We start from the raw sequence: 57,377 nt of genomic DNA, 5'->3' as shown, positions 1-57,377 counted from the left end.
GTGGACGTGTGGGTGGCGTCGGGGTTGTCTTTTGGCGAGCGGTGTCATGTTTTGGCCTCCTTCCCGTGGGTCTGTGCATCTTTTCCGGTGAGAGATCAATCGTGGTGAGTGGTTCACCGATGGTGGTGCCCTGCTTGGGGTGCCTGGGAAGGGGAAGTCATGAACAGTGTGGTGCGTCGGATGGTGGCCGGGTTCGCGGTGGCCGGGATCGGTGTCGGTGTGCTCGGTGCTACCGCGAGTGCTGCTGAGGCTTCTGGTGCGGGTTTGCTGCCGTGTACTGCGAATCAGTTCACGACCAACCTCGTGCCTGGTGATGCGGGTATGGGGAATCGTTCCGGGGCGATCCAGTTCACCGCGAAGCAGGGTGAGCGTTGTGCGCTTGCCGGGGTGCCGGAGGTCGGGCTGGTGGGTGCGCACAACGTGTTGGTGGACAACGAGGCGGCCGGTGGTGCGCCTGCTGTCGGGATCGCTGATGGCAGTTCTGCTTATGTGCCTTTGCACTGGACAGCGGTCGCCGAGGAGCAGCAGACGCCGAACGCGATCACTTACACCGCTGCGGCGGGGAGTAATCCGCACGGGGATCCGATCGATCCGAACGTGAGCCTGGGCTGGAATCTCGGTGCGGTGGATGCCAATGCGGACAGCCACACCATCGATGTCGGTGCCGTGCACGCGGGGACCGCGCCCACCCCGGAACGCTAGAACACGGGGGAGGGAGTGCCCGCACAAGCACGGACACTCCCTCCCCGCTCCGCAGCTGTCTGTCGGCGGTGGCCGATAGCGGACGGTGATCGCACATGGACGGTGAAACCGTTGCCGACCGGTCCAGTCCCCGCGGTGAACCCGGGCAGGCTCGGGGTTTCCTTCATAACGACTCCCTCGCGGCTCGAGTGGACCGATCGTTGTCGCCCTCGGCGTTCCCGGGCCCTCACCGGCCTCAGCTACGGCGCGCTGCACCACCGCTTACCGGCCACCGGAGAACACACCGGCACGGACTACGCGCACGCTCTGCGGCATCAATCGGAACCGGTCTCGGGTATCCGGCGGAGTGGCTGAATCGCGGTAGGGGACTGTGCCAGCGGCATGCTGGGCTTCGGGGACGGGTGACGGTCCAGTGCTCGCTGCTCGGCTGCTCCTGACCGAACCGGGCAACCTCACCGGCCGGCAGCGCGATCGCCTCGACCAGATCGTCAGTGCTTGCCCGAGATCACCGCTCGACGCAGCCCTGTCGGCGCGCAACGTCGACCACGGCCGACGAAGTCCCGGTCACGATGCGGAATCCGCGGCGACGTCGAGTCCACGAGCCGCAACCACGTCGGCGCGCCCGTCAACCAGGCGATAACACAACCCGACAACGGCGGCCCGGCCTGCATCGACCCGCTCGGCGAGCACCCGGGAGCGATCCAACAGCAGATCCACCGTGTGCCGGACGTGCTCAGCCAAGATCTCATCGGCCTCCACACGGCCGGCGGCCCGCGCCGCGAGCACGCTGGGGGTCACCCGCTCGACGACATCCCGGATGTAACCGGACGGCGCCATTCCGTCCTCGAGTACCGCGCACGCTGCCCCCACCGCACCGCACGAGTCATGGCCGAGGACTATCACCAACGGACAGTCCAGCACGTCCACCCCGAACTCGATACTGCCCAGAACTTCCGCGCCGATCACGTGGCCCGCGGTGCGCACCACGAACAGGTCTCCCAGACCACGATCAAGGATGATCTCGGCGGCCAACCGGGAGTCGGAGCAGCCGAACAGCACGGCAAACGGACGCTGACTAGGCGCGATCTCGGTGCGGCGTGCTGCGTCCTGGTTCGGATGTTCCGGAGTACCTGCGACGAAGCGTTGGTTACCAGCCAGGAGCAGCTCAAAGGCTTCAGCGGGTCCCGGGGTTTGGATCTCGGCCATGGCCGCAGCCTAAACCAGACGCTCGCCGCACAGCAGATCGCTGGCACATCCGGGCTGCTGGAGACTACCGGCGCCTTTCGGCGCGGAAAACGGGTACGTGATCTCCTCCGGTCGAACCGTACCGACCAGACCCGACCGCGGGGCGCCTGCAGGGATCTGCGACAGCTGAGTTCGCTCGCCGCCGAGCAGCCGCGGAAGGCTGCGCCGGAGCCCTATCCGAAGGAGTGTCGAAGACGGGCCAACCGACCGCCATCATTGGTCTACCCCGAAGACCTCGCACGACGACAAGACCACCGACCAGCTGAAGTGCACCGCCACCCTGATCGGGTCGGTCACGCCGGAAGCTCAGCAGCCAGCCCGCAGCGCTCGCCCCGACCCGTCAGCGCAAGAACCCACGCCGACGGCAAGTACAGCACGGGAGGTCGCGATGTCCGGAACCTCTCCTGTTCCCATCCTCGAGGCGCCCCAACAAGGCATTATCCGAACCTACGTCTTCAGGTCAGCGGCTATCCGGTCGCTGTGAACGTTCCGCACGCCGGGATCCGAAGTGACGGCTGTCGGCAGTGACGGTGACCGAGTACCGGTGAGCCGGGATGCTGACCGTCTCAATGATCGGCGGGCCTGCTGAGCCGGCTGGTGAAGCGCATTCGCCCCGGCAGGATGAGCAGCAGCAGGCTCCAGTACTGGAGCACGGGCACTGCCAGGGCGATGATGAACGCGAGGACCACGGCAAGGACGTTGACGTAACCGTCGGTATGAAGGTGTGCGATCCTTCGGCGGGTCGCTTCGCCTTCCCCCTCGACCATCCCCGGATTGCTCTTCAGGACCTTCAACATGGCCAGCCGGCACACCACGCCGGCCAGGAGCACCGCGTAGTAGAACGCCGCCACGAACCGGTCATGGCCGCCGAAAGCACCGATCATCTCCGTCGGGAGGGGCATCACGACGACGGACAGCAGCCACCCCGTGTTCCACATCATCAGGGCGCGGGTGGTCTTCGTGACCGTTGAGAAGGTCCGGTGGTGTTCCCGCCAGATGTTGGCGATGACCGTGAAGCTGAGCAGGAAGCTCCAGATCTGGCTGAGGTGGCCGGTGATCACGTCGCTGGCGGGCCGATGGGCGGACGCGACTTCCGGGACGAGGTCCACCAGTGGGAGGACCAGCAGGGTAATGGAGATCGCGGTCACCGCGTCGGTGAACAGCACCAGGCGCTCGCCTGAGGCACCTCCCTCGAGCCTGTCCGACGCGGGAACCGATGGCTCTGCCGGTTCGCCGCCTCCCGTCCCGGTCTCGTCGACGCCACTGCCACCCATGCGTGTGCACCTCACCTGTGTCGTGTCCGCCGCGCCCGCTTTCGCTACCGGATTCTGCGGGTCGTGGACGTTCCAAGAAACCGCGTGGACGCCACCGATGGCGCCCGCGGGAAGTTGGCTGGCCCCAGTTGCTGGTCCCTGCGCAGGATCGTCTTGTCGCAGCGCGGGTGATTGGAGCGTTCAGAGTATCAATCGGTGTAGGGGCCTCGACCCGCACAACATCCTTATCCATTGAACTGCAGTTTTGCCTGTCATCTCCGAGAGGCGAAGTTCGTCGACATGGGAGGCAGCCCGGTTTCATCCTCGGCTGCACGACTGCGGCCGAGGTGCCGTCGCAGATGAGAGAGTGCAGCCGGATTTGAGACCCTGCAAGACAGCTGGGGTGGTCCTCGACTCCGGCCGAGGTGACCTCAGCACTCGGTGGCGGCTGCCTGTACTTCGGCGAGTGTTTGCCGTGCCAGCGCGCCGAATTCCTTACTGTTGTCCGGTTCGATCCACTGGTCGTGGGCAAATCAAGGGAATCACCTGCGCGAAGACTGTTCCGGCCGCTGCTCGGTAATCCCGACGATCGGCCCGGTGTGTCGATCGGCTGAATCCGGGCTGGTTACCGCGGCAAGGGCGGAGACTGGCGGTCGTGGTCGTGGCCGCGATTGCGGCGCATGGCGCACAGGACGTCACAGCGCCGCCGGGAAGGCAGATGAGTGCGGGTCACGTTTCTGGTGACTGTCGACGGTGCCGGACCGGCGTGTCCGTTCGCTGATTCTCGCGGCATGTCGAAGTCAGCCGGACGCGTCCTTGGGAAGGGCCGTCACCTGTTCTTTGGCGCTGCGGATGTGAGTCCGCATGGCGATTTCGGCCTGTTGCGGATCGGCTTGTCTGATTGCTTCGACTACTGCGAGATGTTCGGCCAGCGAGGTTTCGCCGAGGTCTTGGGCACCGTCGAGTCGGGTGTGACGTAGCTGAAAGCTGAAGGTCAGGATGTGCAGGTTGGTGACCAGTTCGGTCAGCCGCGGGTTATCGGCGATGGCCAGGATCGTTTCGTGGAGTCGTGCGGCGTCGTCGATTCGCTGGTTGGCGCTGCCGCCGGCTGCATCCCTGTGTTCGCGATCGATGGCTGCCGTCAGTGACTCCGCGTTCCCGGGTTGGGTGATGTTGATCGCTGCCAGGCGAGCGGCAAGTCCTTCGAGGACCTCGCTGAGGTCATAGAGCTGGGCTACCTCCGTGTGGGTCCGGCGGCGGATCGACGCGCCGCGGTGCGGTTCGACTTGCACCAGACCTTCGCTGGCCAGGTAGGCGAATGCCTCGCGCAGTGAGTTGCGTCCGACACCGATCTCCGTGACAAGGTCGGTCTCCACCAGTCGTTGCCCGGGGACATAGCGACCTTTGCGGATTCCTTCGCGCAGGGCGGCCACTGCCAGCTGGGTGCCGGTGAGCCGATTGCCGGAACTGTCCGTGCGCCAGCTCTCGGCCTGCCCGGAGTGGTCGGTGGACCCCTGGACCACGTGTCCTCCTCTGCCTGGTCGATCTACCTCCACAGCGTCTCAACCACCCTAGGCCTGGTTGATCGTTCCATCAAATCATCCTACAATTTCATCCGATGCGAATTGTCCTAGGAGGGAGATGGCTGTGCCGAGCGATACCCGAGAGGAGCGGCTGGCGCGTCGAGTCGCCGAGCTGTACGCCACGGATCAGCAGTTCGCTGCTGCCCAGCCCGACATGACCGTGAGCAACATGGTCGAGCGGGCCGGGTCGCGACTACCCGAGATCGTTTCGACGCTGCTGAAGGGCTACGCGCAGCGCCCCGCGCTTGGCCAGCGTGCGGTCCGCTTCGCCGAGGATCCGGCCACGGGGCGGACGAGGGCAGAACTGTTGCCCCGATTCGAGACCATCACCTATCAGCAGCTGGCCGACCGGGTCGGCGCGGTGGCTGCCGCCTTGGCCAGTGACCCGATAGCGCCCGGCGACCGGGTCTGCGTTCTGGGTTTCACGAGTGTCGACTACGCGATCGTCGATCTGGCATTGCTTGCGCTGAACGCGGTGTCGGTGCCGCTGCAGGCAAGTGCGGCGGCGGCTGCGTTGCGGCCGGTTGTTGCCGAGACCGAGCCGACCGTGATCGCCACAAGTGTGGATTATCTGTCTGTGGCCGTCGGGCTGGTGTCGGCTGGGTCTGTACCTGTGCGGCTGGTCGTTTTCGACTACTACCCACAGGTCGATGATCACCGCGAGGCGGTCGAAGCAGCGCGGGCACGTTTGGCCGACACGGGCAGCCCGGTGGTCGTCGAGCTTCTTGCTGATCTGCTGGAGCGCGGCACGACACGGCCGGCATCGGTGATCGAGTCCGAGGCGGACAACCCGCTGGCACTGTTGATCTACACCTCGGGCAGCACCGGGAGGCCCAAAGGCGCGATGTATCGCCAAGACTTGGTCGCCCTCATCTGGCGCAGCTCCGCTCTGACAGCCAGGGTAAGGGAGCGCGTTGTTCCTTCGATCACGTTGAACTTCAGACCGATGAGCCACGTTGTCGGTCGGGCGGCGCTCTACGGCACGCTCGGCACCGGTGGCACCGCCTACTTTGCGGCCACTCGCGATCTTTCCACATTTTTCGAAGACCTCGCGCTGGTACGACCCACGCGGTTGGATTTCGTGCCGCGAGTCTGGGAAATGCTCTACGACGAGTACCGGCGCGAGGTGACCGCGCGGTCTGTCCCAGGAGGCGACCGCGCGGCGGTCGAAGCGCAGGTGATGGCCGAGCAGCGGCAGAGTCTGCTGGGCGGACGGTACGTGTCGGCGTCGACCGGTTCCGCACCGATGTCGGCGGAGCTGAGAGCATGGGTCGAGTCCTTCTCGGATCTGCATCTGGCCGACACCTTCGGCCTGACCGAATCGGTTCTGGTGCTGATCGACGGTCGCGTACAGCGTCCACCGGTGATCGACTACAAGCTGGTCGACGTTCCCGAACTGGGCTATTTCGGCAGCGACCGGCCGCATCCGCGTGGCGAACTGGCCGTCAAGTCGGCCACTCAGTTCGCCGGCTACTACAAGCGACCGGAACTCACCGCCGAGGTTTTCGATTCGGACGGCTACTACCTGACCGGTGACATCATGGCCGAAGTAGGCCCCGATCAGCTCACCTACATCGGCCGCCGCAATAACGTACTGAAACTCGCACAAGGCGAATTCATCACCGCCGCCAAGCTGGAGGCGACATTCGGTGGCAGTCCGCTGGTGCGCCAAGTCTACGTCTATGCCAACAGTGAGCGCTCCTATCCACTCGCCGTTGTCGTACCCACCGAGAATGCGCTGCAGCAGCATGACGTGGATTCGCTCAAGCCGCTGATCAATGAGTCGCTGCGGGATATCGCCAAGGTCGCCGAACTGCAATCTCATGAAATTCCGCGCGACATCCTCATCGAGACAAGCCCGTTCACCGCGGACAACGGGCTGTTGACCGACCTCGGCAAGCCGGCGCAGAAAAAGCTCCAGCAGTGCTACGGGGCGCGCCTGGAACAGCGCTACAGCGAACTGGCCGAAGAACAGGCCAAAAAGCTGCGGGCACTGCGTGATAGTGCCGCCGGCCGACCGGTGCTGGACACCGTCCGCCGAGCCGCGTCTGCTGTGCTCGGCGCGGATGGCGCCGATCCGCGGCCCGATGCGCATTTCGCCGAGCTGGGTGGAGACTCGTTGTCGGCGTTGACATTCGGCAACCTGCTGCGCGAGACCTTCGATGTCGACGTGCCAGTGGGTGTCATCGTCAGCCCGGCCACCGACCTGGCCGCGCTCGCCGCGTACATCGAGGAACAACGCGAGGGCTCCAGGCGGCCGAGCTTCGCCACCGTGCATGGCCGCGGCGCCACCACGGTGCACGCCGGTGACCTCACGCTGGACACCTTCCTCGACGCTGACACGCTGGCAGCCGCGCCGTCCCTGCCCAAGGCGGCGACCGAGGTGCGCACAGTGCTGTTGACCGGCGCGACCGGATTTCTCGGCCGCTACCTGGCGCTGGATTGGCTGAAGCGGATGGACCTGGTGGGCGGCAAGGTGATTGCCTTGGTGCGTGCCAAATCCGATGAAGAAGCCGGCGCCCGGCTGGATGAGGTATTCGACAGCGGTGACCCCGAACTGCTCGAGTACTACCGCAAACTCGCCGCCGACCACCTCGAGGTCATCGCCGGTGACAAGGGCGAAGCCGATCTGGGCCTCGACGAAGCGAACTGGTGGCGTCTGGCCGACACCGTCGATGTGATCGTCGACCCGGCCGCGCTGGTCAACCACCTGCTGCCCTACAGCGAGCTGTTCGGTCCGAACACGCTCGGCACCGCCGAGCTGATCAAGCTCGCGCTGACGACCAAGATCAAGCCCTACACCTATGTGTCGACGATCGGGGTGGGCGATCAGATCGAAGCGGGCAAGTTCGTCGAGCACGCCGACATCCGCCGGGCCAGTGCCACCCGCGCGGTCAACGACAGCTACGCCAATGGTTACGGCAACAGCAAATGGGCCGCCGAAGTGTTGCTGCGGGAGGCCAGCGACCTGTGCGGGCTGCCGGTGACCGTGTTCCGCTGCGGCATGATCCTGGCCGACACCAGCTACGCCGGGCAACTCAATCTGCCGGACATGGTTACCCGGATGCTGCTGTCCCTGGTCGCGACGGGTATCGCGCCCGGCTCGTTCTATGAGGTGGACGCCGGGGGCAACCGGCAATATGCGCACTTCGACGGCCTTCCGGTCGAGTTCATCGCCGAGGCCATCACCACCCTGGCCGCCGCCGGCGGCGGCGAGTTCGCTACCTACCACGTCATGAACCCGCACGACGACGGCCTTGGCATGGACGAGTTCACCGACTGGCTGATCGAAGCCCGCTACGAGATCACCCGGGTCGCTGACTACGACGAATGGTTGCAGCGCTTCGACACCACCTTGCGGGCGCTGCCGGAAAAGCAGCGCCAGGCCTCGCTGCTGCCGCTACTACACAACTACCGCAAGCCGCAGACTCCCATCAACGGGTCGCTGGCACCCACCGATCGATTCCGTGCTGCGGTACAAGAATCGAAAATCGGTCCGGCCAATGACATTCCGCACGTCTCACGGCCGATCATCATCAAGTACGTCACCGACCTCCAACTGCTCGGGCTGCTGTGAAGCCGGCCGTTTACCGATGAGACCGGAAGTAAGCCGACTCGGGTAGGCAAGATTGCCTTGGTAAGCAAGGAAGTCGGCTTACTGTTTTTGCCCTAGAAGTGGTCGCAGCGGTGGGTCGTACACTGCTGAAGTGGACGTGTTGCCGTTTGACTATTACGTGGCCTCGCTGAATCGGAAACGAAATTCGGCTGCCGCGGTGTTCTACGACGCCGACGGCCGTGTTCTGCTGGTCGAACCGACCCACAAGCCACATCTCGACCTACCTGGTGGCGCGGTTGAAGCTGACGAACCACCCTGGCAGGCCGTTGCACGCGAAGTTTATGAAGAACTCGGGCTGCGGCGAACCTTCGCGGCACCAGTGGTCATCGACTACACGCCGACCAACGAACGCCTCTCCGAGGGTTTCGTGTGGGTCTTCGATGGTGGCTCCGTCACCGAGTCTCAGGCCAAGGCACTGGAGCTGACCGACCCCGAGATCGGCTCAGTTGCCCTGCATCACCTTGACGAGGTGACCGACCGGACAAAGCCGGACCTCGTCGGGCGAATCACGGTCGCGCTCGAAGTCGTGAACACCGGCGGGTTCGCGCTCTGCGGGACGATCATCAGGTACGTGTCGCGCACCGGGATCCGTATCCCCATCAGCAGCCGGCGAGGGGATTGGTGCCTTCCGCGAGGCAGGCCGCTGCGAGGGTGAGCGAGTAACGGTGGTGGGTGGGGAGGGCCGCGGTGGCCGGTGCCGTGCTTGGGTTCGGTCGACGGTTGTGCGGGCGGGATTTCGCCTGTGCGTGACCGCATCAACGGCCGCTACGGCTCTCACGGCGGCGTCGCTCCCTTCGGTGGTGCCCATGGTGAACATCACCGAAGCGGCCTTGCCGGGCGGCGGACACGGCCCTTTTCCCTTCTGTGCCACGGATCATTGCCGACCGGCCGGTGCCGACATCCAGGGAACACCCGTGAAACTGTCTGTCCATTTAGGACAGTCTCATGTGGTCAGTCGATTAGGCGGGGGAGAAGCGTGCGGATACCGTTCCGGAGGTCGTCCTGCGCCGTTTCGGTACCGGCGAGATGCCGCAACAACGCCTGCTGAAAAAGGCCGTCGAACAGGGCATAGGCATCCGCCGGGGAACAGGACGGCGTGCCCCCGCTGAGATCGGCGTATGCGCGGACGTTGCGCCAGAGCATCTGCTGCAGGCTCTCGTCGATCTCGGCGACCTCCTCCCGGAAGGTGTCCTCGAACATCGACTGTATCCGGAGGTCGTACCAGAGCCGGTGCATGAGCGGGGCGTCGCCGAGTGCGTCGGCCAGTCCGTCGCCGCAGGCGATGGCGAGCTGCTCGGGGGTGGACGCTTCGGCGACGAGACCGTCATAGCGTTCCACGCAGGCGGCCTTGTACCGCTGTACGCAGTAGGTGATCAGGTCGATCTTGTCGGCGAAGTAGTAATGCAGCAGGCCGTGCGAGAACTCGGTGTGCTCGGCGATCGTACGAAGGCTGGTGCGCGCATAGCCGAGATCGGCGAGAGCGAGGAGCGCCGCGTCGGCGAGCTCGCGACGGCGCTGGTCGAACTTGCTGACGCGGGATCGGCGCCGGACGGTAGCTGCGCTGGTCATGACGTCAGACTAGCAACTCGACAATCATCTTGTCAGTCGTCCAAAAAAGTCTTGACAATCGTCCGAAGACGCGCGAGGCTACGCCCCGTGAATAGGTGACGTCCGATCGGAACCGGTTCGGGCCGGTCGTCGCGGCGCGCCACTGATCAACACGGAGACAACGGTGTCGCTGACCTTCTATCTGGACAAAGGCGCCTCCCTGGCCCCCGCGGCGCCATGCCTGAGCCTGGACGGGGTTTCGCGGTCCTACGCCGAGGTCGTCGAGCTCACCCATGAGGTGGCGCGGGCGTTGCGGCGTTCTGGCGTCGCGCCGGGGGACAAGGTCGGCGTCCTTTCCGCCAATGACGCGACCGCGTTCGCGTGCGTGTTCGGCGTCGCCAGGGCGGGTGCGGTGTGGTGCCCGATCAATCCGCGCAACGCCGCGGGGGAAAACGCGGAACTGCTCGATCTGTTCGACTGCTCCACACTGATCTTCCAGCCCGCATTCGACGAACTCGTCGGGCGGATCGCTCCGGATCTTCCGAAACTGACCACGCTCGTCCGGCTCGGTGCGGGCGATGATCTCGCACTGGGTTTCCACGCCTGGCTGGACGAAGCCCGAAACGATCCGCCCGCCGAGGCCGACCCTCCCGACGACATCGTGGCCCTCGTGGGCACAGGCGGCACGACGGGACGCCCCAAGGCAGTGATGCTCACTGACCGCAATCTCGAGGCGATGTCGGCGATCACACTGATGCGGTATCCCTTCGACGGACGCCCGGTGTATCTGGCCCAGGCTCCACTGACTCATGCGGCGGGCGTGCTGTGCCTGCCGATCTTCGCCAGTGGCGGGGAAGTGGTGGTCATGGTGAAGCCCGATGTCGGCCGGTTCCTGGAACTGATCGAGCGTCACCGGGTCACGCACACCTTCCTGCCACCGACGCTGATCTATATGGTGCTCGGCCATCCAGCGCTGGAGCACGCTGATCTGTCTTCTCTGCAGTGTTTCTGGTACGGCGCGGCACCGATGTCGGTTTCCCGGCTGACTGAAGCGCTCGAGCGCATCGGGCCGATGGCGCAACTTTTCGGCCAGTCCGAGGCGCCGATGATGATCTCCACGATGTCACCTGCCGAGCACCGTTTACCGGACGGCACCGTCCACACTCGACGTTTGTCGTCCGCCGGAAGGCCATCGCCGTTGGTCACCGTCGGAATCCTCGATGAGCAGGGACGGCCGGTCCCGAGCGGTGATCGGGGGGAAATCTGCGTCCGCGGTTCGCTGGTCATGGCGGGCTACTACGGCAATCCCGAGGCCACCGTCGAAGCCTCGGCGGGTGGCTGGCACCACACCGGCGACATCGGATTCCTCGACGAGGAAGGATTTCTGCATATCGTCGACCGTGCCAAGGACATGGTGATCACCGGCGGGTTCAACGTCTACTCCGCCGAGGTGGAGCAGGCGCTGATGGCGCACGGGGCGGTCCGGGACTGCGCCGTAGTCGGTCTGCCCGATGAGAAGTGGGGCGAACGGGTAGCCGCAGTTGTCCAATTGCAGCCCGATGCCACGGTCGACACCGACGAACTGATCGCGTTCGTCAAGGAACAGATCGGCAGCGTCAAGGCACCCAAACAGATCGACGTGTGGCCGGATCTGCCCCGCTCCACTATCGGCAAAGTACTCAAGAACGAGGTCCGCTCGACACTCGCCGGCGGCTGAGCCGGATCGGTCCGACAGATCAGAACGACAACACAGCAAGGAGGCTGTTCCACCATGAAGCTCGCGCTCTACCTGCCGAATTTCCGTGACAAGGTAACGGTTCCGGAACTCGAGGAACTCACCGATCTCGCCGAGGAACTCGATTTCGACTCCGTGTGGTCGCTCGACCGGATCATCGTCCCCGAGGCATCCGACCGCAACGAGATGCAGCACTCCTTCGGCATGATGGAGGGAATGCCCAAGCAACTTCCGGTGACAGCACGGGGTGAATTCCTCCAGGGCATGCCGCTGCTTCCGTGGCTGGCCGCGAAAACCTCCAAAGTGCGGATCGGTATGAGCATCATCGACACGCCCTTCCGCTCGCCCGGCGTGCTCGCCGCGGAACTCGCCACCATCGACCAGCTCGCCGGTGGCAGGCTCAACGTGGGTGTCGGTTCCGGGTGGATGCCGGAGGAGTTCGCGGCTGCAAGCGTTCCGCACATCTTCCCCAAGCGGCACAAGCACGTGCGGGAAACTCTGGAGATCATGCAGGGCATCTGGACCAACGATGTCTTCGAATACCACGGTGAGTTCGCCGATTTCGAGAGCAGCGGATTCGGTGCTAAGCCGGTGCAGCAACCGCATCCGCCCATCTTTTTCAGCGGGCTCAGGGATCCGAAGCGTTCGGCGAGCCGTATCGCCAAGTACGGTCTCTCCGGCTGGATCGGTATCCAGGATTCGCCGGAGGACATCCAGCGCTGGCGCGGTGAGATCGCTCGCGAACTCGGCGAACTCGACACTTCCCGCACGGTCGACGATCTGGAGATCTGCAGCATGATCTGGTTCGTCATCACCGATCAGGAGATGGACCAGACCGCGAACGGCAAGCTCACCAACCTGTTCGCCGGAACGGCCGGGCAGCTCACCGATATTCTCAAGCGCTACAAGGAAGCAGGCCTGACGATGCCGTTCCTGTGGCCTCCGTTCGCCGACGTGCCGGTGGCCAAGACGCTCGACGATATGAAGCGGCTCAAAGAAGAAATCATGCCCAAGATCGACGCCATGTGACGGTCTCCGAAACAAGCGAGAGGAACAATATGTCCGAGCTCCAGGGAAAGCGCGTCTTCGTCACCGGATCCGGTGCCGGGATCGGCAAGGCTATCGCGGCCCTGTTCGTGCAACGCGGTGCCCAGGTCGTAGTCAGCGACGTCAACGCCGATTCGGCCGAGCGATCGGCCGGGGAGATCGGTGCCGCGGGCGTGGCCAATTGCGACGTCACCGACGAGGGACAGGTGGAGGCCGCCGTGCAGCAGGCGGTGGACCTGCTCGGCGGACTCGACGTCCTGGTCAACAACGCGGGGGTCGAGATCGCTTCGCCGCTGTTGCAGCAGTCGACGGAAAGCTTCGACAAGATCTTCGCGGTCAACGTGCGCGGCACGTTCGTGACGATGAAGGCGGCCACCCCGCACCTGGTCGCTTCCCAGGGGAACATCGTCAACATGGCCTCGATCGCCGGAGTCGGCGGCAGCCCGCTGCTCGGCTCCTACTGCGCAACGAAAGCCGCGGTCATCCAGATGACCCGGGTCGCCGCGGTGGAGATGCGGCCCACCGGCGTGCGGGTGAACGCGGTCTGCCCGGGCTTCGCCGACACCGCCATGGTCGACCGCCTCAAGCCCGACTTCGAAGCCGCGACCCAGATGCCCTTCGGTGACCTCGTCGCCGCGAAGCAGGGCAGGCTCGGCACCCCAGAAGACATCGCGGAAGTCGCCGCGTTCCTCGCGTCCGACCGGGCGGCATGGGTCACCGGCAGCCACTACGTCCTTGACGGCGGACTCACCGCATCGCTCGTCTGACGGGTGTTCGTCCTCGGGGCCCGCTTCGCCGGATGGCCGAGCAGGTCCCGAGGACGATGCGACAGGTCGCTACGGTCCCGCCCTGGGGAGCGCAGCCCGCAACGTGAACTCCGAGACAGGCGCTCAACGCGGCAGGATGCCCTCGACCACGGCACCTTCGCCGGGAGTGCTGGTGACCGTCAGTCGCACGCCCATCTCGAGGTTCCGGTCAAGAACCTGCTTGCGGGCACAGAACCGGCGCAGGCCGCGGACCTCGCCTCCGTCGACGATCCGGACGCACTGCGCTGGTATGCCCGCTTCGCCGCGGACCGGTTCGTCTCGGCACGCTGATTCAATTCGGCACGTTGGCCGCCCTGTGCGGGAACGGTACTGTCGCCGCACGGGGAAGGGAGAGCACATGCGGTTGGGTGCGACACTCGCTCACCTGGCCCCGGGGCCGCCGATCGCGATCGCCGAATGGGCGAAGCGCCTCGCAGGCGAAGGTTTCGAGAGCTTGTGGACACCCCAGGTGATCGGACGCGGCATCCTGGTCCCTGATCCGTTCGTGAGCCTGGCGGCCGCGACGACGGCCACCGAACACGTGGAGGTCGGCACAGCCACCCTGCAGGTACCGCTGCACCATCCCGCCGACCTCGCCCACCGGATCCTGTCGCTCATGACCGTGTGCGGCGACCGCTTGACACTCGGCCTCAGTCCCGGATCGGACGAGACCGACTACGCCGTCTTCGACCGGGACCATTCCGCGCGATTCCGAACCTTCGACGAGAACCTGCCGCGACTGCGTCACTTGCTTGCTCATGGGCGGGACAGCGATGCCGACCTCGCCCCGGCGGGCGGCACGCCACCGGTTCTGCTCGGTTCCTGGGGCGCCAAGGTCGAGCGGGCGGCCCGGGAGTTCGACGGCTGGCTGGTGTCGGCTCACCGCCGCAGCACCGATCAGATCATCGCCGCGCACGAACGGTACCGGGCCGCCGGGGGCACCCGAGCGATCGTCTGTGCCGTCCCGCTGTCCGGACCCGGCGATCTCGGCCCCACCGGTGAGGTGCTCCAGCGCTACGCGGAAGCCGGCTTCGACGACGCCGTCGTCCTGATCGGACCGGACGGGCCGGCTCCAGCACAGGTGCGGGCCCTGTTTCCCTGAGCTGGGACTGTTTCAAGATCGGTGTTTTCGGCCCTGAACACGCCGGGCGTGGTCCGGCGGGATGGGCACGATGTGTGATGACACTGGACGCTATGACGACCAGGAAATCGGGTAAAGAGCCGGCGAAGACGTTGTCGGCGCAGGAGCAGTTGGCGGTGACGATGGTCGCCCAGGCGCAGGAGCAGGGCCTCGCTCTGACCGGCCCGGATGGGTTGCTGAAGCAGTTGACGAAGACGGTGCTGGAGACCGCGCTGAACGCGGAGATGACTGAGCACCTCGGCCATGACAAGCACCAGGATGAGCCGGGCCGTGAGGGCACGAATGTCCGTAACGGGGTCCGGTCGAAGACGGTGGTGTCGGATGCTGTGGGTGAGGTGCAGGTCGCGGTACCGCGGGATCGTGAGGGTTCGTTTGACCCGGTTATTGTGCGCAAGCGGCAGCGCCGGTTGAGGAATGTGGACGAAGTGGTCCTTTCTTTGTATGCGAAAGGGTTGACGACCGGGGAGATTTCGGCGCATTTCGCAGAGATCTATGGTGCCTCGGTGTCGAAGGAGACGGTGTCACGGATTACCGACAGCGTGATCGGTGAGATGGCCGAGTGGCAGAATCGTCCTCTTGATTCGGGGCGGTTTCTAACGATCGTTGCGAATCAGTGTTGCTTGACGACGCCGCCATTGTTGCATGAGCTGCTGCGGGGTTCTATCGCCGAGGCAGAGACGTGGCCGCTCGTTGAGCTCGGCGGCGACGCGAGTGAGGTAGTTGCCGGACCAGGTGTTGAGGTCTGTCCCTTTAGGAAGGTACTGGCGTAGCAGGCCATTGGTGTTCTCGTTGCTGCCACGTTGCCAGGGCGAGTGCGGATCAGCGAAGTAGATCCTCAGTCCGGTAGCTCTTTCGATCCGCTGGTGATGGAACATCTCGTTGCCTTGGTCCCAGGTCAAACTCCGCTGCAGTCCAGGCGGTAGCGTTCTGAATGCGGCGATGAGAGCGTCTCCGACTGCGCGGGCGGAGTGGTCCCGCTCGAGCGGGACCAGCAGCGTGAATCGGGTCTTGCGTTCCACCAGCGTCGCGATCGCGGACCGCTGACCGGCACCAACAAGCAAGTCCCCTTCCCAGTGGCCAGCCTGTCGGCGGGTCTGCGCACTGATCGGTCTGGTGTGGATCGAACGCATCTTCGTCGACTGTTTCAGCGCACCGTCGCGGGACCGGCCACGGCCCCGTCGGTGCCGATAGGTTCGACCCGTGCGTAACGTTGTCATGCTGACGACGGTGATCAGTCCGCGGTAGATGGCTTCGTAGATTGTCTCGGTGCACACATGCCAGGCGGTGCGGCGTGGGAATCGCCGCCGTAGCCATCGGCCGATTTGGCCTGGTGACCAGTGCCGGGCCAGTTTCGCGGCCACGGCCTCGCGTAGCTCCGCGTCGGCGGCGAACTGTCGAGTTCGGGGCCGACGGCGACGCAGATAAGCCTGGTTGTGCGCATACCACGGCTGATATCGGCCATCCGGCTTACGGTTGCGTGCGATCTCCCGATACACGGTCTGATGGCTCTTCCCGATCCGCCCCGCGATCGTCTTGACGGGCTCGTTGCGAGCCAGCCCGTCGGCGATCTCGATGCGGTCGTCCTGTGTGAGATAGCGCCGCGAGATCGGCTTCTCGATCATGTTCCCGCGACCAGCGTCGATGAACCACAACGACCCACAGCTCAACGACACACCAACCCGCTCCGACGCCGCCGCGCCGCTCATCCCCGTCCGGATCAGCTCAAAGTAGCGGCGCTTGATCCCCTGCGGCATCCTGTTCCACGCGTACTTCGACACACGAACCCCTTCCCACCAGGATTCGCAACGACCGATGGAAACCGCCGCGTGTATCCGGTCGTGATGATCGACGCGATCATGGTCAAGGTTCGACAAGGTAGCGTCGCGAACCGTCCGGTGTAGGTGGCTGTGGGTGTCGATACTGCTGGTGAGCGGGACGTGCTGGGCATGTGGGTCGGTACCGGTGGCGAAGGCGCCAAGGAGTGGATCAACCACCTGTCTGATCTGAAAACCCGTGGTGTCGAGGATATTTGTTTGATCGCCTGTGATGGGTTGAAAGGTCTACCCGAGGCGCTGAACTCACTCTGGCCAGCCGCGGATGTTCAATTGTGCGTGGTGCATCTCGTGCGGGCCAGCCTTCGCTACGCCTCGAAGAAGTATTGGAGCCAGATCGCGAAATCCCTGAAGGGCATCTACACCGCACCCACCCTCGACGTCGCGGAGGCGCTGTTCGATGAGTTCGCTGCGGAATGGGAAGACCGGTATTCGGCGATGATCAGGATGTGGTGCGACAATTGGGAGCACTTCATTCCGTTCCTGGCGTTCCCGCCCGATATTCGCAAACTCGTGTGCACCACGAACCAGATCGAGAGTTTGAATGCGCGGTTCTGGCAGGCGACTCGTCGGCGGGGTCATTTCCCCACCGAGCAAGCCGCGCTGAAAGTTCTCTATCTCGTGATCAAAAAACCCCTCAAAAACCGCACCAACATCACCGGAAAGACAGTAAGCTGGAAACAAGTGTTGAACACGCTGTCCCTCCACTACGGAGACCGCATCAACGCCCAGTAACTAGTAGGCGATCACCAGGCCGCCCACAAATGTTCCGACAGTCCCCCCGCGCGTAGGTGAACGCGCGAACGCCCAGGTGCGGCGGTCTTCCTTTCGCGTGCCCCGAAAGTCCGGGCTTCGTTCTGTGAAGACTTCAGCGGCGCCGATCGCCGCGTAGGAGCCGGTCAGGGGGATCATGCTGATCACCACCCGCGACGGCATATGTCCTCGGATGAGACGGGTGATGCCCACAAGGGTTTCGGGGGTGTCGATCGCCAGTCCGAGTCGCGTCCATCTCGCGCGTTCGACGGGGCCACTGGTGAGGTAGCCCAGACCCATGGCCAGTGCGTGTCCGCCGTAGATACTGATCATGTAGGTCAGTTTCGGCGATTCCCGGACGCCGGTTACCCTGGCGAACCGGCCGGGGCGCGGTCAGCGACGCCACGGCAAGGATCAGCCGTCCGGTGGACATGAGTGCAGGCTCGAAGAATTAGGTCAGCGTTCACAACGACCATGTCGACCGAGGCTGAAGTTGTTGCAACCACGGTACCGCGGGACCGAACCATCGAATAGTGCAACCGAGCCTGGGATTCCCTTCGGTAGTGTCCACGTCGACGCATTATGGATCAAGGACCGCAACGGTACGGGTCCGTCCGGTGCACTTTGCCTTCAGCATCGACCTGACTGCATGGAGCTTTCACTGTCCGGACGAGCGTTGGTCATGCGATGACCTTGTTCGGGGTTTCTTCCGTACGGTCAGATTTCCGGTGGGGGCACGATGCCGGAGAGTACCGCTCCGCTGATGCCGCCGTCGATCACAAGCGGATGCCCGTTGATCCAGGAGGAATCCGGCGAAGCCAGAAACAGGATGGCGGAGGCGACCTCGTCGGGCGTGGCGTGTCGGCCGAGCAGACCCTTTAGCCCGTCCAAGGTGTCCTTGCCCATCGACTGTTCGAAGTCCGGCAGGATCGGGGTCTGCACCGGCCCGGGAAGTACCGCGTTCATCCGCAGTTCCTGCTCGACGAGGCCGGTCGCCATCGCCATCGTGTAGACGGTGACGCATTCCTTGGCGAAGTTGTACGCGTTTCCCTCTTGCGGGTGCTCTTCGAACCAGCGCAGCCCTGACTCGAAGGTGTCCTGCGTCAGGAGTTCACGGATGGCGCCGAGACGCTCGGCCCACTGGAAACCCGCGGTCGACGAGACGTTGACGATGGTTCCGCCCGGTTCGAGCCGGTCGAACATCGCCTCGGACAAATGACGCATGCCGAGGAAATTCACCTTGAAAACGAGCGTCGGATCGTACGTGCCCGGCAGTCCGGCGACGTTGATGTGCGCGTTCCATCCGGTACCGAGCTGTTCGACGGCCTGATCGATGCTCGCGCGATCGGAAAGGTCGACGGTGATGTGCTCATCGACGGCGGCCGCTGGTTCGTTGCGGTCGAGACTGGTCACGCTGGCCCCGCCCTTGATGAGCTGTTCGGCAACCGCGTGGCCGATACCGGAAGCTGCGCCCGTCACCACGCAGCGGAGCCCGTTCGTACTCGTCATTGAGATTCCTTTCGCTGCACGCCACGCTTACGGTAGGCATGCTATCGCAGTTGTTTAACGTAGACTATAAAGTGCGGTACGCTGTCGCTTCAAGGGTGGCCCGGACCGGTCCCTGATGGCTGTAGCAAAGGAGCAGAGCAGTGACGTCTGACCTGACGAGCGGGACACCGAAGGCGCCGACCGTCGCAGCCGTGCAGCGGCCGGACTCGTCGGCCGTGACAGAACTGGTAAGTAAGCTGCGCGCCACGTTCGCCACCGCGAAGACCAGGGATGTGCAGTGGCGAATCAGGCAGCTTCACGGTGTCGAGCGGTTGCTCGAAGAGCATGAGAAGGCGATCGCCGATGCGCTCTATGCGGATCTCGGGCGCCCCTATGGCGAAGCGTGGCTCGGTGACATCGCCTCGTCCAAAGCGGAGGCCGCGTTCGCGCGCAAGCGAGTACGGCGCTGGGTCAAGCGCAGGCGCACCTCGGTCGCGTTGACGTCTCTTCCTGGGCGCGGCTGGTATGAGTACGAACCACTCGGCACGGTGCTCATCATCGGTCCGTGGAACTACCCGGTCTACCTGACACTGGGGCCGTTGGTAGCCGCGATCGCAGCGGGGAATTGTGCGGTGATCAAACCGTCGGAACATGCGCCCGCAACGGCGAGGCTGCTGGCCGATCTGCTGCCGAAGTATGTCGATCGGCAGGCATACTCCGTGGTGCAGGGTGAGGCGGAACTGACGAAGGCATTGATCGGTGAAGGCTTTGACCATGTCTTCTTCACCGGTGGAACCGAGGTGGGCAGGCGCATCATGGAAGCCGCCGCACCGAACCTGACTCCGGTCACGCTGGAACTTGGCGGCAAAAGCCCGGTAATCATCATGGAGAGCGCGAATCTGGCCGTTGCCGCGAAGCGGATCGCCTGGGTCAAGTTGCTGAACTCCGGGCAGACCTGTATTGCTCCCGACTACGTACTGGTGCAGCACTCTGTCCAGGACCGATTCCTCGAAGAGTTGACGAAGGCGGTGCGCGCTTTGCGTGCACACCAGTCCTGCTCGACCCAGCCGATCGTGAACAGGCGGCAGTTCGAACGGCTCACCGCGGCGCTCGATGGTTCGGACGGTGAGCGGGTGGTCGGGGGCGGCTATGACGCGGCAGCGCTCGGGATCGAGCCGACGATCATCCTCGATCCGGCGCCGGACTCTCCGGTCATGGCCGAAGAGATCTTCGGTCCGATCCTGCCGGTGCTCACAGTGGACTCACTGGATTCTTCGGTTCGTTTTGTGAACGAACGGCCCAAACCGCTTGCGATATACCTATTCACCAAATCGAACGCTCAACGGGAACGAGTGCTGCAGGCGACGAGCTCCGGAGGTGTCGTGGTCAACCACGTCGCCATGCATTGTCTCGAGCCGAACCTTCCGTTCGGGGGTGTGGGCGACAGCGGTATCGGTGCCTACCACGGACGGTGGGGCTTCGAAACCCTCAGCCACCGGAAGGCTGTGCTCTCGAAACCGTCCAGGCCGGATCCCGCGCTGCTGTACCCGCCGTATACCGAACGGAAGCTGCGTTTGTTGCGCCGATTCTTCTGAGTACCTCCACGTTCTCCTGATTGTCGCTGCGATTGGCGCCGTAGCCCCGGTGGCCGACCATGGCGAAAAGGGCGGTCCCGGGCGGACTGAGCGCGGGCATTTCTACCAGGGCGCCGAATTCCGCCGGGTTCCGCCGATCCCGTACCTGAACAAGGGACGGTCCGGCTCCGGTGCGGCTGTCGGCGTCCCGAACCCGAGGGCGCTTGCTTTTTACTTTAATCTTGACTATAAAATTTGTAGCAGTTGGCCACCCGAGGGCTTCAGCGGTGCGTGGCCAGCGGGTACGCAATGAGGCGTGGGAGCGATGACGATGAGTATCCGATTACGTCGATGCAGGGGCCGTTGCGGCGTTCCGATGCCGGCTCGAGACCTATTCTCGGTGCGGCGATACCGGATTGCTCTGGTTCGTCCGGTGCGGCCTGCCGGTGGCCAGTCATGAACCGGCTCGCACCGGAGGCAGCGGCAGCAGAGCACGGCGGGCAGGGGGCACAACTTCGGCGCGCCGTGCTCGTCGATGACCACCAGCTGGTGCTGGACGGCCTGGCGCGCTTGGCGAACCGCTTCGGCATCAAGGTCGTCGCAGCGTTCCTGGACCCGGCCGAGGCGATACGATTCCTGACTTCACGGACGATCGATCTGTTGGTCGTAGACCTGCGTCTCGGCTCTCTATCAGGTGTCGATCTCGTCCGAAGCGCTCGCCTGCTCAGCCCTGGCGTTCACATCGCCATGTTGACCAGTTATGACGACCCCACATCGGCGGCCAGTGCCCTTGACGCCGGGGCGCGGAGCTTCCTGCTGAAAAGCACACCGTCCGAGGAGCTGGGAAAGCAGCTCCGCGCCGCGGCGGATGGGCAGAGCGTGATCGATGTGACGGCGGTGCCGGAAGACCTGAGCGAGGCCGAGATTTCCTTGACCCCGAACGAACGCGCTGTACTGGAGCTCGTCGCCGAAGGTCTCACCAATCGCGAAATCGGCGAAAGAATACATTTGAGCAGATACACCGTCAAAGATCACCTCACCAGGGTCATGCGAAAACTCGGAACCGGAACCAGAACAAAGACGGTGACCCGTGCTGTCCAATACGGACTACTTGAGGAGATGGCCGTAATATGATGAATCGTGGCGCGCTCCGTCGGCCTTTTTACCGTATCGATCTTATGGCGTGGGCGGAACATGTCGATGCGCCCGTGTTGGTGCGTGGAGCGTCTCGCGGTTTCACCCTTTTCGTTCTCGGCGGTCTCGCGGAGCCTCTGGTGGCAGATCTCGTTCCGTCAATCGGCCGGTACTGCCTCATCGCTGTCGCCGTCTTGGCTTTTGTGTCGGCTTCCGCGCGTATAGGAGAGGCGGAGTGGCCGATTTTGCACGGGGCCATTGCCTCGCTTTCGGCATATCTTCTCGTGTTGCCATTGGTGATACTCGGCGGGGGGCTGCACGGGGGACAGGTTGCTCTGACCGTGTGCACCGGAATTGTCATCGGCGGTCTTCGCGGATTTGCTTCAACTATTATGCGATCGCGAAAGGCGCGGCGGTGATACCTCCATGTGGGGGTTCCGAGACCGACAGCCGGAGGTTTTCGGGGTAATCGTGTGGAAATATAGATTCTGATCGGGTTCACTTTGTAGCAATGTCGGAGCGAGGAGCGAGGAGCCTGCGTTGACCGTTTCCAGGGTTTCGCTTGGCCGGCGCCGGGCGTTACGTATCCGTAAGGCCCTGGATGCCGTGGCGGCGCCGCTCGCCGATGCCGGCGATATCGTCCGGTTCGGCGCCAAGGTGCTGTGGTCGGCCGCGCGGCATCCGGTCGGCTACTGGGGTGAAGTGCGCAACCAGCTGTTCGACGCGCTGAAGCTGTGCTGGTTTCCCCTTTTTCTCTCCAGCACGGCGTTCGGGCTCGGTGTCGTGGGGATCCAGGCAGGCAACCTTCTTGCGCTACTCGGTGTCCCCGAACGGCTCGGATCGCTGATGGTGGTCGGTAGCGTTCGTGAGTTCGGGCCGTGGATCGACGCCATGATCGTCGCGGGCGTCGTCGGTACCGCCTTGACTGCCGACCTCGGCGCTCGGCGTACCCGCGAGGAAATCGACGCCATGGAAGTGCTCGGCGTCGACGCGATACGGACGCTCGTGGTGCCGAGAGTAGTGGCGATGGTGATCGTGACGGCGCTGATGGATCTGCTCTCCCTCGCCTGCGGTGTCATCGGCGGTTATGTAGGAGCGGTACCGCTGCACGGGGCGGACGCGGCTTCGTTCTTCTCGCTGTTCTTTGCCAACTCGACAACGACCGATATATGGGCCACGGTAGCGAAAACTGCACTGTTCGGACTCATCATCGGGGTTGTGTGCAGTTACAAGGGATACCGTGCCGCCGGCGGTCCGGTCGGGGTCGGCCGTGCGGTAAACCAGGGGGTCGTGATCGCCTTCGCGTCCACATGGATCTTCAACGCCGTCTTCACGGCGATCCTGCTCGGGCTCAACCCCGGCATGCAGGCATTCAAGTGAGGTGGAACTGCCGTGACGACTACCGATTCGCAAAACGGGCGTGAAAGCAGGTCACCCCGGAGTCCACGAGAGGACTACGTCGAACTCTCGCTCTCCGGTGCCCTTGGCAAAGTACGTACAGCCGTAGGAACAGGTGGTGAGATCGCCAAGTTCTCCGGGCGCACCGTCCGGTCGTTCGGTGACCTTCGGCATTTCGTTCCCGAGATATTTCATCAGACCGGGATCATCATCCTATCGAGCGGGCTGATTATATGGCTGATGCAGTTCGTCATCGGCTATGAGTGCGGCCTGGAAGGAAAATACGTACTCGATCAGATCGGAGCGCCGCTCTATTCGGGTGTGTTCAACGCATGGTGCCTGCTGCGGGAAATGTCGCCGTATATGTACGGTTACATCTTCGCGGCGAAGGTCGGCTGTGGACTGGTGGCGGAGATCGGTTCGATGCGTATATCGGACGAGATCGATGCGCTGGAGGTCATGGGCGTCAAATCCCGGAGCTATCTGGTCGGCACACGGGTGGTCGCGGCATGGCTGGCGATCCCTTTTCTGTTCGTCGTCGGTCTCGGGATCTCCTTCATCGGCGGCTACCTGGTGACCGTGCAGCTGCTCGGCGGTGTCTCGTCCGGGGGTTACTCGTTCATATTCTGGCTTTTTCAGAATCCGCTTGACCTGTTGTACGCGCTGATAAAGGTCATTCTCATGGCCACGGCCATCATATTTGTCGGCTGTTATTACGGATACAACGCGGGCGGTGGACCCGTAGGTGTCGGGAGAAATACTGCGAGATCGATGATGCTGAACATGGTGCTGGTCCACGTGATCGCGTTCCTTTCGACCCAGTTGCTCTGGGGCGGAAACGTCAATGCGCCGGTTGCCAACTGAGGAGTCGAACACTTCGGAGGAACAAGTGTACGGGAACCGCGTCGACACCGGAACGATCAACGGTGAAGTAGATTCCGCCGCCATGCGCGGTGATCAGCGGCTGGATCCGGAGCCGTCGACCATGCAGGTGCGAAACTTGAAGAAGTCTTTTGGCGATTTTCAGGTCATGAAAGATCTGACGCTGAACTTCAAGGATAACGCGATCACCACTATCCTTGGTCCTTCGGGTACCGGGAAGAGCGTCTTGATCAAACATCTCGTCGGCCTGCTCGAACCCGATGAGGGTGAGGTGATCGTCTTCGGGAAGAACATCTGGAATATTCCGGAAGCCGAACGTTACGAGATACGAAAGAATTTCGGCGTCCTGTTCCAAGACGGTGCGCTTTTCGGATCTATGAATCTTTACGACAACATAGCCTTCCCGTTGCGAAAGCATACCGATATGAGCGAGGATGACATCGAGGAGCTCGTGATGAGCCGGGCGAAGGAAGTCGGGCTGGAGGCTTCGATCGGCAAGACGCCCTCCGAGATTTCCGGAGGAATGCGTAAACGCGCCGGATTCGCCCGTGCTTTGGTGCTGAACCCGAAGATCGTACTTTTCGACGAGCCCGACTCCGGCCTTGACCCGGTGCGGACGAGTCTGCTCTGCGATTTGATCCTCGATATCCACAAAGAATACGGCGGTACCTACCTCGTGGTCACTCACGATATTCGGAGCGCGAGGAAGTTGAGCGACTATGTGGGCCTGATCTGGCGAGGCGAGGTCGTGCATTACAGCGGGGCCGAGGAGGCCTTCGCTTGTTCGGATCCGTTCGTCCGCCAGTTCCTCGCGGGCGAGTCGGCCGGCCCGTTGGGAATGGACTGACGATGCGTAGAACGCTGCTTGTCGTGATCGCGGTGGCCGTCGTGCTCGGTGCCGCCGGATTCGTCTTCCTCGGCGGCGATTCGTATCGGGTGACGGTGATGCTGGCTTCGGCGACGAACCTGGTCCCCGGGGGAACCGTGCAGATGCACGGATTCGAGGCAGGAACCGTCGAATCGATCGAGGCCGAGAACGGCAGGGCGAAGGTGACCCTCGATCTGGACTCTTCCCACACGCCGCTGCACGCCGGTGCGAGCGTGGTCGTGCGCTGGAAGGCCCTGGTAGGGGAACGGCACCTGGATCTCACCGATGGTCCCGCTTCGAACATAGTGATCCCCAGTGGGGGGATGATCCCGGGCAGCATGCCCCAGCCGATGGAGATCGACCAGGTGTTGGCTGCACTGGACAAGCCGACACGGGACAAGCTCAACGCGCTGGTCAACCGGCTCGACGGAACGCTGAAGGGGCATGAGCAGGACGTCAATGACACGGTGCGCTCGGCGGGCCCCGCACTCGGTGCACTCGGCGAGGTACTCAAAGGCCTGGGGACCGACGGTCCGGCGATCAAGGCACTGGTGACGCAGGTCGAGCAGATGCTCTCGACACTGTCTAATCGGGACGGACAGGTGCGCGATATCGTGGACCGGCTCTCGCAACTGAGTTCGGCGACCGTCGATCAGCGCGGCGCACTCGCCGCGACGCTGCGCAAGTTGCCTGGGACGCTGGACACCGCCAAATCGACGCTCGACACGGTACCTTCTGCCACCGACCGGGCGGTACCGCTGCTCGATGAGCTCAAACCGGCCACCGATCGGCTTCCCTCGGTGGCGGGGAACCTTCAACCGGTACTGAGCGATTTGCGTCCCCTGACCGCGCAGCTGCGCCCGACACTGGCCTCGGCGAGCACACTGCTGCGCTATACGCCCGGTCTGCTCGACCGTGCGCACGCTGTGGTTCCCGGGGTGAACTCGCTGGTGACCAACCTGACGCCGGCCGTGGACTTTCTCCGGCCCTACACTCCCGAGCTCGCCGGGCTCGTGTCGAACTGGGGTTCGGCGATGGGGAACTACTCGGGTACCGGTCATTACGCGCGGGTTCTCGCGCAAGTCGGGCTGAGCAGCGTGAACATCAACCCTGGCATCACACCGCCCGGATTCAAGGTCGAACAGCAGCCGTCCCCCGGTGCGCTCGCCGGCCAGCCGTGGACCGATGCCGCGGGGGAGGGAGTCCGGTGAACGCACGTAAGTCGAGTATCAAGCCCGGCCTGCGGCGGATGCCGGTCGGAAAAACGGTACTGCTGGTCGTCGCGGTCTTGCTCGCGGCCTCCGGCTGGACGGTAGTGAGCACGACAGCCGATCAGCAGGGCGGAGTGCTTCGTGCCCAGTTCACCGATGCGAGCCCGTTGCTTGAGGGCAGCGATGTGAAGGTGCACGGGGTGAAGGTGGGGTCCATCTCGGCTATCCGGCTCGCGAAGCCGCATGAGGCCGTGGTGTCGATGAAGCTCGACAGCAGCGCATACCCGATCCACACGGACGCACACGCGACGATCCGGGCAGTGAGCCTGCTCGGCGAACGTTATCTTGACCTCGATCGTGGCTCGGACGCGGCGCCTGCGCTGCGGCCCGGTGAAGTGTTGCCGACGAAGCAGACGGCCCAGAGCACCGATCTCGACCAGGTGCTCGACACGGTGGACCAGCCCACAGGTGATGCGCTGAGCGCGCTGATCGGTACGCTGGGCGAAGGCCTGGACGGGAACGGTCAGAACGCCAGGAAAGCGATCGCCGCGCTCGAACCGGCGATGCGTGACACCGGCAAGTTCTCCCGGATCCTGCACGATCAGAACGGTGTGCTAAACGATCTGGTCGACAAGCTCGGGCCGGTGACCAAGGCACTCGCCGACGACCACGGGAAATCGCTCGACGGCCTGATGTCCTCCGCGAATCAGGTGACGGCTGTCACCGCTGCGCGGCAGCGAGAGTTGAATGACACGCTGGAGCAGTTGCCCGCGACGCTGACGGATGCGAGCCGCACCCTCTCGACGTTGACCTCCACGGCGCGCCAGACGACGCCCTCGCTACGGGCGTTGCGCCCGGCAACGGACAATCTCGACCAGATCAGCGCGGAACTCCAAGGATTCACCGCGTCCGCGAATCCGGCGCTGGGCAGCGCCGAACCGGTGCTCGACCACGCCAAGCAGCTCCTCGAGCAGGCCCGCCCCGTAGCCGATCAGCTTCGTGCCGCGAGCCCGAACCTTCGTGGTGTGGTCTCGAATGCGCGGCCGGTGGTCACCGATCTTTCGGACAACTTCGGCAACGTATTGAACTTCTTGCGCTACTGGGCATTGACGACCAACGGCTACGACGGCATCTCGCACTACTTCCGCGCCCACCTGAGTTTCGACGCCAACATCACCCTCGGCAGCGTACTGCCCGAACTGCTCGGCAAGAAGGCGACCGGAATTCCCTCGCTCAACCAGCCGCCGCCTGGTGCCGCCGGTGGCGCCCAGCCACAACGTCCGGCGCCGGGACCGATCGCCCAAGAGCAGCCACATGGACTCGGCGGTGTGCTCTCCTCGCTGTTGGGTAAGCAGGGCAGCCAGCCGAGTGGATTGCTTGCACCGCAGAAGAAACCGGACGGAAGCGCCACAGGCCTGAGCGCGCAGCAGGAATCGAACGCGATGCAATTCCTCATCGGAGGCGGGAACTGATGGCAGCACGCAAGCGGACCAAGTCAGTGGTCATCGGTGGCGTTGTCGCTGCTGTGTTCGCCGCCGCGGCGATATTCGCAGTCTCCGCCCAACACGGGATCCCGGGAACGACAAGACTGACGGTGCGCGCGGCCTTCAGCGACGTCGGTTCGCTGCGGCCGGGCGATGACGTCAGGATCGCAAGTGTCCGCGTCGGCCAGGTCGGCGATATCCGCCTGGTGCGCGGTGTGGCGATAGCGGATCTCAACCTGAGCAGTACCGACAAGATCTACCGCAACGCCAATGCGACGGCGGCATCGGTGGGCGCGCGCTCGGCCCTCGGCCTCAAGTTCGTGAACCTGAATCCCGGAACACCGGACGCCGGCGCGCTCCGTCCGGGGCAGTTGCTCGGACCTGCGGATACGACCGGGGCACAGGATGTCACCGACCTGCTTGCCGTCCTGGACAAACCGACTCGTGACGCACTCGGCTCGACGATTCGCCAGACCGGACGTGGGCTGGCCGGACACGCGAAGGATCTGCACGACACGGTCGGAGCCCTCCCCGACGAGCTGCCGGATGTCGGTACGATCTCACGGGCGCTCTCGTCACGTGGCGGAGCGGGAACGGCAAGAATGCTGCGTGCGGTGGATGCGTTCGCCGGGCGCTTTCAGGGACGCCAGCAACAACTCGCCGGTCTGGTCCGGCAGCTCGATACCACGCTCGACGCCGCCGCGACCGACGGCGGGGCGCCGTTGTCCGCAACGCTGCGAAAGGTGCCGGGCACGCTGACCGAGGCACGGACCGCGCTGCGCAAGCTGAACCCTCCGCTCGCCGATACCGGCTCCGCGATGACGCAGTTGCGCAGTGGGGCGGAGGCACTCGGCAAAGCGACTCCCGATGTCCGCGGCGTGTTGCGGGAAGGGGTCCGGCCGCTGAACAAGGTGCCGCCCGTGGCCACCAAGGCAGATCCGGCCGTCCGCGATCTGACCGGTGTCATGCGGGATGCCCGGCCGTTGGCGCCGAAACTCACCAAGACCGTGAACACGGCCGCCGATCCGGTCGCGACGTTGCGCGCCTACTCCCCGGAGATCGCGGACTTCTTCACCTACGTGACGCGTGCGCTCAGCGACGGGGATGACTCCGGACATTGGGCACGGTTCTTCATCTTTCCGAGCACCGAGTTGCTGACCGGACTGGTCCCAGGCCTCAAGGATCCGACCGTGTCACGGAATCCCTACCCGGCCCCTGGACAGGCGATCAAGGACCGCAAGACCAGCCTGCTTGGGCAGAACGGCGGAAAGTGATGGCACGTATCGGTTTGCGCAATTCGCGGGGGATCCGGCCGCTGACCCTGGGCTTGGTGCTGATCACGGTTACTGCCGCGATCGGCGTGCTGATCTTCTACAAGCAACAGCTGGAGGTCGCGTTCAGCGGTGAGCCCACGATCACGGCGCGGTTCAGTCAGGACTACGGCATCGTTCCGTACGGCAGCCAGGTCAAGATGTCCGGGATCGACGTCGGTACCGTCACGGCCGTGGACCGGGATCGCTCCGGTCCGGCGATGGTCACGATGCGCGTCGGTGACGATATCCCCGATAAGCTCCGCAGCCGACCGTCGGCGAGAATCCGGCCGACCACGCTGCTGGGCGGCAACTACTACATCGACCTGGTCCCCGGCGGACCCCCGGGACGCTCGGCTGCCGGGATTCCGCGGACACGGACCACAGTCCCGGTCGAGATGGACAAGATCACCAGGACACTTCAGCCCGATACGCTGCGATCATTGCAGGGAACGGTCCGAAATGGAGCCGAGACCTTGGATGGCCGTGGGCGCAAGGCGCTGCAGGATTTGCTCGCGGACGCGCACAGCACTCTTACCGACGCGGGACCGGTGTTCACTGCGGTGCAAGGGAACCGTCCAGGTAACGATCTTCCCAATCTGGTCGACGGGCTCGAGCAGACGGGGGCGGCGCTGACCAGACAGCAGGGGCAGCTCGACTCGATCACGGCCGATCTGGACCGCACCGGGACCGTGCTCGGAAACCGTTCGCAGGATCTCGCCGGCACTCTGCACAAGCTGCCCGCCACACTCGATTCGACCGATTCCGGGCTGGCGGAGCTGAAGGATTCCCTGGTCAAATTGCGCGAAACCGCGGGGCCCGCGCGTCCAGCAGTGCGGGAGCTGAACACCACGCTCGCCCATCTCGACCCCGCCCTGACCAAGGCACGCCCGGTGGTCGGTGATCTCAAGAATCTGCTGACCAATGCCCGCCCCCTTGTCGACCAGCTGACCCCGACCGCGAAGCAGCTTTCGCCGGTGCTCGACGACTTGCGTGGACCGGTGCTCGACCGGTTGAACGGTCCTGTCACGAAGACGGTGCTCTCGCCGTATCACGGCACCGGTCACTACAAGAACAGCGGCGGGAATCAGCCGTTGTACAAGCAGCTGGCCTACACGGTCGCCGGGATGGACCGGCTCGCCTCCGTCACTGACAAGAACGGCGCCACGATCGGATTCGGCATCGGGGTCAGCGCGGGAACGGTCAGCGGCCTGCCGATCAGCCTCGAACAACTGCTCGGACATCTGACGGGTATCAGTGAGAAGGGCGATCGATGAGTAAGCGCGCCAAGCTGCGCAAGTACTGGCAGCGCATCCGTACCGAGCCGAAACTCGGCCGCAATGTCGCGATGTTCGTCGTGCTGCTCCTGCTCGCCGGGGTTGCCGGTGGGATCATTCTCGGCCACCAGGGCTCCGGACTGACCGCGTGGCCGTGGACGAACCGGTTCGTCTTCCACGCCAAGTTCTCTGATGCACAGGGTGTCGCGGCGGGACAGGGGCAGGAAGTCCGGATTGCCGGTGTCACGGTCGGTGCCATCCAGGCGGCCAGTGTCGCCAAGGACGGCACCGCCGACGTCGAACTCGGTATCGACCCGAAGTACCGGGTGTACTCGAACGCGGCGCTGGTGTTGCGCCCCAAGAGCCCGCTCAACGAGATGTACGTGGAAGTGAACCCAGGCGACGCCCAGCACGGGAAGCCGCTGGCTCAGGGAGCGACACTGCCGTTGGGCAATACGCGGAGTCCGGTGACGATCGACAAGGTGACCCAGCACCTGGATCGGGGCACGAGAACGGCGCTCGGCGCGCTGATCAACGAGTCGGACACGGCGCTGGCCGACGCGCCCCGTCACCTGCCCGGTGGCCTGAGCGCGACCGACAAGGTGGTCCGGGATTTGCAACCGGTGATGTCCTCTCTTCGAACGCGCAAGCAGGAGATCGCGGCGCTGGTCAGTGAACTGGCCACGATCTCGCAGGCGGTCGGGGGCAATGACCAGCGGCTCTCCGATCTGGCAGGCAACCTCCAGCAGACCCTGCGGACGGTCGCCGACAAGGGGGGTCCGCTCGACTCCACCCTGCGCCGTCTCCCCGATTTCACCGACCAGCTGCATCAGGCCACACAGGTGGTGCAGGAGCTGACCGGTCAGCTGAACCCGACGCTGGACGACGTCCGGCGCGCGTCGGGCAAACTACCCGGTGCGCTTGCCGGGCTTTCGGATACTGCCGATCGACTCGGATCCGTCGCCGACAAGGCGAAACCCGTTGTGCAACAGGCAGAGCCGGTCGTGTCCGATCTCAGGCCGGTCGTCGGTGACGTGAACGCCGCGCTCCCCGACCTCCAACAGATCAGCTCGCGGCTCGACCCCGTCACTGGTTCGCTGGTGCCGTATCTGCAGGACTTGCAGGCCTTCGTCTACAACACCGGATCGGCCACCAGCGTCACCGACGGGGACGGCGGCACGCTCCGTGGTATCGGGCAGGTCGGTCCGGACACCATTCCGCTGTTGCGCACGCTCGGGAAACCGGCGAAGTGAGGGCCGCATGAAGATCAAACATTCCACGATGGTCCACATCCGGCTCGGGATGGTTCTCGCTTTCGCGGCGGCATGTCTGGCGTTCTTCGGTTATCTGTGGGTTGGTTCTGGTGGCCGGATACCACTGGTGACCAGTGAGGGTTACCGCATCTCGGTGGACATCCCGCACGTCTCCAACCTGGTGGAGAATTCGGAGGTCATGGCGGCCGGGGTAGGGATCGGCAAGGTCGTGTCCATCGAGCCGGACGGCGGGCAGGCGCGAGTGACCATGCAGCTCGATGCCGGTCCGCGCCCGCTGCACGAGGGGGCGACCGTCCGCGTGCGGTACAAGACTCTGTTGGAAGAAAGCTTCGTCGAGGTACACGACGGTGCCGGTGCACCACTGCGCAACGGAACTTTGCTTCCCGACGGGTCTGGACAACCGGCTGTCGAACTCAACGATGTGCTCAATAGTCTCGACCGCCCGACACGGCAGGCATTGGCCAGCTCGGTCCGGTCTCTTGGAAAGGCCACGTCGAACAGCCAGGACAGCCTCTCCGCGGCGATGGCCGGTGTCGGCGATATGTCGCGGGAGGGCCGGGGCGCGCTAGACGCGCTGGCAGGCCAGTCCGGCGACCTGCGCAAGCTGACCGGGGATGCCGCCACGCTGGTCGCCGCGCTGGACAACAAGCAGGGACAGATCGCGAAGCTCGTCTCGGACGCCGACCAGATCAGCAAGGTGACGGCCAACGGGCAGGATGATATCCGGACGACGCTGCGCAAGCTGCCAGGGGTGCTCGACAGCGCGCGCCGTGCGACCTCGGGGCTCGGTTCGCTTTCCGATTCGCTTGCTCCGGTTGCCACGAATCTGAAGCGATCGGCGCCACAAGTCAGTGCGGCACTGCGGCAACTCCCGGCGACAGCCTCCGATCTGCGCGGACTCCTGCCCTCCCTGGACCGGACCCTCGACAGGGCACCGGGAACGCTGGACAGGGTGCCAGCCGTCTCGAAGGACGTGTCCGCAGCGATCCCGCATGTGGACGTGGCCCTGCGCGATGTGAATCCGATGCTTTCCTACCTGCGCCCGTACGCGCATGACCTGACCGCCTTCTTCACGAATTTCGGCCAGTCGCTCAACACCGACAGCGGGGTGCTGAAGGTGGGGCTGATCGCGAATGAGAAGAGCGCCCCCGGACTGCCGTTGACGACGCAGCTTCCGCTGTTCAACCGGAACAATCCCTATCCGGGGCCCGGTTCGGCTGTGGATCCGGCGCCGTTCACCGGGAAATACCCGCACATCAAACAAGAGGGAAAGTAGATGTTCGGCCAAAGGCTGTCTCGGATGCGGGCCAGACTTGCCCCGCGGCGCGTATGGCTTTCGCTGCTGGGCGGGCTGGTGCTGGCGGGATTCCTCGCCGGGGGGCTGGCGCAGCTGCAGGTTCGTACCGACCTGGACTCGTTCCTGCCCAACAACGACAGCGTGCTGCGCCAGACCGACGAACTCGCCCGCTCGTTCGGCGCCGACCCGATCGTCGTGCTGGTCCACGGGCGCAAGCCTGATCAGCAACTCGACGGGCAGCACCTGATGCCCCTCGTGCGGCTAGAGGGCAAGCTCTCGAAGCTGCCCGACTCCGCTGTCGTATACGGGCCGGGCACGACGTTGAACCAGATCGCCGGCCAGACCCAGGACTTGCTCGCGGAGCTGACCGGACGCCGGGACGGCATCCGCGACCAGGCGATAAGCGCGGCCAAGCAACACGGCCTCGGCGAGGCAGGTGCGAAGGAGGCGGGCGAGGCCGCAGCCGCGCAGTTCGACGCCAGATACGGCAAGTTGCTCGTGCAGGCGTTGCCCTCCGGCTTGCCGACCTTGCACAACGCGAATTTCGTCAAGGCAGCCGTCTACGGCGCCGGGGGCAGCCCGAAACCTCAGTGGCGGTTCATCATCCCGAACAGGGACTCGGTCGCCGTGCTCGTCCGGCCGCGTCAAGGGCTTGATGAGGCGGCCGCGCACCGGCTTGTCGCACAGGTCCGCCAGGCCGTCGCGGATGCGAAGCTCGACGCGGCGGACGTCCACGTGTCCGGTGTTCCGGCGCTGATCTCCGCACTCGGAGACAAGGTCCGCTCCGAGATCCCCCTGCTGGGCACCGCCGCGATCATCGCGGTAGGGGCGTGTTTTCTGCTGATCCCCTGGACGCGGTGGCGACGCAGGTTGCTCCCGGTGTGCAGCACCGTGATAGCCGTCGGCCTGACACTGGCCGTGTTCGGCTGGCTCGATAAACCGGTCTCGCTCGGAGTAGCCGCGTTCTTACCCGCCCTGCTTGGTATCGGCAGCTATTATCCGACCTATTTCGCGCAGCGGGCCAGCAAACGGCTGGTCTTGGCCGTTGTGGCCGGTACCTCGGCAAGTTTCGCCACGCTGCTGTTCACGCCCTTGCCGTTCGTGCAGGATCTTGGTCTCTCGATGGCGATCGGCGTGCTGCTGGCCGCGCTCAGCGGGATGGTTCTTTACCGGCTGCTGCCCGTCGAACCGGCGCCGGTTGCCGAGTGGCGGATCGAGCGGCAGCGCGGTTACCTCGCCAGATGGGGACCGTTGGCGCTTCTCGGAGTAGCCGCGGTGGCCGGTTGGGCGCTGCTGCCCGGACTTGGTGTCGAAGCCAGCGTGGACAAGCTCGCCGCCGGTCTGCCCGAGATGAATCAGGCGCGTTCGGTAGAGTCGACGATCGGTTCATCGGGTGAGCTCGATGTCGTGTTGCGCGGACCGGACGTATTGTCCCCGGAGGCGGTCGGGTGGGCGCAGCGCGCCCAGGACGTCGCCATCGCGAAACACGGTGACCAGCTCCACACCGTCGTGTCCCCACCCACCTTGCTCCCGTTTCTCGGGGCGAATCCCTCGGCGGAGCAGATCCAGGCAGGTGTCCGGCTGCTGCCGTCCTATCTGACCGGATCGATCTTCCGCAGTGACAACAAGGTCGCGTTGCTCAGTTTCGGGGTCAAGCTTGATGACCTCGGTACGTTGCAGGGGCTTCGGGATGATCTGCGCGCATCCTTGCCGCCCCCGCCGAAGGGATACCACGTTCAGCTCAGCGGGCTCCCGATGGTCGCGGTGCACGGCAATCAACTGCTCTCGAAGGAGCGCGTATTTGGCAATATAGCCGGAATCCTCGCCGCGGGCGCAGTGCTCTCGATTGGGCTGCGCCGACGGGCCGACGCCGGCCGTGCCGTTCTCGCGGCGGCGTTAGCCACTGGAAGCGGGCTGTTTCTGTTGTGGTTGTTCGGTATCCCTCTGAGTCCGATCACTGTCTGCCTCGGGTCGCTGACCGCGACGGTGGGGTGTGAGTTCACCGTGCTGCTCGCCGAGGCGAGACGATCCCGAAGCGCAGGGCTGTACCGCTCGGTGCTACTCGCGGCGACCAGCTCGGCTGTCGGCTACGCCGTGCTGCTCGTCTCCGGGCTTGCGGCGATCGCGCAGTTCGGAGCCCTGCTCGCGGGCTCGGTCGTGCTGGCCCTGATCTCGGCGAGTTGCGTCGTGGCGGCCACCCGGGTCAGACCTAACCCACGAATCCCAGGCGGAAAGGCAGGCAACGAAACAGGACGACTAGCCGTGGTTGGAGCGCAGTCATGAAACTCGAGACCGATGTGGCACCCCGCCGTAGCGAGACCGGGGAACAAGATTACGGGCCGAAGGCGCGGCGTGCGCGCGAACGACTGCTCGAGGCGCTGGGCGAGCCTACGGAGCTGGAACCGCAGTACACCGAACAGATCGACGAGCCTGTGTCCAAAGCGGAATCGGCCAGAGCGCGCCTGCGGGCGGCGCTTGACGGCGAATCCGAACCGCAGCAGCGCACTCCGGAGCCCACCGGTCGGCCGATCGGAATCCGTAGAAAGCTTTCCAGCCTCGTGCAGTCGAGCCGACGCTCGACAAGGGTGGCCGTAGTGGTCGTGCTGGTGGTGATTCTCGTGTTCGGCGGCAGCTTCTTTTGGCTGCGTTCGGGCAAATCGCTGCTCGGGATGGAGTCCGGAGAAGGAGTTCTCTCGTTCCTGCCGACCTGGCTCCCGCGGGGGGTGGCCTTCGAATACGGTGACAATGACATCACCGTGGACCAGCTTGATAAGCAGGTCGACACGATGCACGCGTTGTACGGCGTCCAAGTGCCGGCTGACCAGAAGCGGCTGGCGCAGTTTCGCAAAGACGCCGCGAAATCCTACGTCGTGAGTCTCGTCCTCGATAAGGCGGCGAAAGACAACGGATTGCAGGTGGCCGATAAGACGGCCAGGGACACGCTGTCGAAGTTCGTCGCACAGAAGCTCGGTGACGGCCCCGATGCCTACAGCAAGTTCGTATCGGCACTCGGGAACCAGGGAACCAACGAACAAGCGGTCGTTCAGGAGCTGAAGCGAAGGCTGGCGTTGTCACGCCTGTTCGACAAGGTGACCGCTGATGTACCCGCGGTGAACGACCAGGATGTGCGCTCCGCGTTCACCAAACGCCGCGCGCAGCTGGCGACCCCGGAAAAGCGCCAAATCAGTAATATTGTGGTGCAGGACAAGGCAAGCGCCGATAGCGCCATCTCGCAGATCCGTTCGGGTAAGCCGTTCGACGCTGTCGCTCGTCAGGTGAGCCGAGACGCCAGCACCCGCGAGCAGGGCGGTGCGCTCGGGGCAGTGACAAAGGACCAGCTCGACGCGAAGTTCGGCGGCGCGGCCTTCGCGGCCGGTCAGGGTACGGTGTTCGGGCCTGTGCAGAGCAAGTACGGCTGGAACGTCGGCGAGGTAACCGGGATCACACCGCCGCAACCGGCGCAGTTCGACAAGGTCAAGGACCAATTGAAGCAGGATTTGCAGATGCAGCGTGCGCTGGGCAAATGGCGATCCTGGCTCACCGGGAAACTCGATGACGCGGACGTCCGTTACGCCGACGAGTACCGGCCGGTCGATCCGACAGCTCCTCCCGGGGATGCGGCCAGTGGGGGTTCCCCGATCGGTGGCGAACAGCCCGGAGGGCGATGAGCAATGGGAACGGCGGCGCTGTTTCTCGCCTTTGCTATGGCTTTGTTCCTGGTCGGGCGATGGGGCCGTAGACGGGTGGCCGGCCTCGTCTGGCCGGGAGCCGAGCACGCGCCCGAGCGTGGGAAGCGTGTGCGGGTAGCCAGACGTGGCGCGATGAGCTGCTATGTGATGGCGGTCGTGTTCGCGGCGTTCGCCGCGCAGACGGTCATCCTGGACGCGATGGGCATCGGAAGGTGAGTATGTCGCTTTCCGAGCCCCGCGACATTGTCCGGCTCGATCAGCCCGTCGGACGGATCGACGGCGCAGCGTCGGTCTGCAGGCAGGGATTTTCTGGTCGTGATCAGAGCCTCGCCGAGGATCTGGTCGGCGCGAGTTTTGTCCGTGTCCACCCGATGACCGATGCGATCACCGGGCATCGCGGGGCGTTTCGGCTTCGGCTGCCCAGAATCGCACGGTGGCTGCTGTCCGGAGAGGGCGGTCGGGCGAGACCTCGGAGCAGGGCCGCCGCTCAGGCGGCTTGGCTTTTCTCCGCGAGGCACGAGGCCGCTGGGGCCGGCTGTGCGAAGAACCGTGGCTGACCGGGCGGCTGAATGAGACCGGCGGATCCGCTTGGGGTCGTGGGTTTTCCAGCGTGTACGGGCCGGTGCTCGACCGGCATGGCGAACAAGGCGAAAGAAGTTGCTCGGGAGCCATTCCGACGTGCGGCAGGAGGGGGCGGGATCGGCACTGGCCGCCAGGGTGCCGCCCACCTCTCCGCAGGCGATACCGCACTGGATTGAATAGGAATTAAAAATCAGCTAACATCGCAGCGATCCGGATCGGTCCGAGACGATCCACTGATGCCACAGAGACGTGGAGGGCATTGTGTCGTTCAGCGATGATGAAGAGGTGCGTCGTTACATCGGCGGCATCTTCGAAACAGCGTTCAAAGACGAGGAGATCGGCCCGAAATTGGCCGATACGGGACTCGTACTCAAGTTCGCATTCACGGAGCCGGATTCCGTCCTGATCGTCGACATGGTGGGGCAGCGCGTTCACCAGGACGCCGAGAGCTCCAGTCCGGGCGCGACGATGTCGATGAAAGGCGAGACCGCCAACGCCTACTGGCAGGGCAAGGTCAATCTGCCATTTGCCATGGCGAGGGGACGGATCACCGTCGACGGCAACGTCGCGGACCTGTTGAAGCTTGCTCCGATGGCCAAGAAGCTCTATCCCGTATACATCGAAAACCTGCGCAATGACGGTCGTGAGGATCTGCTGGTCTGAAGGTCCTGGATGGCTTGGGGCGCTGGTCCGGCGCCACCGCGATGTGATTCGCGACGGCAAGCATCGCAACACCGGACGGCGGCCGTCGCGGACCGGCTATGCGGCGGATTGATGGACGGACGATTTCGAGAGGCGGATTCCCATGTACCCGGGTACTCACGCGCAGCAAACCCCCGACAAGCCCGCCGTCGTCATGGCGGGGTCGAAGCGGACACTGACCTACCGTCAGTTGGATGAGCGTTCGGCGAAATTCGCCGCCGCGCTGCGCGATTCAGGTCTGAACCGGGGTGATGTGCTCGCACTGCTGTCCGAGAACACGCTCGAATGTTTCGAGGTGTACTGGGCGGCGATACGATCGGGCCTGCACATCACCGCGATCAACCGACACTTGTCCGCGGACGAGGTGGCTTATATCGTCGCTGACAGCGGAGCGCGTGTCCTGGTGGTGTCCGCGACGATGCAGACCGTGGGAGAGCAGATCGTACCTTCCACTCCTCGGGTCGAGCGCCGTTTCGCCTTCGGCGGTGCGATACCGGGCTACGAATCCTATGAGCAGGCGCTGGAATCGGCGCAGCCGGTACTCGACGATCAGCCGCGAGGCGCCGAGATGCTGTACTCCTCCGGTACGACGGGCCGTCCCAAAGGCGTGAAACAGCCGCTGCCGGAACGGCGGGTAGACGAGGCCGGGGACGTACTGCTGCCGCTGGTCCAGAAGTTCTACGGAGCCAGCGACGAGGACGTCTATCTCTCGCCGGCGCCGCTCTATCACACAGCCCCGCTGCGTTGGTGTGGTGTCTTCCACTCCCTCGGAGCCACCGTCGTGGTGATGGAGAAATTCGATGCGCAGCAGGCGCTGGCCGCGATCGAACAGTACCGGGTGACGGTGACCCAGATGGTGCCGACCATGTTCGTGCGCATGTTGCAGCTGCCGGAGGAAACCAGGTCCGCTCACGACCTCTCCTCGCTCAGGGTCGCGGTCCACGCCGCGGCACCGTGCCCGGTGGAGGTGAAGCGCCGGATGGTCGAGTGGTGGGGCCCGATCGTGCACGAGTACTACGCCTCGACCGAAGCGAACGGCATCACGTTCATCGACACCCAACAGTGGCTGCGCAAACCGGGTTCGGTCGGCCGCGCCGCCCTGGGGACCATCCACATCTGCGACGACGACGGGGATGAGTTGTCCTCCGGTGAGGTGGGGCTGGTCTACTTCGAACGGGATGAGCTGCCGTTCGTATACCACAACGATCCGGCGAAGACGAGCTCCGCGCAACATCCCCGGCATGAGAACTGGACCTGTGTCGGTGACATGGGCTTCGTGGATGAGGAAGGATACCTGTTTCTCACCGACCGCAAGGCGTTCATGATCATCTCCGGTGGGGTCAACATCTACCCGCAGGAGATCGAAGACGTTCTCACGCTGCATCCCAAGGTGCACGACGTCGCCGTCATCGGTATCCCCGACGCCGAGATGGGCGAGCAGGTCAAGGCGGTGGTCCAGCCGGCGCAAGGCGTCGATGCCGCCCCGGGACTCGGTGCCGAGCTGGTCGACTACGTCCGCGAGCGCATCGCCCACTACAAGGCACCGAAGAGTGTCGATTTCGTCGACGATCTGCCGAGGACGCCGACGGGCAAACTGCTCAAACGTGAGATCCGCGATCGTTATCTGTCCCCGGCGACCGCTTGAGCCAGGTGAGAGGAATTTACATGACCACCACACAAACACAGCGCGACTACGATTCCTTGCCGGTCTCTTCGCTGTCCTTCTGGGCGGCGACCGCGGAGGAACGGGAGACCACTTTTCGCGAACTGCGCGAAAAGCGCCCCATCAGCTGGCACCGGCCACTGGAAGGCTCACTCATGCCGCCGCAGCAGGACGGTATCTGGGCAGTGGTACGCAACGAGGACATCCGGAAAGTCAGCAAGGAACACGATATCTTCTCCTCGGCATACGGAGTGCAGCAAGAAGAGGTGCCGGACGAGATTCTGGACGCGGCGCAGTCCTTTCTCGGTATGGACCCTCCGCGGCATACCCGGCTGCGCAAGCTGGTCAGCGCCGCCTTCACGCCGAAACAGGTGGTGAAGATCGAGGAGCAGATCAAGAACCAGGCCACGCGGATCGTGGACGGTCTTCTCGATGCCGGTGACTGTGATTTCGTCCAGCAGGTCTCCAAGAAACTGCCGATGTGGACCATCTACGAGATGATGGGACTGCCCATGCAAGAGCGGGAGAGCGCCGCTCATGCCGCCGACGGTATGGTCTCCTGGGCCGACGAGGAGGTCGCCGCCGGACGTGAGCCCGGGACCGTGCTCAATGATTCCCTGGTGACGCTGCTCAGTATCGGACTGGAATTCGCCGAGCACCGCAGGGCACATCCCGCGGATGACCTGATGACCAACCTCGTTCAGGCAGAGGTCGACGGCCAGCGGCTGACCGACGAGGAGATCGGCGCCTTCTTTGTGCTGCTTTCCGTCGCGGGCAACGACACGACTCGCAACACCATCAGCCTCGCGACCAAGGCGTTCAGTGATTTCCCCGATCAGCGGGCGCTGCTGCTCGAGGACTTCGACGGCCGTATCGGTACCGCCATCGAGGAATTCGTGCGCTGGGTGACTCCGGTGATGACCTTCCGCAGGACGGTGGTCAAGGACGTCGAGCTGCACGGGCAGCACATCTCCGCGGGAGAGTGGGTGGTCCTCTTCTACTCCTCGGGCAATCGCGACGAGCGCGTCTTCACCGACCCCTACCGTTTCGATATCACGCGTAAACCCAATCAGCATGTCGGTTTCGGTGGCGGTGGAGTGCATTTCTGCATGGGCAACATGCTGGCGAAGACACAGCTTCGGGCGATCTTCGACCAGCTGCTGCACCGGGTCCCGGATCTCGAAGTCGGGGAGCCCAGCTATCTGGTCGGCAACTTTGTCCGCGGTGTCAAGTCGATGCCCTGCACGATCGGCTGAACATCGCGGCGGCCCCGGCCGAGTCTGCGAAGCAGGACAGACCCTCGGGAGGCGGGCTTCTCGCCCAGGAGGAGAACGTGATTCCAGCTGATGATCAAACGGAGATGAGCAGTACAGAGCTGCGCAGGGTGTTGCGTGTTGCCGCGGCCGAACTTCATGACGGTGTCGCCCAGGAGCTGTTCGCCGCGAGCATGGATGTGGAGGAATCGGCATGCGCTGCGGGCGTCCCGGCCGGTGTCGCGGATCAACTCGGTCGTATCGCCTCGAACCTGCACAAGAGCTCCCTGGAGCTGCGGGGACTGCTGACGGGCATGCTCGAAGGCAATTTGCCGCGGCAGAGGATGACGGTCGTGGACCGGATCCGCGCCTGTGTCGAACAGACGGCCAGTCGCGGGGACCTCACGGTCGACGTCAGACTTGAAGGGGCTGGGCCGGATCCGGGGCCTGACGGCGCCGAGCTTGTCGTGCGCACCGCGCGGGAAGGCATCGCGAACGTCGTCAAACACGCCGAGGCGAGCGAGGCACTGGTGACCGTGCGCAGGGGCCGTGCGTGGTGGACGATCCTCGTCGAAGATGACGGTACCGGTGAGGCCGCGGCGATCCGCGCGACACTCAGCAGGTCCGCGGGCCTGAAGATCGGGCTCGCGAGCCTCACCGCGGAAGCACAGCGGCTCGGAGGGCGGTTGTGGCTCTCGTCAGCGGGGCGGCTCGGTGGGGTCGGCCTGAGCGTCTCCGTGCCGACCGCGGCGACACCTGAACGCCTGTGAAGGATCCTCGCACGCCCGCGGGTTCCTCAGACACTCGAACCGGGCCGCCCCGCGCGTCAGCTCCAGGACAGCCCGGTCCGGTGGTCAGCCCTCCAGCTCACGGCCGATGATTTCCTTCATGATGGCGGTCGTACCGCCGTAGATGGTTTCGATCCTGGTGTCCAGAAACGCCCTGGCAATCGGGAACTCCGCCATATAGCCGTATCCGCCGTGCAACTGCAGGCAGCGGTCGACCACCCGGCTTTGCAGTTCGCTGACGTACCATTTCCCCTTGGCTGCGTCGACCGCGGTCAGCTCACCCTCGTTGAACGCGAGCGCGGATCGGTCGACATAGGATTCGGCGACATCGATCTCGGTCGTCATCTCGGCGAGTTCGAACCGGACGTGCTGGAATTCTCCCAGCCGCTGACCGAAAGCCTGCCGGTCGAAGCAGTATCGCCGGGTCTCCTCGAAAACGGCGCGGCAGGTGGCGATCGCCTTCGCCGATACTCCGAGGCGTTCTCTCGGCAGATGGCTCATCAGATGGTGTAGGCCCCTTCCCTCGGTACCGAGCAGGTTCTGTGCCGGTAAGCGCACATCCTCGAAGAACAGTTCCGCCGTGTCTTGAGCGGGCAGGCCGATCTTGTCCAGTTTCCTGCCGCGCCGGAACCCCGGCATGTCCCATTCGACGACGAACAGGCTGAATCCTTTGGAACCGGCCTCCGGGTCCGTTCTGGCCGCCACGATCACGGCATCAGCCATGATCCCGCTGCTGATGAAGGTTTTCTGGCCGTTGAGTATCCAGTCGGCGCCATCCTTGCGTGCCGTAGTCCGGATGCCCCGCAGATCGCTTCCCGCTCCCGGCTCGGTCATGGCCAGCGCGCCGATGAGCTCCCCGGTGGCGAATCCGGGAAGCCAGCGCCGCTTCTGCTCATCGGTGCAGAGGTCGAGCAGATAGTGCAGCACCAGGTCGTCCTGTAACGATATGGTCAGCGCGAACGAGAGGGCATGGACGCGGGCGATTTCCTCGGTGACCACCATGCGGTACCGATAGTCGGGCTCTCCCGCTCCACCGTATTCCTGTGGGATCTGCAGCCCGTAGATGCCGTATTTGGCCGCCTCGGAGAACACGGAGCGGTCTATCCACCTGTCCGCCTCCCACCTCGGATGGTGCGGAACGACCTCGCGGGCGAGGAATTCGCGCACCGTCTCCCGGTATGCCTCGTGATCGTCGGTATACAGTCGCCTCCGCACGCGCTCACCCGAGCCGTTCGATGATGGTGACGTTTGCCTGCCCACCGCCTTCGCACATGGTCTGCAGGCCGTACCGTCCTCCGGTGCGCTCCAGTTCGTGGAGCAGGGTGGTCATGATCCTGGCACCCGAGGCACCGAGCGGGTGGCCGAGCGCGATGGCGCCGCCGTTGACGTTGGTTCGTTGCGGGTCGGCCCCGATCTCCCGCAGCCAGGCCATGACCACGCTGGCGAACGCCTCGTTCACCTCGAACAGGTCGATGTCGTCGGCGCTCAGTCCTGCCTTGGCCAGTGCCCGCCGCGTTGCCGGAAGCGGGGCGATCAGCAGGTTGACCGGATCGGCGCCGAGTACCGAAAGGTGGTGGATGCGCGCCCGTGGTGTCAAACCGTGCCTGCGGACCGCTTCGGGGGAGGCGATCAGCAGTGCCGCCGAAGCATCCGATATCTGACTGGACACCGCGGCTGTCAGCCTGCCATCGGGAACCAAGGTCTTCAGCCCTGCCATCTTCTCCGCTGTGGTGTCAGCCCGTGGTCCCTCGTCCTGCTTGATACCGTCGAGCGGTGTGATCTCCGCGTCGAAGCGTCCCTGCTCTTGGGCCTGCACGGCACGTTGATGGCTGCGCAGGGCGAACTGCTCCATATCGGAGCGCTCGAATCCGAACTGCTCCGCGATGGTCTCCGCCGAGTGGAACTGGCTGATCTCCTGCTCGCCGTACCGGTCCTTCCACCCTTGTGATCCTGACCAGGGGTCCGTGGCGCCGTACGGTTCCCCGGCGACGAATGAGCTCAAAATAGGAAACTGACTCATCTTCTGGACGCCGCCGGCGATGATCAGGTCGTCGGTGCCGCTCATGACCGCTTGCGCGGCGAAATGCACCGCCTGTTGTGAAGAGCCGCACTGCCGGTCGATCGTGACCCCCGGGACGGTATCCGGCAGGCCGGCGGCAAGCGCGCTGGTACGCGCGATGTCCCCCGCTTGGGAACCGATCGCGTCGAGACAGCCGAAGATGACGTCGTCGACCGCGGCCGGATCGAAATCGCCTCGCTCGGCCAGGACCCTGATCACATGAGCGCCGAGATCGGCCGGGTGCGTTTGTGCGAGACCGCCGTTGCGCCGGCCGACCGGTGTGCGAACGGCGTCGACGATGTACGCCTCAGGCATGGCTACTCCTTCGGTGGAGATAGGTAGGACTCAACGAATTTAACATATATTCAATTATTCTCGCACCGGTAATGTGGACAATCCGTGCCGGACGATGCTTTGCGCTGTGGAAACGGTTTCGGTGATTGATCCCTGTCGTTCATCCCACCACTCCGGCATCCAGTTCAGCGCACCCATCACCAGCATTCGTGCCGCCCGGAGGTCCACATCAGGCCGGATCTCCCGCGCTTCCCGCGCGTCCTCCAGCAGCCCCCTCCAGAGCGCGATGTAGGCTATTCCGTCGTTGCGGAGCCGTTCCTGTATCGCCTGGGGAAGCTGGCCGATGTTCCGGGTCACGGCGGTGGCGAAGTCCGAGAGCTGTAGCTCGACCTGCAGGTGCGCCTGTACCGCGGTGCAGATGCGGTCCATCGGCGTCTTGCGCTCCGGCAGTGCGGCGAGCGCGGATTCGACATGCTCGCGAAGCCTGAGCTGGCCCACTTTCATGACCTCGGCGATGAGCGCCTCGCGGGATGCGAAGTAGTAATAGACGGCCGGAGTGCGCAGTCCGGCCTGTTCGGCGATGTCGGTCAACCGGGTGGACGAGTATCCTTTCTCACTCAAAATTTTCGCGGCAGCGGCCAACAGGCGGGACCTGGTTGTCGGCGCGGTTTCCATATCGACCACCTTGTTGCTTGGCACTGTGTCGTGGCGTGGTTCACGGCATGGAGTAGCCGCCGCTGATGGAGAAGACTTGTCCGGTCATCTGCCGCGCGGCGATATCGGAGGCGGTCCATACCACGGCATTGGCGACATCGGCGGCGGTTGTCAGCCTGCGCAGCGGAATGCCCTTCGTCAAAGACGCGATCTGCTTTTCGTTGAACACCGAGTCACGGCCCCCGGCCCAGAGGCTGCCCTCTCCCACGGCGCTCTCGCTCTCCGGCAACACCAGGCCCGGGCAGACGACGTTGGCGCGGATGCCGTGCCTGCCGTGTTCTTTCGCGGTCGTGCGGGCCAGGGCCAACAGGCTCGCCTTGGTCGCGCCGTACACTCCCTGCCGTACCTCGCCGAATGCGGCGTCGCTGGCGATGAACACGATCGAGCCGTGTCCGCTCTCGCGCATCGGCTCGATTGCGGCCTGGGTGCACTCGATGGCGGCGAACAGATTGACCTCGACCAGCCGCTGCCAGCGCTGGCGGTCGGTGTCCTCGGCGAGAAAACCAGGGACGCTCCAGCCCGCGTTGTTCACCAGCACGTCGACCCCACCCCACCGTTCGATGAGCTGTTCGACCACCGCGGTACTCGCCGACTCTTTGGTGAGATCGACGGCGGCCACTTCGGCTTCGGCCGCGCCGAGATCCAGGGCCTCGGCGCGGACTTTAGCTGCCTGCTCGCCATCGATATCGCAGATCATGACGCGGGACTCCTCGGCCGCGAAACCGTGCACGATGCCCCGTCCGATGTTCGATGCGCCGCCGGTGATCAGAACGCGAGCGCCGCGCAGGCCGAGATCCATTCCTTACTTCCTTGTCTGAGGAGGGCCTTCGGTTGACAAGGTCATGCTATCGAATTTATGTTCAATTTAAAATATGGAGTCGCTGGATGGAGTATGTGGATGAGGGTCTTCGACGGCATCGCCGAGCTATCGGCTGCTGCCGGTGAGCAACTGGGCACCAGCGACTGGATGATGGTCGACCAGCAGCGGGTGAACACCTTCGCCGACGCCACCGGTGACCACCAGTGGATTCACGTGGACACGCAGCGGGCGGCGCAGGGTCCGTTCGGCACGACGATCGCGCACGGTCTGCTCACCTTGGGCTTGCTACCGACATTCCTGCACGAGATCTACCGTGTCGATAACGTCTCGATGGCGATCAATTACGGCCTCGACAAGGTGCGCTTTCCGGAGCCGGTTCCGGTCGGCGCGAAACTGCGTGCGTCCTCGAAACTGGCCGAGGTGCACCCGCTGGACGGTGCCGTGCAGGCGAAGCTGTCCACCACGCTCGAGGTGCAAGGATCCGAGCGGCCGGCCGCGGTGATCGAGTCGATCGTGCGGTACATCCAGTGAGCGCTCTACTCGCCGGGCGCGCGGCCGTCGTCACCGGTGCCGCGCAGGGTATCGGGTTCGCCATCGCCGAGTCGTTGTACGAACATGGAGCGAAGGTGGCCGTCGCGGACATGGATGGCGACGCCGCGGCCGGGGCGGCCGCCGCGCTGGGATCTGCCGCGCTGCCGCTTCGCTGCGATGTCACCGACGAAGGCTCCGTGGACGCCATGCTGAGTGAGGCTCTCGAATCGTTCGGCTCGCTGGACATTCTTGTCAACAATGCCGGGATAACGCGGGACTCCTCGCTGCGGAAAATGACCATCCAAGATTTCGCCGCGGTCATCGACGTGCACCTCAAGGGAAGTTGGCTGGGGATTCGTGCCGCCTCGAACATCATGCGGGACGCGGGCGGCGGATCGATCGTCAATCTCTCCTCGCTCTCCGGTAAATCCGGTAACCCGGGGCAGACCAATTACAGCGCCGCCAAAGCGGGCATCGTCGGACTCACCAAGTCGGCGGCGAAGGAACTGGCACACAAGGGTGTGCGAGTCAACGCCGTGCAGCCCGGGTTAATCCGCACGCCGATGACCGCAGCCATGTCACCGGAGGTTTTCGCCGAGCGCGAGGCCGCGATTCCGATGCGCCGTGCCGGTCTGCCGGAGGAGGTGGCGGGCGCGGTGCTGTTCCTGGCATCTGACCTCTCGAGCTACATGACCGGAGCGGTGCTAGAGGTCGGCGGGGGGCGATTGATGTGACGATGGGTGAACGCGAGCCGGGTGGGGATGATGTGCTGGCGCTCGACGAGCCGGATCCGGGTGTCGTGCGCCTGACCCTGAACCGCCCGCATCGCTCGAATGCGCTGACCGCCGAGCTGATGAGTGGGCTCGGCGGTGCGCTCGACCGGATCTCGGCCGACCCGGACGTCCGCGTGGTCGTGCTCGCGGGTGCGGGAACGGCGTTCTGCTCGGGCTTCGATCTCGAGGAGATCGAAGGCACGTGGGCACTACCGTTGCCTGAGTTGCTTTCCGCTCAGCAGAACTGGGCGTTGACAACCGCACGGCTCGCCGAGCTCGCGGTACCGGTGATCGCGGCGGTCGATGGTCCCGCGGTGGGAGCGGGCATGTCGCTGGCGTTGGCGGCGGACCTGCGTGTCGCGACGCAGCGGTCGAGGTTCGCGGCGGCATTCGTGCGGATCGGACTCTCGGGTGCCGATATGGGACTGTCGTGGACACTGCCAAGGGTGGTAGGAAGCGGCGTGGCAGCCGAGCTGATGCTGACCGGCAGAGAGCTCGGTGGAGAACAGGCCGCGCGGCTGGGCTTGGTCAACAGCATCTGCGAACCGGAACTACTGCACACAGCGGCGTTGGAGCTTGCCGGCGAGATCGGAGCCAACAGCCCCTTCGGTGTCCGGCTCACCAAACAAGCGCTCCGGACCGGGCAGGATGCATCCTCGCTGCGTGCGGCGATCGACAACGAGAACCGCAATCAGCTGCTCGCTTCCAGAAGCGAGGATATGGCCGAGTCGATGGCCGCCCGGACCCAACGGCGAACGCCCGACTACCGGAATAGGTGAGGCCCGTGAAGGAACAAGGCAACGTGGTCGTCGCGGGCAGGATCGAGGACGCGGTCGGACACATCCTACTCGACCGGCCCGAGGCCATGAACGCCGTCACGGTGGAACTCGGGTCTCAACTCGAACGGGCGCTGCGGGAGATGTCCGAGGCGGTGAACGTGATCGTGATCCGCGGTGCCGGGGGCAATTTCTGTGTCGGAGGCGACTTCCATGAGCTCGAACGGTTGCGGGACCAGGGTAGGGAAGGCCTGCGCCCCCTGTTCGAACATTTCGGGCGTGCCTGTGCGGCGATCGCCGAGTTGCCCGTTCCGGTCATCGCGGCTGTCGAGGGTTATGCCATGGCCGGTGGGTTCGAGCTCATGCAGGCCTGTGATCTCGCTGTGGTTCGCGACGACGCGCGGATTGCGGACAACCATGTCAACTTCGGTCAGGTGCCGGGCGGGGGGAGTTCGCAGCGCCTGCCTCGGCTGCTCGGCAGGCAGCGAGCGCTCGGGCTGCTGCTTTCGGGGGAGCGGCTTACCGGAGCACAGGCGGCCGAATGGGGACTGGCCTACCGAAGTCTGGCACCCGAGCGTTTCGAACAGGATCTCGAAGCGTTCACGAAGCGAATGGCGGACAAGGATCGCGGCGCACTCGCCACGATCAAAAAACTGGTGTATCGGGGGCTGGAGCAGTCCCTGGCGGACGGTATCGCGGGGGAGCAGGAGACCGTCGTGGAGCATGTCGGCGGTTCGGCGGCGCACGCCGGTATCGCCGCATTCAAGCGGAAGGGAGCCTGATATGGCCGAGCAACTGATCGGGTCCGGCCCAGTGCTGTTGAATCTCGATGACCAGGGGATCGCCTGGCTTCGATTGAACCGTCCCGATGCCGCCAACGGCATGAACGTGGAGTTCCTGCGGTCGATGCACAGCGCCATCCTGCGGGTGCACGGGGAGCCGAGGGCGCGGGTGCTGGTTCTCTCCGGTGAAGGGGCGCACTTCTGCGCGGGCGGTGATGTCCGGACGTTCGCTGACAAGGGTGAGCAGTTGCCGGACTATCTGCGGGAGGCGACCGCCTGGCTTCAGATCACCGTATCCGCGTTGACCCAACTGCGCCCGCCGGTCATCGCCTCGGTGCACGGCTTCGCTGCGGGGGGCGGCGGATTCGGGTTGGTCTGCGCCGCCGATCTGGTCATCGCCGCCGAATCGGCGAAGCTCATGTCCGGTGCGGTCCGGGTAGGCATGGCGCCGGACGCGGGTGCTTCGGTCACGCTGTCGCGGCTGGTCGGATTCCGCAAGGCGACCGAGATCCTGTTGACCAATCCGACCCTGACTGCCGCGCAGGCCAAGGAGATCGGCCTGCTGACCGCGGTCGTCCCTGATGGGGAGCTGGCGGCCGAGACCCGCGCCCTCGCCGGTCAGATCGCGGTAGGGGCGCCCCGGGCGATCGCGGAAACGAAACGGCTGCTGTGGCGCGGGATCGGGGCTTCGCTTGAAGAACAACTTCCGGAGGAGGCCAGAGTCGTCTCGACGTTGTCCGGTACGGCCGACTCCCGAGAAGGCCTGGCGGCAGTGCTCGAGCGCCGTCCGCCTGAGTTCACCGGAGCGTGATGATGGGCTCCTGCGTACTCTGCGAGGATCACGGGGCTGTCCGTGTCGTCGCGCTGAACAGGCCTGCCAAACGCAACGCCATCGATCTCGAGCTGCGGGTCGTCCTGGCGCAGCGGCTGGAAGCCGCGATGGCCGATCCTCAGATCCGCGCCATAGTGCTGACCGGTCACGGCGGAACCTTCTGCGCCGGTGGTGACATCTCGACGATGCACAGGCAACCATCGGAGCAGACGGTACCGAGGGCCGAGGCCGCGCAACGGGTCGTGCGGGCCGTCTGGACTGGTGGGAAGCCGGTGATCGCCGCGGTCGAAGGGTTCGCCTTCGGTGCGGGGACGGCGCTCGCCCTCGCTTGTGATCGGATTGTCGCCTCGAACGACAGCGTGTTCAGCACGACCTTCACCGGCGTGGGGCTCGCCGGTGATATGGGCATCTTCGCCTCCTTACCGGCTCGGGTGGGTGCTGCCCAAGCACGTCAGCTGATGCTTTTTCCCCGTCGTCTCCCCGGAGAACAGGCCTATCACCTTGGAATGCTCGACGAGCTTGTCGAGCCGGGGCATGCACTCGAACGGGCCGTCGAGGAAGCGGGAAGCGTCGCGGAAGGCCCTCCGTTGGCACTGGCCGAGATCAAGCGGATGCTCGCGGCCTGGCCAAGGGATCCGCTGGCGGTCCTCGAGGATGAGGTGCGAACACAGGCGGAGCTGTTCGACACCGAGGATTTCGAGGAAGGCGTGGCCGCCTTTCACGAACACCGTAAACCCGTTTTCCGGGGACGTTGAACGCGACGGTGCGGTTCACCGCATACGGGGCAATTCCGCGCTCTCCGGGGCGCGGTTGAGGGCGATCTCGCCGGTCAAAGGGCAGCAGCCGAACCGACGGATGCGTGTGGGTCCATGGGAGAGGCACCAAGCCCCGGCTCGTTGCCTGTTCACGGAGCCGCGGGCGTCGCCGCGTATGACGTTCGGCATGTATCGAATCGGAAGGACAGTCCGGTCGGTCTCGAGCCGGTGGAGCCGCGACCGTGCCACGGCGGATCGGCACGCGTCTCCCCGTCGAGCCCTGGGTTGGGGGCGGGGAGCGAGCTGTCTCCATCGCGGGCTTGCGAAGTCGGGCCACAGTACTTAATCTAATTACGATTAATAACGGAGGTTGTCGTGAGTTCGGATGTGGAACAGCGCCGTTCTCGAATCCGGCGAGAGTTCGAGGTATGGGAGCCGCGCACGCTCGACTCCTGGTTGGAGCGCTGCGCCACGATATTCCATGATCGCCCCTTCGTCATCACCGACGAGCGCTCACTCACCTATGGTGAGACGCGATGTTGGATGCGCAGGCTCGCCGACGGTCTCGCGGCGCTCGGGGTGCGTCCCGGTTCGCGCGTCGGCCTGCTCTCGGCGAATTATCTGGAGTTCGTGCCGTTGAAGTTCGCCATCGCTGCCGCCGGTGCGGTGGCGATTCCATTCAACTACCTCTATCGCCAGGACGAACTGTCGTATGTGCTGGCGCAGTCGGAATGCTCGGTGCTGATCACGATGACCCGGTTCGGCGAGCTCGATTATCTCGCGATGTTGGACGAGATCGCGCCAGGCTGGGAGACCGGTTCGTGTGATTCGCTTCCGGCGTTGCGTCATGTCGTCACGTTCGACACCGGTGGCGGTGCGCGCGAAGGCGTTCGCACCATCGAGGGGCTGGGTGAACTCGGTGACGGCGCCCCCGGTCTGGCGGAGAACACGGTGAAACCGGATGACGTGGGCGACATGCTCTACACCTCCGGTACCACCGGCTCGCCGAAGGGTGTGCTCGTCAGTCATGACGCCGTCTTGCGTACAGCGTATGCCTCGGCCTTGACCAGGGCCTTCGAGGACGGCCGCAAGATCCTTTTCTCTCTTCCCTGCTATCACATGTTCGGTTATATCGAGGGACTGCTCGCGGCAACCGTGGTCGGCGGGGCTGTCGTGCTGCAGCCGTCCTTCGACGCGGTGCGCTACTTCGAGGGGATCCAGCGGCACAAGGTCACAGACATCCTGTGCGTACCGACGATGACGGTGGCGCTGCTCGAACACCCGCGCCGGAACGAGTACGACCTTTCCTCGCTTTCGGCCATTCTCTCCGGTGCGGCACCTGCTCCGGTTTGGCTGTGGAGCCAGGTTCGCGAGGCATTCGGTGTGGACGAGATCGTGACGGGGTACGGAATGACCGAGTGTGGTGGTGCGATGACGCTGACCCTGCCCGAAGACGAGCTCGCGCTGACCTCGGAGACGGCCGGTCGTCCCAAACTCGCCGGATCCGCTGGCGTGGCGGGCGAAGACGCGATCACCGTGTACAAAACCGTGGATCCGGTGACCGGTGACGATCTTCCGAGTGGCAGTGAAGGGGAACTCGCCTCACAGGGGCCGACGAACATGCTCGGTTTCTGGCGTAAGCCGGTGGAAACCGGCGAGGCGCTACGGGACGGCTGGGTCCTTTCCGGTGATCTCGGCAGGATCCGCGATGACGGGTACATCGAGATAACCGGCCGCAGTAAGGAACTGTACAAAAGCGGCGGAGAACTGATCATGCCGAAAGAGATCGAGGATGTCCTCGCGGTTCATCCGGCGATCAGCCAGGTGTTCGCCGTCGGGGTCCCGGATTCACGGTGGGGTGACGCGGGCTGCGTGTGTATTGTCCCCGCACCAGGCGAACGGATCGATACCAACGAGATCCTCACCATCTGCAAGCGGAAACTGGCCAGGTTCAAGGTGCCCAAGCATGTGCTCGTGCTGGATGCCTCGGAACTGCCCACGACTCCGACAGGCAAGGTGCAGAAGTTCCGGCTGACGCAGTGGGCCAGACACCGACTCGCCGAAGAAAACGATGATCGTGGGAAGAAGGTGGACGCGTGAGCGCCACGACCTCTCGGGCCGGTCGCACGACGGCCGGAATCGACTACTCGAAGCTCATTCAACCGGACCGTGTGCACGGTTCGCTCTATACGGACCCGGCGATTTTTGCCGAGGAGCTGGAGCGCATCTGGTACCAGGGATGGGTCTATGTCGGGCACACCAGCGAAGTTCCCGAGCCCGGCGATTATGTACGCAAGAGCATCGGCCCGCAGGACCTGGTGATGACCAGGGACAAGGACGGACAGGTCCACTTGCTGCTGAACCGTTGTGCGCACCGGGGCAACCTTGTCTGCGAGGATGCGCGCGGGAATTCGAACTCGTTTCGCTGTCCGTATCACGGCTGGACCTACCGGAACAACGGCCAGCTGCTGGGTTACCCGTATAACCAGGGTTACGGCGGCAAAGGCAAGCTCGACCTCGCCATGGGCAGTGTCCCGCGTGTCGAGTCCTACCGTGGTTTCGTATTCGGAAGCTTCGCGCACGACGGCCCCAGTCTCGCCGAACACCTCGGTCCCGCGGCCGGTGAGATCGATCGTCTCGCGGCGCTGTCCCCGGAAGGAGAGATCGAACTCAATGCGGGCTGGCTCAAGCACCGGACCCGTGCCAACTGGAAGTTGCTCGCCGAGAACGAGACCGATGGATATCATCCCCAGTTCGTGCACGGTTCGATTTTCAGCGTCACGGGGAGCCCCATCGGGGCCCTCTACAGCGACAAGTCGACAGCGGTCACCCGCAATCTCGGTCACGGACACAGCGAGAACGACCTGCGCCCGGAATTCCGGAATTTCGCGGAGCCCATGCGCTGGTTCGGGACTACGGAATCGCGCGTCCCGGAGTATGTCGCGGCGATGCGCGCGGCGTACGGCGACGATGCCGAGCGGATCCTCATCGAAGGCGCTCCGCACGTGATGATCTTCCCCAATCTGTTCATTGCGGAGATCCAGGTCTTCGTGATCCAGCCGATCGCGGTGAACGAATGCATCCAGCATGCCACCGCGGTGCAGCTGCGCGGTGCGCCGGAGCTGAACAAGCGGATGGTGTCCCAGTCGATCGGTTCGGTGGGGCCCGCCGGAATGCTGTTGGCCGACGACACCGAAATGTATGAACGCAATCAACACGGCGTGGAGCAGCTCCGGCCAGAATGGCTCGACCTCAGCCGGGGGATGAAGCGCGAACGGGTCGACGAGCGAGGACTCACGATCGGCACCGCGACTGACGAAACCGGAATGCGCGGATTCTGGTCCAACTACAAGCAATTGATGGAGGAAGGTCGGTGAACGGGACGACCGAGCAAGAACTACGTAGTATAGAACTGTTCTTGTACCGTGAGGCGCGCTATGCCGACGAGCACGACTATGACGCGTGGGAGGCACTGTGGACCGACGACGCGCTCTATTGGGTTCCTGCGGACGAGGACGCGAACGACCCGCGCACACAGGTCTCGGTGATCTACGACAATCGAAACCGGATTTCGACGAGGCTCAAACAGCTGCGCACCGGTAAGCGATATTCGCAGTCACCGCCGTCGAATCTGCGTCGCCTGCTCACCAACATCGAAGTATTGGGTGTCGACAAGGGAGACACCGTCGTCGGCGCGAATTTCTTCGTTGCCGAGTCGCGAGAGCGCGGAACACAGTTCTGGGCCGGCAGAGTCACCTATCATCTGCGGATCGTCGATGGCGAGTTCCGCATGTCCTACAAGAAGGTCAAATTGGTCGACAGCGACCGCGCCCTGCCGACGATGGCTTTCCTGATCTGATTGGTTCCCTTGCACAGCCAGGAGTTTGTTCCATGAACGACAAGAACGTCCACGGCGTCGTGATCGGCAGCGAGTTCGCCGAGATCGGTGTCATCGTGGACGATGAGGGGAACGGTCCGCGGCTTCGCCTCGAGGACCGTCGCACCGGCCGGGTGCGCCACGTCGACGCGCTGGAGCTCGAAGCGATCATCTGGCTGCCCGAGGGGCATCTGCGCCAGTTGCTCGATCCCTCGGCGGACCGCTGGCGAGAAGACATCGGCCGATGAACGAAGTGCCCCTCGAGCAACTCGATCTGGCCCACTACGTGCACGACGGTGACACCATTGTATGGGGGCAGGCGTGCGCCGAACCATGCAGCCTTACCGAGCTGCTTGTCCGTCAGCGAGCGGAGATCGGCTCGGTGCGCTGTTTCGTGGGTATCCCGGCCACCCGGACCATGCTGGCCGAACACGCCGACCACATTCGGTTCGTCTCGTACTGCGCAAGTGGGGCCAACCGGGAACTGGCCGAGGCGGGCGTCCTGGACGTGCTCCCGGTGCATTACTCGACGCTGCCCCAGCTGCTGAGTACGGGATCGCTACACGCCGATGTGGTGATGCTGCAGCTGCCGCCTGCCGATGAATCCGGTCGTTATTCGCTCGGTCTCGCCGATGACTACGTCTCGGCGGCGATCGGCACGGCTCGCGTCGTGATCGCGGAGGTGAACGATCGGTTGCCGTGGATCTGCGGAGCACGGACCTTGGACACCGGTGAGCTCGACGTGGTGGTGCACACGTCCCGTGCACCCGCACAGCTGCCTACGCGCCGGGGCAACGAGACCATGCGGAGCATCGCCGCGCACGCCGCCGATCTGATCGGAGACGGGGCGACGCTGCAGTTCGGTATAGGTGCCCTCCCCGAGGCGGTACTGGCCGAACTGACCGACCGGCGGGCGCTCGGAATCCATTCCGGTCTGCTCAACGACACCGCCGCCGAGCTCATGGAGGCAGGGGTGGTCACCAACGAGCGTAAGAACATCGATTCCGGCAAGACGGTCGCCGGTGTCCTGATGGGCACGACGAAGTTGTTCCGGTTCGCCGAGCGCAACAGCGCCGTCGTAGTGCGAGAGACCGGATACACCCACGATCCGGCCGTGCTGGCCGGGCAGGACAGGTTCACGGCGATCAATTCCGCCGTCGAGGTGGATTTGACCGGCCAGGTCAACGCCGAATCCGTGAGCGGACGTTATGTGGGAGCCGTCGGAGGATCGGCGGACTTCCTGCGCGGCGCCGCGCGTTCGCGCGGCGGGGTGCCGATCGTCGTGCTGCCCGCGACCGCCGGTGCGAACAGCAGGATCGTGACGCGCCTTTCCGGGCCGGTCAGTGTCGCGCGATCCGACGCCGCCGTGATCGTGACGGAGTTCGGTGTGGCGGATCTGCGCGGTCAACCGCTGCGGGCCAGGCAGGAGCACATGCTGGCTATCGCGCACCCGGAGCACCGCCGTGCCTTGGAAGCAGCCATCGAGGGACAAGGAGCAGTGGCATGAGGCGAGCCGCGATCGTCAGCTCGTTGCGGACACCGGTCGGGGCCTTCGGGGCAACCCTGCGCCCGATTCCGGCACAGGATCTGGCCGCGACGGTGGTGCGTGGCCTTGTCGACCGCTCCGGTGTCGATCCGGAATGGATCGAGGATGTCGTGTTCGCCCAGTCGTATGCGAACTCGGAGGCTCCGTGTATCGGCAGATGGGCGGCCCTTCATGCCGGGCTGCCGATCGAAGTCCCCGGGACACAGACGGATCGCCGTTGTGGTGGCGGTCTGCAGGCGGTCGTGACGGCGGCGATGATGGTGCAAACGGGCGTCGCGGATGTCGTTTTGGCCGGTGGTGTCGAGAGCATGAGCAATATCGAGCACTACACCACCGGTATGCGCTGGGGAAGCCGTTCGGGCAACGTCGCGCTCTACGACCGTCTCGACCGTGGTAGGCAGCGTTCGCAGCCGGAATGGCGATTCGGTCCCATCAGCGGCATGGTCGAGACCGCGGAGAATGTAGTGGACCGTCAGGGGATCACCAGGGAACAGTCAGATGCCCTGGCCGCCGCGAGTCACCAGCGTGCCGCCACGGCACAGCGCGAGGGGCGCTTCGACGCCGAGATCGTGTCCGTGGAGGTGCCGCAGCGCAAAGGCGAGCCGGTGTCGTTCGCGCGAGACGAGGGGATTCGCCCGGACTGTACGGCCGACGCGCTCTCCCGGCTGCCCACCGTGCTGCCTGGTGGGACGGTCACCGCGGGCAACGCAAGCCAGCAGAACGATGCGGCGGCCGCATGTCTCGTGGTCGCTGAGGACCGCCTTGGCGAACTCGGCCTGCGGCCGATGGGTTTTCTACGTGGCTGGACGGTGGTCGGTTGTGACCCCGCGATGATGGGGCTGGGTCCGGTGCGTGCGGTCACCAAGCTGCTGGACCGTACGAAGGTCACCTTCGACGAGCTGGACCTTGTGGAGATCAACGAGGCGTTCGCCGGTCAGGTGCTCGGCGTGCTGAAGGGGTGGGGCCTACGGCCCGGCGAACTCGATGACCGCCTCAACGTCAACGGTTCCGGTATCTCCCTTGGTCATCCGATCGGCGCCACCGGAGTGCGGATCCTGAGCACGATGCTGCACGAGCTGGGGCGCAGGAAGGGGCGATTGGCCCTGGAGACCATGTGTATCGGTGGAGGACAGGGAATGGCTGCTTTGTTCGAGGGAGCGTCCGTATGAGCGGCAAAGGGATCCTCGCGTATGCCTCGCACCTGCCCGTGGGACGGTTGTGGCTCGACGAGCTCGGTGCGGCGCTGGGGACCGGGGCCGGGTCCGGCACTCGGCCGGTGGCCTCGTTCGACGAGGACAGCACGACGATGGGGGTCGAGGCGGCTTCGGCACTGCTGCACGCGCATCCGGCCGAACCCGGTTCGGTCTATTTCGCGACGAGCTCTCCCGTGTATGCGGACAAGACGAACGCGACAACGGTTCATGCCGCCGTCGCTTTGCCGGAAACGGGGTTCGCCGCGGATGTCGCGGGATCGGCGCGCTCGGGTGTCGCGGCTTGCCGCGCCGCGGCGTCCTGCGACGGCCTCGCTGTATTGGCCGATATTCGGACCGGCAAGCCGGGTTCGGTGGACGAAAGCGCCGGAGCCGATGGCTCGGTCGCGCTACTTTTCGGGCCCGCGAGTGATTCTCTCGCCGAGATCCGGCAACAGCACTCGCTCTCGGCCGAAATACTCGATCGATGGCGCGAACCGGGATCGATGGCGGCCGCACAGTGGGAGGAGCGGTTCGGATTCGAAGCGTACCTGCCGCTGCTGCGTCGGGTGGCGATGCGAGTACTGGACGCGGAAGGCATCGAACAGGCCGACCATGTCGTGCTCACCTCCCCCAATCGCGAGATCCGCAAGCGCGGCGTCAAGGTGGTGACCGGAACGCTGTCCACCGAGACCACGGTGGCCGGGCATGCCGGTGCCGCGGATGTCGGCCTGGCGATTGCCGATGCTCTCGACCGGGCCGAACCGGGCGAGACGATTCTGGTGCTGCAGGCCGCCGACGGCTGCGACGCACTGCTGCTGCGCACGACGAGCTTACTGGCCGACCGGCGTCAGCCCACTCCCTTGCGGGCGCGGCTCGGGCAGGGGAACAAGGTCTCCTACCTGACCTACCTGAGCTGGCGTGGGTGGTTGGAGCGCGAACCCCCGCGCCGGCCCGAACCGGAGCGCCCCGCGGGGCCGCCGAGCGCGCGCGGCCGCGCGTGGAAGTTCTCCTTCACCGGAAGCGTGTGCGCCTCGTGTGAGTTCGTGCACCTGCCGCCGGCGAGGGTGTGCAAGCGCTGTGGATCAAGCGCTCCGATGGCAAGCAGGTCCCTGGCCGGTGCCGGGGCGACGGTGGCGACCTACACCGTCGATCGGCTCGCGTTCTCGCCATCACCACCGCTGGTCGAGGCCGTCGTCGATTTCGACGGTGGCGGGCGCTACACCCTGGAAGTGGCGGATGCGCAGCAGGATGCTCTCGCCGTCGGGACCAGGGTCGGGCTCTCCTTCCGGC

General features: G+C 64.6%; 50 protein-coding genes and 2 pseudogenes (1 of these 52 only partly in view). 41 read left to right on the top strand and 11 right to left on the bottom strand.

From position 1 onward, the window contains the following. Positions 1-159: 159 nt before the first annotated feature. Complete coding sequence (locus A37U_RS0115565) at positions 160-702, top strand: DUF4232 domain-containing protein (protein ID WP_020497574.1); 543 nt, start codon at positions 160-162, stop codon at positions 700-702. A gap of 564 nt (positions 703-1,266) precedes the next feature. Here the strand turns inward: A37U_RS0115565 and A37U_RS0115560 are convergent. From A37U_RS0115560 to A37U_RS0115550, 3 genes are all read right to left on the bottom strand, one after another. Continuing rightward, positions 1,267-1,908, bottom strand: a complete 642-nt coding sequence (locus A37U_RS0115560; RefSeq protein ID WP_026197259.1) for a carbonic anhydrase — start codon at positions 1,906-1,908, stop codon at positions 1,267-1,269. Between the two features lie 605 nt (positions 1,909-2,513). After that, on the bottom strand, positions 2,514-3,221 hold the full coding sequence (locus A37U_RS0115555) for a TMEM175 family protein (RefSeq protein WP_020497572.1): 708 nt from the start codon (positions 3,219-3,221) through the stop codon (positions 2,514-2,516). 779 nt (positions 3,222-4,000) lie between these two features. Then, a complete protein-coding gene (locus tag A37U_RS0115550) occupies positions 4,001-4,633 on the bottom strand; it encodes a GntR family transcriptional regulator (RefSeq protein WP_169526881.1) in 633 nt (210 codons plus the stop codon). Positions 4,634-4,841: 208 nt separating this feature from the next. Between A37U_RS0115550 and car the strand changes: the two genes are divergently transcribed. Both car and A37U_RS0115540 read left to right on the top strand, forming a co-directional pair. Next, positions 4,842-8,360 (top strand): carboxylic acid reductase, encoded by a 3,519-nt coding sequence (gene car / locus A37U_RS0115545; RefSeq protein ID WP_020497570.1) that lies wholly within the window; start codon positions 4,842-4,844, stop codon positions 8,358-8,360. 130 nt (positions 8,361-8,490) lie between these two features. Further along, the gene (locus A37U_RS0115540) at positions 8,491-9,054 is read left to right on the top strand and encodes an NUDIX domain-containing protein (RefSeq protein WP_020497569.1); all 564 of its coding nucleotides are present in this window, start codon (positions 8,491-8,493) and stop codon (positions 9,052-9,054) included. Positions 9,055-9,350: 296 nt separating this feature from the next. Here A37U_RS0115540 and A37U_RS0115535 read toward each other — a convergent pair whose 3' ends face one another. Then, on the bottom strand, positions 9,351-9,968 hold the full coding sequence (locus tag A37U_RS0115535; RefSeq protein WP_020497568.1) for a TetR/AcrR family transcriptional regulator: 618 nt from the start codon (positions 9,966-9,968) through the stop codon (positions 9,351-9,353). 163 nt (positions 9,969-10,131) lie between these two features. Here A37U_RS0115535 and A37U_RS0115530 point away from each other — a divergent pair, with 163 nt between their 5' ends. From A37U_RS0115530 to A37U_RS53650, 6 genes and pseudogenes are all read left to right on the top strand, one after another. After that, positions 10,132-11,664 carry an acyl-CoA synthetase gene (locus A37U_RS0115530; RefSeq protein ID WP_020497567.1) on the top strand — a complete coding sequence of 511 codons (1,533 nt, stop codon included), beginning with the start codon at positions 10,132-10,134 and terminating at the stop codon, positions 11,662-11,664. Between the two features lie 54 nt (positions 11,665-11,718). Beyond that, positions 11,719-12,711 carry an LLM class flavin-dependent oxidoreductase gene (locus tag A37U_RS0115525; protein WP_020497566.1) on the top strand — a complete coding sequence of 331 codons (993 nt, stop codon included), beginning with the start codon at positions 11,719-11,721 and terminating at the stop codon, positions 12,709-12,711. A 29-nt stretch (positions 12,712-12,740) separates the two neighbouring features. Further along, the gene (locus A37U_RS0115520) at positions 12,741-13,496 is read left to right on the top strand and encodes an SDR family NAD(P)-dependent oxidoreductase (protein WP_020497565.1); all 756 of its coding nucleotides are present in this window, start codon (positions 12,741-12,743) and stop codon (positions 13,494-13,496) included. Positions 13,497-13,499: 3 nt separating this feature from the next. After that, the gene (locus tag A37U_RS43920) at positions 13,500-13,826 is read left to right on the top strand and encodes a hypothetical protein (protein WP_040587806.1); all 327 of its coding nucleotides are present in this window, start codon (positions 13,500-13,502) and stop codon (positions 13,824-13,826) included. Positions 13,827-13,893: 67 nt separating this feature from the next. Next, positions 13,894-14,637, top strand: coding sequence for an LLM class flavin-dependent oxidoreductase (locus tag A37U_RS0115515; RefSeq protein ID WP_020497564.1), 744 nt, complete (start codon positions 13,894-13,896; stop codon positions 14,635-14,637). 92 nt (positions 14,638-14,729) lie between these two features. Further along, positions 14,730-15,257: pseudogene (locus A37U_RS53650) on the top strand (transposase); the annotation flags it as partial. Positions 15,258-15,269: 12 nt separating this feature from the next. Here the strand turns inward: A37U_RS53650 and A37U_RS49700 are convergent. After that, positions 15,270-16,454 (bottom strand): IS30 family transposase, encoded by a 1,185-nt coding sequence (locus A37U_RS49700; protein ID WP_083933538.1) that lies wholly within the window; start codon positions 16,452-16,454, stop codon positions 15,270-15,272. 45 nt (positions 16,455-16,499) lie between these two features. Between A37U_RS49700 and A37U_RS0115505 the strand changes: the two are divergent. Beyond that, positions 16,500-17,243: pseudogene (locus A37U_RS0115505) on the top strand (IS256 family transposase); the annotation flags it as partial. Here A37U_RS0115505 and A37U_RS48370 read toward each other — a convergent pair. Together A37U_RS48370 and A37U_RS0115495 are read right to left on the bottom strand one after the other, a co-directional pair. Beyond that, positions 17,244-17,594, bottom strand: coding sequence for a hypothetical protein (locus A37U_RS48370; RefSeq protein ID WP_020497561.1), 351 nt, complete (start codon positions 17,592-17,594; stop codon positions 17,244-17,246). Positions 17,595-17,978: 384 nt separating this feature from the next. Then, complete coding sequence (locus tag A37U_RS0115495; RefSeq protein ID WP_020497560.1) at positions 17,979-18,770, bottom strand: coniferyl-alcohol dehydrogenase; 792 nt, start codon at positions 18,768-18,770, stop codon at positions 17,979-17,981. Positions 18,771-18,910: 140 nt separating this feature from the next. Between A37U_RS0115495 and A37U_RS0115490 the strand changes: the two genes are divergently transcribed. From A37U_RS0115490 to A37U_RS0115405, 18 genes are all read left to right on the top strand, one after another. Further along, the gene (locus A37U_RS0115490; protein WP_020497559.1) at positions 18,911-20,344 is read left to right on the top strand and encodes an aldehyde dehydrogenase family protein; all 1,434 of its coding nucleotides are present in this window, start codon (positions 18,911-18,913) and stop codon (positions 20,342-20,344) included. Between the two features lie 435 nt (positions 20,345-20,779). Beyond that, positions 20,780-21,457: a response regulator gene (locus A37U_RS0115485; RefSeq protein ID WP_020497558.1), complete on the top strand. Its 678-nt coding sequence runs from the start codon at positions 20,780-20,782 to the stop codon at positions 21,455-21,457. A 540-nt stretch (positions 21,458-21,997) separates the two neighbouring features. Further along, positions 21,998-22,837 carry an MlaE family ABC transporter permease gene (locus A37U_RS0115480; protein ID WP_231644891.1) on the top strand — a complete coding sequence of 280 codons (840 nt, stop codon included), beginning with the start codon at positions 21,998-22,000 and terminating at the stop codon, positions 22,835-22,837. 12 nt (positions 22,838-22,849) lie between these two features. Beyond that, positions 22,850-23,719 carry an ABC transporter permease gene (locus tag A37U_RS0115475; RefSeq protein ID WP_026197253.1) on the top strand — a complete coding sequence of 290 codons (870 nt, stop codon included), beginning with the start codon at positions 22,850-22,852 and terminating at the stop codon, positions 23,717-23,719. Between the two features lie 82 nt (positions 23,720-23,801). Continuing rightward, positions 23,802-24,584 carry an ABC transporter ATP-binding protein gene (locus A37U_RS0115470; RefSeq protein ID WP_051898776.1) on the top strand — a complete coding sequence of 261 codons (783 nt, stop codon included), beginning with the start codon at positions 23,802-23,804 and terminating at the stop codon, positions 24,582-24,584. A 2-nt stretch (positions 24,585-24,586) separates the two neighbouring features. Then, complete coding sequence (locus A37U_RS0115465) at positions 24,587-25,816, top strand: MlaD family protein (protein ID WP_026197252.1); 1,230 nt, start codon at positions 24,587-24,589, stop codon at positions 25,814-25,816. Next, positions 25,813-27,288 carry an MlaD family protein gene (locus A37U_RS0115460; protein WP_020497552.1) on the top strand — a complete coding sequence of 492 codons (1,476 nt, stop codon included), beginning with the start codon at positions 25,813-25,815 and terminating at the stop codon, positions 27,286-27,288. Before A37U_RS0115465 ends, A37U_RS0115460 begins: the two co-directional genes overlap by 4 nt. After that, positions 27,288-28,574 carry an MlaD family protein gene (locus A37U_RS0115455; protein WP_020497551.1) on the top strand — a complete coding sequence of 429 codons (1,287 nt, stop codon included), beginning with the start codon at positions 27,288-27,290 and terminating at the stop codon, positions 28,572-28,574. Before A37U_RS0115460 ends, A37U_RS0115455 begins: the two co-directional genes overlap by 1 nt. Then, positions 28,574-29,887, top strand: coding sequence for an MlaD family protein (locus tag A37U_RS0115450; protein ID WP_020497550.1), 1,314 nt, complete (start codon positions 28,574-28,576; stop codon positions 29,885-29,887). The genes A37U_RS0115455 and A37U_RS0115450 overlap by 1 nt, the downstream gene beginning before the upstream one ends. Next, entirely contained in the window at positions 29,884-31,140 is a 1,257-nt protein-coding gene (locus tag A37U_RS0115445; protein WP_020497549.1) for an MlaD family protein, read from the top strand. The genes A37U_RS0115450 and A37U_RS0115445 overlap by 4 nt, the downstream gene beginning before the upstream one ends. Before the next feature lie 7 nt (positions 31,141-31,147). After that, a complete protein-coding gene (locus A37U_RS0115440) occupies positions 31,148-32,437 on the top strand; it encodes an MlaD family protein (RefSeq protein WP_020497548.1) in 1,290 nt (429 codons plus the stop codon). A gap of 24 nt (positions 32,438-32,461) precedes the next feature. Next, positions 32,462-34,741, top strand: coding sequence for an MMPL family transporter (locus tag A37U_RS0115435; RefSeq protein ID WP_020497547.1), 2,280 nt, complete (start codon positions 32,462-32,464; stop codon positions 34,739-34,741). After that, the gene (locus tag A37U_RS43905) at positions 34,738-36,126 is read left to right on the top strand and encodes a peptidylprolyl isomerase (RefSeq protein ID WP_020497546.1); all 1,389 of its coding nucleotides are present in this window, start codon (positions 34,738-34,740) and stop codon (positions 36,124-36,126) included. Before A37U_RS0115435 ends, A37U_RS43905 begins: the two co-directional genes overlap by 4 nt. A 36-nt stretch (positions 36,127-36,162) precedes the next feature. Beyond that, positions 36,163-36,363, top strand: a complete 201-nt coding sequence (locus A37U_RS43900) for a hypothetical protein (RefSeq protein ID WP_157182843.1) — start codon at positions 36,163-36,165, stop codon at positions 36,361-36,363. A 615-nt stretch (positions 36,364-36,978) separates the two neighbouring features. Next, a complete protein-coding gene (locus A37U_RS0115420; RefSeq protein WP_240437593.1) occupies positions 36,979-37,392 on the top strand; it encodes an SCP2 sterol-binding domain-containing protein in 414 nt (137 codons plus the stop codon). Positions 37,393-37,534: 142 nt separating this feature from the next. Next, positions 37,535-39,076, top strand: coding sequence for an acyl-CoA synthetase (locus A37U_RS0115415; protein WP_020497543.1), 1,542 nt, complete (start codon positions 37,535-37,537; stop codon positions 39,074-39,076). A gap of 20 nt (positions 39,077-39,096) precedes the next feature. Further along, entirely contained in the window at positions 39,097-40,350 is a 1,254-nt protein-coding gene (locus A37U_RS0115410) for a cytochrome P450 (protein ID WP_020497542.1), read from the top strand. A 104-nt stretch (positions 40,351-40,454) separates the two neighbouring features. After that, the gene (locus A37U_RS0115405) at positions 40,455-41,117 is read left to right on the top strand and encodes a sensor histidine kinase (RefSeq protein WP_020497541.1); all 663 of its coding nucleotides are present in this window, start codon (positions 40,455-40,457) and stop codon (positions 41,115-41,117) included. 84 nt (positions 41,118-41,201) lie between these two features. Here A37U_RS0115405 and A37U_RS0115400 read toward each other — a convergent pair whose 3' ends face one another. From A37U_RS0115400 to A37U_RS0115385, 4 genes are read right to left on the bottom strand one after another with little or no spacing between them, the layout of a single operon-like run. Continuing rightward, entirely contained in the window at positions 41,202-42,350 is a 1,149-nt protein-coding gene (locus A37U_RS0115400) for an acyl-CoA dehydrogenase family protein (RefSeq protein WP_020497540.1), read from the bottom strand. Between the two features lie 4 nt (positions 42,351-42,354). Then, positions 42,355-43,509, bottom strand: a complete 1,155-nt coding sequence (locus A37U_RS0115395; protein ID WP_020497539.1) for an acetyl-CoA C-acetyltransferase — start codon at positions 43,507-43,509, stop codon at positions 42,355-42,357. 54 nt (positions 43,510-43,563) lie between these two features. Then, a complete protein-coding gene (locus tag A37U_RS0115390) occupies positions 43,564-44,163 on the bottom strand; it encodes a TetR/AcrR family transcriptional regulator (protein WP_082469026.1) in 600 nt (199 codons plus the stop codon). Between the two features lie 40 nt (positions 44,164-44,203). Continuing rightward, the gene (locus A37U_RS0115385) at positions 44,204-45,001 is read right to left on the bottom strand and encodes an SDR family NAD(P)-dependent oxidoreductase (protein ID WP_020497537.1); all 798 of its coding nucleotides are present in this window, start codon (positions 44,999-45,001) and stop codon (positions 44,204-44,206) included. A gap of 99 nt (positions 45,002-45,100) precedes the next feature. Here A37U_RS0115385 and A37U_RS0115380 point away from each other — a divergent pair, with 99 nt between their 5' ends. The 13 genes from A37U_RS0115380 to A37U_RS0115320 all read left to right on the top strand — a co-directional run. Continuing rightward, positions 45,101-45,553 (top strand): MaoC family dehydratase, encoded by a 453-nt coding sequence (locus A37U_RS0115380; protein ID WP_020497536.1) that lies wholly within the window; start codon positions 45,101-45,103, stop codon positions 45,551-45,553. Then, positions 45,550-46,287: a 3-oxoacyl-ACP reductase FabG gene (gene fabG, locus A37U_RS0115375; RefSeq protein ID WP_020497535.1), complete on the top strand. Its 738-nt coding sequence runs from the start codon at positions 45,550-45,552 to the stop codon at positions 46,285-46,287. The genes A37U_RS0115380 and fabG overlap by 4 nt, the downstream gene beginning before the upstream one ends. 2 nt (positions 46,288-46,289) lie before the next feature. Beyond that, a complete protein-coding gene (locus A37U_RS0115370; protein ID WP_020497534.1) occupies positions 46,290-47,105 on the top strand; it encodes an enoyl-CoA hydratase/isomerase family protein in 816 nt (271 codons plus the stop codon). Positions 47,106-47,110: 5 nt separating this feature from the next. After that, on the top strand, positions 47,111-47,884 hold the full coding sequence (locus A37U_RS0115365; protein WP_020497533.1) for an enoyl-CoA hydratase/isomerase family protein: 774 nt from the start codon (positions 47,111-47,113) through the stop codon (positions 47,882-47,884). A gap of 1 nt (position 47,885) precedes the next feature. After that, positions 47,886-48,695, top strand: a complete 810-nt coding sequence (locus A37U_RS0115360) for an enoyl-CoA hydratase/isomerase family protein (RefSeq protein ID WP_020497532.1) — start codon at positions 47,886-47,888, stop codon at positions 48,693-48,695. Positions 48,696-48,697: 2 nt separating this feature from the next. Further along, complete coding sequence (locus A37U_RS0115355; protein WP_157182847.1) at positions 48,698-49,471, top strand: enoyl-CoA hydratase/isomerase family protein; 774 nt, start codon at positions 48,698-48,700, stop codon at positions 49,469-49,471. A 375-nt stretch (positions 49,472-49,846) separates the two neighbouring features. Then, positions 49,847-51,571, top strand: coding sequence for a class I adenylate-forming enzyme family protein (locus A37U_RS0115350; protein ID WP_020497530.1), 1,725 nt, complete (start codon positions 49,847-49,849; stop codon positions 51,569-51,571). Beyond that, positions 51,568-52,848 carry an aromatic ring-hydroxylating oxygenase subunit alpha gene (locus A37U_RS0115345; protein ID WP_020497529.1) on the top strand — a complete coding sequence of 427 codons (1,281 nt, stop codon included), beginning with the start codon at positions 51,568-51,570 and terminating at the stop codon, positions 52,846-52,848. The genes A37U_RS0115350 and A37U_RS0115345 overlap by 4 nt, the downstream gene beginning before the upstream one ends. Continuing rightward, on the top strand, positions 52,845-53,330 hold the full coding sequence (locus A37U_RS0115340) for an aromatic-ring-hydroxylating dioxygenase subunit beta (RefSeq protein WP_020497528.1): 486 nt from the start codon (positions 52,845-52,847) through the stop codon (positions 53,328-53,330). Before A37U_RS0115345 ends, A37U_RS0115340 begins: the two co-directional genes overlap by 4 nt. A gap of 32 nt (positions 53,331-53,362) precedes the next feature. After that, positions 53,363-53,596 carry a hypothetical protein gene (locus A37U_RS0115335; protein ID WP_020497527.1) on the top strand — a complete coding sequence of 78 codons (234 nt, stop codon included), beginning with the start codon at positions 53,363-53,365 and terminating at the stop codon, positions 53,594-53,596. After that, positions 53,593-54,855, top strand: coding sequence for an acetyl-CoA hydrolase/transferase family protein (locus A37U_RS0115330; RefSeq protein WP_020497526.1), 1,263 nt, complete (start codon positions 53,593-53,595; stop codon positions 54,853-54,855). Before A37U_RS0115335 ends, A37U_RS0115330 begins: the two co-directional genes overlap by 4 nt. After that, positions 54,852-56,063 carry an acetyl-CoA C-acetyltransferase gene (locus A37U_RS0115325; protein ID WP_020497525.1) on the top strand — a complete coding sequence of 404 codons (1,212 nt, stop codon included), beginning with the start codon at positions 54,852-54,854 and terminating at the stop codon, positions 56,061-56,063. The genes A37U_RS0115330 and A37U_RS0115325 overlap by 4 nt, the downstream gene beginning before the upstream one ends. Next, positions 56,060-57,377: the 5' portion of an OB-fold domain-containing protein gene (locus tag A37U_RS0115320; RefSeq protein ID WP_020497524.1), read on the top strand. It continues 110 nt past the right edge of the window; the window shows 1,318 of its 1,428 coding nt (coding positions 1-1,318); the start codon lies at positions 56,060-56,062; its stop codon lies beyond the right edge, outside the window. The genes A37U_RS0115325 and A37U_RS0115320 overlap by 4 nt, the downstream gene beginning before the upstream one ends.

The sequence above is a fragment of the Sciscionella marina DSM 45152 genome (assembly GCF_000379465.1).
GTDB lineage: Bacteria > Actinomycetota > Actinomycetes > Mycobacteriales > Pseudonocardiaceae > Sciscionella > Sciscionella marina.
The sequence above is the reverse complement of the archived record's forward strand: the minus strand, read 5'-3'. Positions and strand labels throughout refer to the sequence as shown.

Excerpts from the sequence above, each read along its gene's own strand:
- A37U_RS0115565 (WP_020497574.1), top strand. The coding sequence starts at position 160 with ATGAACAGTGTGGTGCGTCGGATGGTGGCCGGGTTCGCGGTGGCCGGG.
- A37U_RS0115560 (WP_026197259.1), bottom strand. The coding sequence starts at position 1,908 with ATGGCCGAGATCCAAACCCCGGGACCCGCTGAAGCCTTTGAGCTGCTC.
- A37U_RS0115555 (WP_020497572.1), bottom strand. The coding sequence starts at position 3,221 with ATGGGTGGCAGTGGCGTCGACGAGACCGGGACGGGAGGCGGCGAACCG.
- car (WP_020497570.1), top strand. The coding sequence starts at position 4,842 with ATGGCTGTGCCGAGCGATACCCGAGAGGAGCGGCTGGCGCGTCGAGTC.
- A37U_RS0115535 (WP_020497568.1), bottom strand. The coding sequence starts at position 9,968 with ATGACCAGCGCAGCTACCGTCCGGCGCCGATCCCGCGTCAGCAAGTTC.
- A37U_RS0115525 (WP_020497566.1), top strand. The coding sequence starts at position 11,719 with ATGAAGCTCGCGCTCTACCTGCCGAATTTCCGTGACAAGGTAACGGTT.
- A37U_RS0115520 (WP_020497565.1), top strand. The coding sequence starts at position 12,741 with ATGTCCGAGCTCCAGGGAAAGCGCGTCTTCGTCACCGGATCCGGTGCC.
- A37U_RS0115515 (WP_020497564.1), top strand. The coding sequence starts at position 13,894 with ATGCGGTTGGGTGCGACACTCGCTCACCTGGCCCCGGGGCCGCCGATC.
- A37U_RS48370 (WP_020497561.1), bottom strand. The coding sequence starts at position 17,594 with ATGATCAGTATCTACGGCGGACACGCACTGGCCATGGGTCTGGGCTAC.
- A37U_RS0115495 (WP_020497560.1), bottom strand. The coding sequence starts at position 18,770 with ATGACGAGTACGAACGGGCTCCGCTGCGTGGTGACGGGCGCAGCTTCC.
- A37U_RS0115485 (WP_020497558.1), top strand. The coding sequence starts at position 20,780 with ATGAACCGGCTCGCACCGGAGGCAGCGGCAGCAGAGCACGGCGGGCAG.
- A37U_RS0115470 (WP_051898776.1), top strand. The coding sequence starts at position 23,802 with ATGCGCGGTGATCAGCGGCTGGATCCGGAGCCGTCGACCATGCAGGTG.
- A37U_RS0115465 (WP_026197252.1), top strand. The coding sequence starts at position 24,587 with ATGCGTAGAACGCTGCTTGTCGTGATCGCGGTGGCCGTCGTGCTCGGT.
- A37U_RS0115455 (WP_020497551.1), top strand. The coding sequence starts at position 27,288 with ATGGCAGCACGCAAGCGGACCAAGTCAGTGGTCATCGGTGGCGTTGTC.
- A37U_RS0115450 (WP_020497550.1), top strand. The coding sequence starts at position 28,574 with ATGGCACGTATCGGTTTGCGCAATTCGCGGGGGATCCGGCCGCTGACC.
- A37U_RS0115445 (WP_020497549.1), top strand. The coding sequence starts at position 29,884 with ATGAGTAAGCGCGCCAAGCTGCGCAAGTACTGGCAGCGCATCCGTACC.
- A37U_RS0115440 (WP_020497548.1), top strand. The coding sequence starts at position 31,148 with ATGAAGATCAAACATTCCACGATGGTCCACATCCGGCTCGGGATGGTT.
- A37U_RS0115435 (WP_020497547.1), top strand. The coding sequence starts at position 32,462 with ATGCGGGCCAGACTTGCCCCGCGGCGCGTATGGCTTTCGCTGCTGGGC.
- A37U_RS43905 (WP_020497546.1), top strand. The coding sequence starts at position 34,738 with ATGAAACTCGAGACCGATGTGGCACCCCGCCGTAGCGAGACCGGGGAA.
- A37U_RS43900 (WP_157182843.1), top strand. The coding sequence starts at position 36,163 with ATGGCTTTGTTCCTGGTCGGGCGATGGGGCCGTAGACGGGTGGCCGGC.
- A37U_RS0115415 (WP_020497543.1), top strand. The coding sequence starts at position 37,535 with ATGTACCCGGGTACTCACGCGCAGCAAACCCCCGACAAGCCCGCCGTC.
- A37U_RS0115410 (WP_020497542.1), top strand. The coding sequence starts at position 39,097 with ATGACCACCACACAAACACAGCGCGACTACGATTCCTTGCCGGTCTCT.
- A37U_RS0115405 (WP_020497541.1), top strand. The coding sequence starts at position 40,455 with ATGAGCAGTACAGAGCTGCGCAGGGTGTTGCGTGTTGCCGCGGCCGAA.
- A37U_RS0115395 (WP_020497539.1), bottom strand. The coding sequence starts at position 43,509 with ATGCCTGAGGCGTACATCGTCGACGCCGTTCGCACACCGGTCGGCCGG.
- A37U_RS0115390 (WP_082469026.1), bottom strand. The coding sequence starts at position 44,163 with ATGGAAACCGCGCCGACAACCAGGTCCCGCCTGTTGGCCGCTGCCGCG.
- A37U_RS0115385 (WP_020497537.1), bottom strand. The coding sequence starts at position 45,001 with ATGGATCTCGGCCTGCGCGGCGCTCGCGTTCTGATCACCGGCGGCGCA.
- A37U_RS0115380 (WP_020497536.1), top strand. The coding sequence starts at position 45,101 with ATGAGGGTCTTCGACGGCATCGCCGAGCTATCGGCTGCTGCCGGTGAG.
- A37U_RS0115370 (WP_020497534.1), top strand. The coding sequence starts at position 46,290 with ATGGGTGAACGCGAGCCGGGTGGGGATGATGTGCTGGCGCTCGACGAG.
- A37U_RS0115360 (WP_020497532.1), top strand. The coding sequence starts at position 47,886 with ATGGCCGAGCAACTGATCGGGTCCGGCCCAGTGCTGTTGAATCTCGAT.
- A37U_RS0115355 (WP_157182847.1), top strand. The coding sequence starts at position 48,698 with ATGGGCTCCTGCGTACTCTGCGAGGATCACGGGGCTGTCCGTGTCGTC.
- A37U_RS0115335 (WP_020497527.1), top strand. The coding sequence starts at position 53,363 with ATGAACGACAAGAACGTCCACGGCGTCGTGATCGGCAGCGAGTTCGCC.
- A37U_RS0115330 (WP_020497526.1), top strand. The coding sequence starts at position 53,593 with ATGAACGAAGTGCCCCTCGAGCAACTCGATCTGGCCCACTACGTGCAC.
- A37U_RS0115325 (WP_020497525.1), top strand. The coding sequence starts at position 54,852 with ATGAGGCGAGCCGCGATCGTCAGCTCGTTGCGGACACCGGTCGGGGCC.